General features: G+C 48.5%; 31 protein-coding genes (1 of these 31 running past the window's edge). 27 read left to right on the top strand and 4 right to left on the bottom strand.

Going from position 1 to position 57,671, the window contains the following annotated elements; genetic code table 11:
- A protein-coding gene (locus EJQ19_RS18530) for a GNAT family N-acetyltransferase (RefSeq protein WP_126142733.1) crosses the window boundary here: on the top strand, positions 1-482 show its 3' portion. 64 nt of this gene lie to the left of the window's left edge; 482 of the gene's 546 nt are visible here — the last part of the coding sequence; its start codon lies beyond the left edge, outside the window; the stop codon is at positions 480-482.
- Positions 483-599: 117 nt separating this feature from the next.
- Here EJQ19_RS18530 and EJQ19_RS18525 read toward each other — a convergent pair whose 3' ends face one another.
- The 3 genes from EJQ19_RS18525 to EJQ19_RS18515 are packed head-to-tail and all read right to left on the bottom strand — an operon-like array spanning position 600 to position 2,984.
- Positions 600-971, bottom strand: a complete 372-nt coding sequence (locus EJQ19_RS18525) for an ASCH domain-containing protein (RefSeq protein ID WP_126142732.1) — start codon at positions 969-971, stop codon at positions 600-602.
- Complete coding sequence (locus EJQ19_RS18520) at positions 949-2,448, bottom strand: PIN domain-containing protein (protein ID WP_126142731.1); 1,500 nt, start codon at positions 2,446-2,448, stop codon at positions 949-951. Before EJQ19_RS18520 ends, EJQ19_RS18525 begins: the two co-directional genes overlap by 23 nt.
- The gene (locus EJQ19_RS18515; RefSeq protein WP_126142730.1) at positions 2,445-2,984 is read right to left on the bottom strand and encodes an ATP-binding protein; all 540 of its coding nucleotides are present in this window, start codon (positions 2,982-2,984) and stop codon (positions 2,445-2,447) included. Before EJQ19_RS18515 ends, EJQ19_RS18520 begins: the two co-directional genes overlap by 4 nt.
- Positions 2,985-3,155: 171 nt before the next feature.
- Between EJQ19_RS18515 and EJQ19_RS18510 the strand changes: the two genes are divergently transcribed.
- The 24 genes from EJQ19_RS18510 to EJQ19_RS18395 all read left to right on the top strand — a co-directional run bounded on the left by EJQ19_RS18510 (position 3,156) and on the right by EJQ19_RS18395 (position 54,549).
- Complete coding sequence (locus EJQ19_RS18510; RefSeq protein ID WP_126142729.1) at positions 3,156-5,267, top strand: hypothetical protein; 2,112 nt, start codon at positions 3,156-3,158, stop codon at positions 5,265-5,267.
- Positions 5,268-5,973: 706 nt separating this feature from the next.
- Positions 5,974-8,490, top strand: a complete 2,517-nt coding sequence (locus EJQ19_RS18505) for a DEAD/DEAH box helicase family protein (protein WP_126142728.1) — start codon at positions 5,974-5,976, stop codon at positions 8,488-8,490.
- Between the two features lie 754 nt (positions 8,491-9,244).
- Complete coding sequence (locus tag EJQ19_RS18500; RefSeq protein ID WP_164716612.1) at positions 9,245-14,485, top strand: S-layer homology domain-containing protein; 5,241 nt, start codon at positions 9,245-9,247, stop codon at positions 14,483-14,485.
- Between the two features lie 39 nt (positions 14,486-14,524).
- Entirely contained in the window at positions 14,525-18,889 is a 4,365-nt protein-coding gene (locus EJQ19_RS18495) for a family 43 glycosylhydrolase (RefSeq protein ID WP_126142726.1), read from the top strand.
- A gap of 214 nt (positions 18,890-19,103) precedes the next feature.
- Entirely contained in the window at positions 19,104-20,060 is a 957-nt protein-coding gene (locus EJQ19_RS18490; RefSeq protein ID WP_126142725.1) for an ABC transporter permease, read from the top strand.
- A gap of 19 nt (positions 20,061-20,079) precedes the next feature.
- The gene (locus EJQ19_RS18485; RefSeq protein ID WP_241242976.1) at positions 20,080-20,952 is read left to right on the top strand and encodes a carbohydrate ABC transporter permease; all 873 of its coding nucleotides are present in this window, start codon (positions 20,080-20,082) and stop codon (positions 20,950-20,952) included.
- An 83-nt stretch (positions 20,953-21,035) separates the two neighbouring features.
- Positions 21,036-22,676, top strand: coding sequence for an extracellular solute-binding protein (locus EJQ19_RS18480; protein ID WP_126142723.1), 1,641 nt, complete (start codon positions 21,036-21,038; stop codon positions 22,674-22,676).
- A gap of 94 nt (positions 22,677-22,770) precedes the next feature.
- Positions 22,771-23,886, top strand: coding sequence for a glycoside hydrolase family 88/105 protein (locus EJQ19_RS18475; protein ID WP_126142722.1), 1,116 nt, complete (start codon positions 22,771-22,773; stop codon positions 23,884-23,886).
- 121 nt (positions 23,887-24,007) lie between these two features.
- Positions 24,008-25,819: a cache domain-containing sensor histidine kinase gene (locus tag EJQ19_RS18470; RefSeq protein ID WP_126142721.1), complete on the top strand. Its 1,812-nt coding sequence runs from the start codon at positions 24,008-24,010 to the stop codon at positions 25,817-25,819.
- Positions 25,816-27,351, top strand: coding sequence for a response regulator transcription factor (locus EJQ19_RS18465; protein WP_126142720.1), 1,536 nt, complete (start codon positions 25,816-25,818; stop codon positions 27,349-27,351). The genes EJQ19_RS18470 and EJQ19_RS18465 overlap by 4 nt, the downstream gene beginning before the upstream one ends.
- Positions 27,352-27,559: 208 nt before the next feature.
- On the top strand, positions 27,560-29,797 hold the full coding sequence (locus EJQ19_RS18460) for a helix-turn-helix domain-containing protein (RefSeq protein ID WP_126142719.1): 2,238 nt from the start codon (positions 27,560-27,562) through the stop codon (positions 29,795-29,797).
- 183 nt (positions 29,798-29,980) lie between these two features.
- Positions 29,981-31,648 (top strand): extracellular solute-binding protein, encoded by a 1,668-nt coding sequence (locus tag EJQ19_RS18455; RefSeq protein ID WP_126142718.1) that lies wholly within the window; start codon positions 29,981-29,983, stop codon positions 31,646-31,648.
- A 147-nt stretch (positions 31,649-31,795) separates the two neighbouring features.
- Entirely contained in the window at positions 31,796-33,643 is a 1,848-nt protein-coding gene (locus tag EJQ19_RS18450) for a hypothetical protein (RefSeq protein WP_126142717.1), read from the top strand.
- Complete coding sequence (locus tag EJQ19_RS18445) at positions 33,634-34,605, top strand: ABC transporter permease (protein WP_126142716.1); 972 nt, start codon at positions 33,634-33,636, stop codon at positions 34,603-34,605. The genes EJQ19_RS18450 and EJQ19_RS18445 overlap by 10 nt, the downstream gene beginning before the upstream one ends.
- Before the next feature lie 12 nt (positions 34,606-34,617).
- Complete coding sequence (locus EJQ19_RS18440) at positions 34,618-35,496, top strand: carbohydrate ABC transporter permease (RefSeq protein ID WP_126142715.1); 879 nt, start codon at positions 34,618-34,620, stop codon at positions 35,494-35,496.
- A gap of 174 nt (positions 35,497-35,670) precedes the next feature.
- Positions 35,671-38,640 carry a discoidin domain-containing protein gene (locus EJQ19_RS18435; protein WP_241242977.1) on the top strand — a complete coding sequence of 990 codons (2,970 nt, stop codon included), beginning with the start codon at positions 35,671-35,673 and terminating at the stop codon, positions 38,638-38,640.
- Complete coding sequence (locus EJQ19_RS18430) at positions 38,597-42,898, top strand: discoidin domain-containing protein (RefSeq protein WP_126142713.1); 4,302 nt, start codon at positions 38,597-38,599, stop codon at positions 42,896-42,898. Before EJQ19_RS18435 ends, EJQ19_RS18430 begins: the two co-directional genes overlap by 44 nt.
- A 296-nt stretch (positions 42,899-43,194) precedes the next feature.
- Positions 43,195-48,609: an S-layer homology domain-containing protein gene (locus tag EJQ19_RS18425; protein ID WP_126142712.1), complete on the top strand. Its 5,415-nt coding sequence runs from the start codon at positions 43,195-43,197 to the stop codon at positions 48,607-48,609.
- A 97-nt stretch (positions 48,610-48,706) separates the two neighbouring features.
- On the top strand, positions 48,707-49,255 hold the full coding sequence (locus tag EJQ19_RS18420; protein ID WP_126142711.1) for a glycerol-3-phosphate responsive antiterminator: 549 nt from the start codon (positions 48,707-48,709) through the stop codon (positions 49,253-49,255).
- 220 nt (positions 49,256-49,475) lie between these two features.
- A complete protein-coding gene (locus EJQ19_RS18415; RefSeq protein WP_241242975.1) occupies positions 49,476-50,354 on the top strand; it encodes an HAD-IIA family hydrolase in 879 nt (292 codons plus the stop codon).
- A 12-nt stretch (positions 50,355-50,366) separates the two neighbouring features.
- On the top strand, positions 50,367-51,713 hold the full coding sequence (locus tag EJQ19_RS18410) for an ABC transporter substrate-binding protein (protein ID WP_126142710.1): 1,347 nt from the start codon (positions 50,367-50,369) through the stop codon (positions 51,711-51,713).
- 164 nt (positions 51,714-51,877) lie between these two features.
- Positions 51,878-52,702: a carbohydrate ABC transporter permease gene (locus EJQ19_RS18405; protein WP_126142738.1), complete on the top strand. Its 825-nt coding sequence runs from the start codon at positions 51,878-51,880 to the stop codon at positions 52,700-52,702.
- Between the two features lie 15 nt (positions 52,703-52,717).
- Complete coding sequence (locus EJQ19_RS18400) at positions 52,718-53,533, top strand: carbohydrate ABC transporter permease (protein WP_126142709.1); 816 nt, start codon at positions 52,718-52,720, stop codon at positions 53,531-53,533.
- 188 nt (positions 53,534-53,721) lie between these two features.
- Positions 53,722-54,549: a PPK2 family polyphosphate kinase gene (locus EJQ19_RS18395; protein WP_126142708.1), complete on the top strand. Its 828-nt coding sequence runs from the start codon at positions 53,722-53,724 to the stop codon at positions 54,547-54,549.
- Between the two features lie 78 nt (positions 54,550-54,627).
- Here the strand turns inward: EJQ19_RS18395 and EJQ19_RS18390 are convergent, their stop codons facing one another.
- Positions 54,628-55,509: a helix-turn-helix transcriptional regulator gene (locus tag EJQ19_RS18390; protein ID WP_126142707.1), complete on the bottom strand. Its 882-nt coding sequence runs from the start codon at positions 55,507-55,509 to the stop codon at positions 54,628-54,630.
- Between the two features lie 160 nt (positions 55,510-55,669).
- Between EJQ19_RS18390 and EJQ19_RS18385 the strand changes: the two genes are divergently transcribed.
- Together EJQ19_RS18385 and EJQ19_RS18380 are read left to right on the top strand one after the other, a co-directional pair.
- Entirely contained in the window at positions 55,670-56,560 is an 891-nt protein-coding gene (locus tag EJQ19_RS18385) for a sugar phosphate isomerase/epimerase family protein (RefSeq protein WP_126142706.1), read from the top strand.
- A gap of 16 nt (positions 56,561-56,576) precedes the next feature.
- On the top strand, positions 56,577-57,602 hold the full coding sequence (locus EJQ19_RS18380; protein ID WP_126142705.1) for a Gfo/Idh/MocA family protein: 1,026 nt from the start codon (positions 56,577-56,579) through the stop codon (positions 57,600-57,602).
- Positions 57,603-57,671: the final 69 nt, after the last annotated feature.

The following is a 57,671-nucleotide window of genomic DNA, read 5'->3' as shown; positions in this document are numbered from 1 at the left end:
GGCGGTACATGTTAAGCGAAGTAGGGGAGAAAGCCAAAGATAAGCTATTCAATTACTTAAGAGATTTATCAGAAAGCTATCCGGATTTTGAAAATTGGTTTTACAATAAAGTCATACCGGAAGTTGGCTCAAAAAAAGGTGAACGTGAAATAATAGTAGTCGTGTCTAAAATTGAAGGGCACCCTCAAGTTATCTTAACTGGAATTGCAATTTTGAAAAATAAAGAACAAGAAAAGAAAATATGTACCTTTAGAATACATGAAGATTACCGTGATAGTGGTATAGGCTCTGAGTTATTTGAAAAGTGTTTTGAGTATTTGGGAACTAGAAAACCTATTATAACAATATCTTCCGATAGAAAAGAAATGTTTGAAAATCATATAAAGAAATTCGATTTTTTTGAAACAGAAGTGCTAAAAGATTATTATAAAGATAATACTATTGAATATGTATACAACGGATTATTAACAAATAAAAAGTGATTTGTTGATTTATCTATAAACTGTTTAATTCGATATTATTCCCTCTAAGTAGGCTGTAATGTACCTATAATGGCGCTTGCCTATTTAAAGGGAATAATTTCGTTTCGAGCTTATAGCTTAATCAATGTATGCAAAAGATTGGGGGGGACCTGAGCAATACACTTCGTCTAATTTTTTAGACCTCTGATACTTCTCATAACTTTTAATTTTAATAGCATATCCTTTTTCCTTCTTAGTGAAATATTCAAAGAAAAACTGTTCATCAATTCCAGAATAAGCTTTGGTTTCTTCCCATAGCGAGTTAACATCATCAAACAGAATTGATTCAATTTCAAACTCACCAATAATACGGCTTATAGGAGCAGTAGCATAGACAACAACCCTAGTAATATCATTTCTTTTGAATATGGTCTTACGATATTCATATCGTTTATCACCTGAAAAAATCTTATTTGCAAATTCTGGTTTAATTGATAACAATACGTTCATCGATCTGAGCCTCCCTAATGATGTCAATAAAGTTCTGATATGTGATTCGCACAAATCCCCGTGGAGCTGAGTGAACATTTTGAATTACCCCTAATTCAATCAGTCTTCTCATGTTAATTCGCTTTGGAAAAGAATATGCATAAAGGAAATTAACAATAAAAGGTCTACTTTTTTTATAGTGCCAATACTCTAAGAGGGCTTTGTCACTAAAAACGCTTCTCTTTCTACATAGATCAATAAAATGCTGCGGGTCTTTAATGTTAGTGACGATGCTTTCGACAATACCAATAGTTGTAACAACACTTTCGTGGTACCCACCAGTTCGATAAAAGACAATGATGTCGCCAGTATTAAGGTTTCTTTCAATTGATCTGGAGATGAAAACCTTGCTGATCGCATTCCGGAAAGGTTCATTTTCAATATAATCTGATGGTGATTCCGTACGCAGTATGGAATCAGGAAGTAGATTAGTATGATACTCAGGATATATAGGCGTAATAAATATATCTTTGTTCGTATCAATATATGGAAATGTGTATTTTGGATTTATGTCATCAAATGCTGGTTGAAAATCACGAGTATATACTAACTCTGTACCATCCTTAGTACCGTGTTTTGTAAATCCAAAGTCCATAAGCAGATTAATCAGTCTTATTTGTTCAATGCTTTTATCAAAAATAGTGACGTAAATTTCGTCGACACGGAATCTTAACGCGTTGTCGAAGATAATTTTAAGAAAACGTTCTCCGAGTTTGTATCCATTCATTGTCACTTTGAATGTTCCGATCTTTAGGCGCTTCTTTCTAGTGAAAGGAGGGGATATGTTAGAGTAATTTTCGGTTTCACCTTCAATTTTTAAATATAAAAAGGCAGCCACACTATCATCCATCTTACAAACATAAGCTATTTCATCTGATTTTTTATTAAACCAGTTTTCAAAGCCGCGGTAGTCTTCTTTCAAGCTATCAAAGAATGGATCATCAATGTTAATATTCCCCATATACTCTTTTGTAACGGATAGAACCTTATAGTTGATTAGATCGGGATGTTCGCTAGTTACCTTTTCCAGAAAGGAGTCGATAGTAAATACTTTATCAGCGAGGTTTAGCCGCGCTGCTTTTAAGGCTACTTTTCTATCTTCGGTTATTAAAACATCAACTCGCCCCGCGGCTAATTCATTTAATAGTTTGGTATCATTGAAATCGTTTGGGTTTTTATCGTATTGCTTAGATACACCACTTACAATTGATAGCATAGGCGCTACGGTTTTCATTACATGATAACTATCAAGTTTAATTATCATGGAATTAACAGTTTGCGCGTCTTTATATCTTTTAATTTCTTCGATAGTTATGGGATGGATACATTTCGTATAGCCCAGTTTGTCTAGCCATCTGAAAAGAATTCCAATATCAGTTTTCAATACATTGCTCGTTTCACGATAAATAACTATATTAGTATCGAGTAAGACTTTCATTTCATCACTCCTAGTCCTTCGATAAAGTTAAGCAACTGAGTTGCTGAATTCAAACTTTGATTAAAAATATAATGTGGAATATTTAACTTGTTAGCTAGGAATATGGCGTGATGAATTTCTTCATCTTGGAATCGCCGAATAAAGGAAGCGTCATAATCAATATTGTCACGCATTTTAAGACGTTTAGAGATGTTGTTCACGTTATCTGTAATCACAATGCAGGCTATTGGCTCTAATTTCTGAAAGACTGCTTCAGAAATTTTTGAAATAGTGCGTTTTTCATTTATTAAACAAAAATGGCCATCCAATATGAAGGCAGATTCCCTAGTTTTAACTTCCTTAAGACCTTCAATAAGCAGCGCTTGATTAAGATCAATATCTGGAATTAACTTATCCGCTGGCAAGTCTTTATTTTTCAACGCAGAGATAATTCTACTTGCAGAGTAAACGGGAATTTGACATGCATTTACTAATTCATTACAAATTGTGGTCTTTCCTACGCCGTGTATTCCACCAATAAAGATTAAATAGCTCAAGGTATGCTACTCCTCTCGGACTACGACTAATACCCGTATTGTACCATGTATGTAGAATGGTCATGAAGACTGATTTAAATCAAAAATATGAAAGGTATATTATTCAGAGAGATACTCATCAAAACAGTAATGATTGTCCATTACTTTAATAAATTTCCCTTGGAGGTATAGATGAGCCTAGATGAAATTAGGACAAGCCTAAAAGATAGTAATATTGAGGAAGTATCCAATCATTTAATTAATTATTTCATAAATAATAACAGGGCAGTGCATAAATTACTCATTAATAACATTTTTCCGGATCCTTTTAATGAATATTATAAAAAGAAAGAAGTCATGAATCTTCTGGCTCAAGCTCATAAAAAAATTAAAGACAATGATTCCATTTGCCTGCAAGTAAGTGATTTTCACAAAGCAATAGAGATTGTACGGCTTATTGGGGAGTATAATAATCAAATAACTAAAAACTTAACAGAAATACTATACGTTAAATTACCATATGAATACCAACTTCAATTGTTAACAAACTATATTCAGTTCATTCACTTCCGATCTTTATTTGTGGGTTCAGAGAATATAAACAACAATGGGGTCAATGAATATAACTACGAAACAGTACAAAATCAATTGTCTGACTCTAGCGAAATGCTCTCGCTTAGTGATATTACCGAAAGTGCAATTGAATATGCTGAGATTATATTAAAATATATTACTGCAAATAATCAAAATAAAGAGAGAGAAATAAGAAAATACGAACCTAAATCTTTAGATTTTCTGGGGATACTAGATGAGGTAGGTTTTTATAAGGTTCTATACTTAGCTCATTTAAGAAAATCACTTGAAGATGTTTGGAGCAATTATAAATACTTAAACTGGATCACTAAGATAGAGTTGAGTGAAGAAAAATTAATATTCGTTTTCGAACCTTCTGAACCAAAGCTACTTTTAAGTAACAGGATAGCTGTTAAGCGATATATTTTTGAGTTTATAAATACTTGCAACATAGTAAAATATAAAGAACAGAATGCACTAATAGCATCAGAACATATAAAATCTAAAATTACTAATGATATTAGTAATTTCGAATCTATTTTTCTGTACACCTCTGAAACTCACAAGAGAGGTATGGGATTAGATATTCTTATGTGTAGGGTCGCAGAAAGTAAATTAATCCAGTTGTACTATTCAAAACTTGATTCACTTAAATTCGGTAAAAATAAGCAAATTTCTTATGAAAATTTTAAAAAGTGTTATTTATTTCTTTCATACCTAGGGAGAATTTATCATGATTTTTTGACGGAGAAAATTAAAAATGGTGTTTTCACTTATTTTGAAATTTTAGTTCCCCCTGTACCAATTAGTTTTTTAGTGGAAAAAATATCAGAATTCACTGAAATAAGTAAAACCGAGTCCAGAGAATGTTTGGAATTATTTATCTTTAAAAGAGAAAAAGAAGAAAAAATTGATTTGTTTTCCCAACCGTTTATTCGTAGTGGAGAGAACATTTTGTTTACGACCTCACTGTTAGTTCAAATGCAGTATCAGCGAATTATTGAATTAAATGCTGAAATTTATAAAGGTACTCCTAAAAAAATGGGTACTCACTATGAAGAGAACCTTACAGAATCCCTCAGAATGATGAGCCATATAGTTACGAATCCAAATCCGATCAGTTTCATTGCTAGTGATGGAGAACAGGTGCAATTCGACACAGTAGCTCAATTTGATAGCTACATCCTTCTAATTGAAACAAAACGTGTAAAAAGGCCGTTTAATCCAAAAGAGATAAGACAATCTCGCTCCCAACTTGATGATGCTATTAAACAGTTGAACCGTCGGAAGAACATTGTGGAAGAAGACTGGGAAGTTTTTCGTGGAAAATGCTCTTTAAAGTTACCTGAAGAATTTCCAGGCAGAGATAAAATAATAAAAATCGCTTGTTTGAATATTTTTGAGTTTACTGGTCTTATTATCGAAGATTGTTTTGTCGCTGATGTAAGAACACTGAGAAGATTTTGGCATGATCCTGATATTGAAGTAGTTGAGTTTGAAGTAGGGGGGGAAATTCAAAAAAAAGTAGTTGAAAGAATATGGACTGGCGTCAAACCGAATATAGAAGATTTAAAAAGGTTCTTATCAGAATCTTTTTATACAAAAACTTTATTCAGTAGCATGAGTACTAATTATAGAGAAATACTGAATGATGATCTACCTAATATTAAGTCATTTGAGTACGTGCTAGTTGATAATCCATATATAAAATATGCTGGTATGAACAATTAATTTTATCAACTCAAACGAAATAGGTAGTGTATATACAGAAATGAATTTAATAAAGTCCTTCTTCGTTTTGTCACTTAAAGAGCAGTTTGAATAAATAGAATTTATCAGTAGACAGAATTTTAGTTCCTCTTAATGAAAGAGGTCCATCTAGCGATCAATAAAAAATTTGGAGAAATAAAGCCGAACACATTTGCTGTGTTCGGGCTTTTGCATTTCAGGCAATCGTGAGAATTCCTATGCATTGATAGGTGTCAGGGAGATAATATACAATTGGATTCTGTACCGGATACCTAAGCCGCAGTAAAGATAATAATTCATAATAGAGTCCTAAAATAAAGTGGCTGATTAAATGCGGAATACGTTAGTTGTCCCTGGCGTTTGATTTTTATAGGGCTAACCGTTATAAATTGTGGGGAAAATCACCTCCACTTACAAATAGAGCGATTTGATATGCAGTTTCTACGGTCAAAATTTACTGAAAAAGGGAGAAGTCGCGGGCCTTGCGGAGGAAAGTGAAATGTTAAATGTATGAAATTAATTCCAATATAATGGAGGATTCGATAATATTTTGTCGAATACATATTTCATTAATGGGAGTATGATCGAGATTACAATGCGGAGTAAAGGATTAAATTATTCAAGTACCATTGGTATTCTGGTTATGTTAAAGAATAAAGATCAATATTTAAATGAGGTGATGTAGGTAGTGGTAGATTTTCGTAAAAAGACGCTAAAAAAGCACGTTGAGAAAATTATTGATCCGAATGAATTATACAATACATTGGATTTAGCAAGTGATATTGGCCCAATTAGACCTGTACAGCAAACAATATTAAAAAAGTGGTTCGATAAACATAAACAAGACAAAGATGTAATTTTAAAGCTGCATACAGGTCAGGGGAAAACGCTAATTGGATTATTATTACTTCAATCAAGATTAAATCAAGAAACAGGCCCAGCAGTATATCTTTGCCCAGATAATTATCTTGTCCAACAAACGTGTGACCAGGCTGAGAGGTTTGGAATTACCTATTGTACAGCAGCCAAAACTGATTTACCTGATGAATTTATAGAAGGGAAAAGCATTTTAATTACAACTGTAAGTAAGTTGTTCAATGGCGAATCAAAATTTAAATTAGGACCCAAGTCATTGCCTGTATCAACCGTACTTATGGATGATGCTCATGCGTGTATAGGATATATTAAAAATTCATATACGATTACTTTGAAAAATACCAGTCAAGTTTATGATGAGATATTAACATTGTTTGGTCCAGAACTTGAAAAGCAAGCTGTTGGTACTTATGCAGATATTAAGAATAAGGACTTTGAATCTTTTTTGGCAGTACCATATTGGGATTGGCAGGATAAGCATGTTGATGTAGCTCAAATATTATCCAAGAGTCGAGATTTAAAAGAAATTAAATTCGCATGGCCAATCATAAAAGATATTATTAGGGATTGTAGATGCATAATCTCTGGTGAAAGTCTTGAAATAACTCCGTATGCACCTCCTTTAGAGTTATTCGGTTCTTACTTTAATGCCTCACATCGAGTTTTCATGTCTGCAACCATTAGTGATGATTCATTTTTTATAAGGGGCCTGGGTGTAAGTGCAAAAACAGTTCAAAATCCATTAATTATTGAAAATGAGAAATGGTCAGGTGAAAAGATGGTTTTAATACCATCTCTCATTGATGAGTCATTAACACGAACTGAAATAGTTCATTTATTTGCACATAAGAGAAATGCGGCTACTTTTGGAATAGTTGCATTAAATCCGGGTACTAAATATTATGACGATTGGAAAAAGTACGGAGCAATTATAGCGACAAAAGATAATATAGTAACAGAAATAGAAAAGTTGAAGAATAAGGAATATAATTCATCTCTAGTTATCGTAAATAGATATGATGGCATTGATCTTCCCGATAATGCTTGCCGGGTTCTTATATTTGATTCAAAGCCGTTTGCTGAATCTTTGGATGATCGATATACCGAACAGTGTAGAAGTAACAGTGAGGTTACTTCTATAAAAATTGCGCAAATAATTGAACAAGGTTTGGGTCGGGGAGTAAGAGGAGAAAAAGATTACTGCGCAATAATTGTTACTGGAACCGAACTTGTTAAATTAATTCGAAGCAAAGAAACAAGAAAGTTTTTTTCTCAACAAACAAGAACTCAAGTAGAAATTGGAATGAAAATCGGCGAATACGCACAGGAAGATATAAAGGGGGGGATTTCTGCAAAACAAGCATTGATCAATTTAATAAATCAATTGCTTAAACGTGATGACGGATGGAAAGATTTTTACAAAGAAAGTATGGATGAGATGGAAGAGCAGGCAGATGAAAAGAAAATTCTTAACATATTCGAAGCTGAGCAGAAGGCCGACATTAAATATCGGCAAGGAAATTATTCTGATGCTGCAGCAATTATACAAGGTTTAATTGATACTAACATCAAGTCGGAAGATGAGAAAGGTTGGTATCTACAAGAAATTGCTCGTTATACTTTTCCTTCGTCTAAAAGTGAGTCTAATAAATATCAAATTAGTGCGCATAAAAAGAATGAGTACTTATTTAAACCAAGAGAAGGTTTAGTCATTTCAAAAATATCTGCTATTAGTTTGAAGAGAATTACGAATATTATTGATTGGTTAAAGGCCCATGAGAATTTTGAGGGATTAAAGTTAAATGTTGAAGGAATTGTTTCTCAACTTAGATTTGGTGTTGATTCAGATAAATTTGAAAAGGCACTTGATGAATTAGCTAAAGCATTAGGTTTTGTAAGCCAAAGACCTGATAAGCTTTGGAATGAAGGTCCAGATAATTTATGGAAAGTTAAGGATGATCAATATTTGCTTATTGAATGTAAAAATAAAGTTTTAAGTTCCAGAAAGGAGATTGCAAAAGAAGAAACTGGACAAATGAATAATGCTTGTGCTTGGTTCTCAACAAATTATGGTGATGCTAAGGTAAAGAGAATCATGATAATTCCAACAAAAAAAATAAGTCATGCCGCAGGTTTTAATTTAGAAGTTGGTATTATGAGAGAAGGAAACTTGAAAAAACTTAATACAAATGTATTAAAATTCTTTGATGAATTTAAAGAGATTGATTTGAAAGATATTCCTGAAAAGAAGGTTCAGGAGCTGCTTATTATACACAATTTAGAGGTAGAGAGCTTTCTCAATTTGTATACAGAAGTTCCAAGCTACTAGAAGATATGGTAGAGTTAGATATGTTGAAAAGAAACTTGCTTGAGTGTTTTTCCTATAATTCGTTTCAACAAAGTTGAAAATATTGGTCAAGATTTTGGTCAAGAATATTCCGCTTCTATAACTCGGAAGATAGGGGCTAATTTATGTTTATTCCTCAAACTCCCTGATACGACTGGATTCTTGCCCGATAGAACTTATTTACAAGATAATGTTCCTTATCTTGAGGGGGTGGCGCTCACAAGGCGTGAGGGTTCAAATCTCTCCGACCGCATCCCAACAAAAAACCTGTAACTCTTATTACATAAGGGTTCAGGTTTTTTTGCATTTCAACAAGGCATTTTTATCTGGAGCATTTCTTGAAGTTTTCCAGATAGGATTTCTAAGTAAATGAATGGTGTAGAGTTCAAATGTCTCCGACCGCCTCCTAGGAAAAACCTGAAACTCCTTGATACTTAAGGGGGGTGGTTTTTTTTTGTATTTCAAAAAAGTCAGATCTCTTGAGTGTACGGACACGAGTCTCCTATTTAATCACCCTGTAGTCCTGACAGTCCGTTTTAAGCAGATTTTGGTAAATAACAAAAATTGTACAGAAAGACCTAAAGATTCTTAAGGCTTGGACTGGAGGGATCGCAGTACAGTGAAAGCAACGTGGAGCGAAGCTTTTAGCGGAAATGAAAGCGGTTTATCGTTGTGCGGTCATTTCCTTGCTGTCCCAATGCTCCATATAAAATTCCTTAAGGAGGAAATTATTGCAATGAGGAGAATGGGCTTGTTTGCGGTGTCACTGGTGGTACTGTTCGTAATGATGCTGACCAATACCGCCTATGCGGATGTATCATCCCACTATCTTAATCCGCTGATGAAAGGAGCCGACCCGACCATTGAACGGCAAGACGATGGATATTATTATTCGGCGGCAGGCGATGGCAATGTTGTATTGAAACGGCATGAAACTATTCTTGGCGTTTCTACTGCAAAGAGTAAAGAAGTATGGAAGCTGCCCGAAAATCTGGAATTTATATGGGGCCCCGATGCGCACAGGATCGATGGCAAATGGTACATCTACTTCGCTTCCGGCCCGAAGGTTAGCGATGCAGCGGGGCGTTTCGCTTATGGTCACCCCAGCTCCTATGTTTTGGAGAACAGCTCGCCTGACCCATTTGAAGGGACCTGGGAACTGAAGGGAACTTATGATAATGGGGACGGACTTACACCCCAACAAGGATTGCTGAATACGCAAAGCTACGGCCTGCCTACCGGTTTTGTCACCATCAAGGGGCAGAGATACCTCACCTACACCAAATATTTCTATTCAACTGATCCCATAACGGGAAAAGAGACCTTTGACGAATGTCCCACGATTGTCAAAATGAAAAACCCTTGGACGCTGGAAGGCGAAGAGATTACGTTAGCCAGGCCGACCTACGACTGGGAGAAGTATGTTGATAATGTGAATGAAGGCGCAGCCGTGGTGGAGCGAAACGGGAAAGTTTATTTTGCCTATTCCGCCAGCAGCTACACGCATGATAACTATGCCGTCGGCCTGTCCTGGGCCGATTTGAACCAAAGTGTGGAGAATGAAGCGGCATGGCATAAACATCCTGAGCCGATCATGAAACGTTCGGATGAAAACGGCTCTTATTCGACAGGATCGCCTTTATTTTTGAAATCCGAAGACGGTACAGAGGACTGGATTACCTACCATGGCATACCGACCCATAGCCAAGGCGGCAAGAACAGAGAGGTTCGCGCCCAACGGTTTAATTGGGATGATAATGACTTTATCAATTTGGGCATCCCGTCCAACCCTGGAACTGTGCTTAGCCGTCCCTCCGGAGAGGAGAAGAGCGAAGTCTATGAGGCGGAAGACGCACAGTTTTCAGGGGCCGCAAGAGCAACCATGAACAGCATCTATGCCTCGTCCGGCCGATATGTCAGGTACAGCAATGGCAATAACAGCGACTATGTAGAGTTTACAGTCAACACGAATGCAGGGGGAATGTACTCGCTGGACTTCCGCTACAACAACAATACGACAGATCAGGTCACCATGACACTGGGAGTGAATCAAGGGGCTCCGACCACGCTTGTATTCCCGTCTAATGCCGGACCGGAGAACAAGCTGAACTTCGACTTAAAAACCGTACATAACATCAAGCTGAATGCCGGCAGCAACATCGTACGTCTTTCCGGCAAAAGCGCTTTGGGGCTGGACGCTGTTATTGCCAAGAAAAGCGTCCTGTATGAAGCGGAGGGGGCGGAGCTGTCCGGCGGGACGGTAATTGCTCAAGATCACGAGGGATATAGCGGTTCAGGCTTTGTCAGTGGATTCACGGAACCGAACGCGGCGATTAGCTTTACCGTAAACGCTCCTCACGCAGGCAGCTACTCGGTCAAGCTGGCTTATGGCGCTGGGACGGAGGAAGATCGAACCTTGACCATGAATGTGAATGGCACCAAGGTCAAACAATTGAATTTTTTTGGTCTGAAGGAAGGGGACAAGTGGGCCGACCGATATGACAATGTATTCCTGAAAGAGGGAAGCAATGTTATTACTTATAAGTATGAAAGCGGCGATACGGCAAATGTCAATCTGGATTATATCACCGTTACCGAAGCGGCGACCTGGACGTATGAGGCGGAAGCCGCCCAAACGACAGGCGGGGCGGATGCGGAGATCATTCAGGCCCAGGATGGAAATACGGGAATCGGTTATGTAAGCGGTCTGTCCCAAGGGAACTCGTCCGTGGAATTTTCTGTGGATATCGAGTATGCGGCCACCTATGATATCAAGCTACGTTACGCCACAGAGCAGGGCGGCAAAGCATTGTCGCTGGAGGTAAACGGAGCGCCTGTACAGGATATCGTGCTTCCCTTCTCCGGAGGCGCCAAGATGTGGAAGGAACAAATTGTAAGCGTTCCCCTGAACAAAGGGAAAAACAGCATCACTTTTAGGGGGGCAGCCGGAGATTCAGGCGTCATCCATATCGATCAAATTCATCTGAATAAACGCACCCCCTGGAAATATCAGGCGGAAGCGGCTACTCTCTCAGGCACGCCGGGGATCGGCAGGGACCGTCTATGGTTTGAAAGCAACGGTTATGTCGGCTTATTCCAGAAAAAAGGGGATGCCGTCCGCTTTGAAGTGAATGTCCCCTACACGGCGGCCTACACGTCAACCTTGCGCTATTCCGGTGTGCAGTCGACGAATCGAACGATGACCTTATATGTGAATGGCAGTCGGGTCAAGCAAGTTTCCCTGCCGCCGACAGCGAATTGGGATACCTGGACGGACGCGACTGAGACGGTCAGTCTGCAGGCTGGGAAGAATAGCATTGAATTCCGCCGTGAGGAAGGGGATACCGGACAGCTCAATATCGACAGCCTGACCCTGGATAAATTCAGCGGTGGATTCATGAGCACGAAGGCCAAGGAGCTTACCCCTGAGAAAATGGTGAAGATCCAGCCGAAGCACAGCGGCAAGGCGCTGAGTGTGGCTGGTGAGAAGTACAATCAGGGAGCAGCCGTTATCCAATTTTCCAATGGCGAAACCAATAGTCAATTGATGCGATTCATCGATTTGGGAACAGGCTATTACCGGATTCTCGTTATGCGTGGTGCACGTTTCCTTGATATCAAGCCTGATTCAGCTATCCAGGAGCTTATTCTAAATCAGACGATTGAAGATGCTCCGATTCCCTCCGATACCGAACAGTGGCGTCTGGAAAAGGAGGGCGACTATTACAAAATCATCAACAAAAGCAATGGAAAAGTAATGACAGTCAATGAAGCGTCCAAAAGTAACAACGCTGTTATACGGTTGGCCGATGATGAAGGGAAAGACAATCAGCGGTTTAAGATTGAGCTGCGCAACCTTTATGACAATACCTTCTATGAGGTGACAGATGTTACAACTGTCCCGGCGGCCATGCAGGCAGGACAGGAACTGACGCTCTTCGGCACAGTCTCACCGGATTGGGCCACGCGCAAAAGCATCGCCTGGAGCATCAAGGATGCCGGGCAAACAAGAGCTGCCCTAGAGGGGAATGTGCTGTCCGCCACAAGAGCGGGAACCGTCATTGTCACCGCTACGATTGAAGAAGGAAGCGAGCTCGGCGTGAGCTACGCCAAGGACTTTGCTATCACCGTCTCCAAGAAAGACGCGGATGTTAGCCCTGAAAAGGCCACCTATGATCTCTATGTTCCTGGGGATGTAAGCACCAGTATGATATGGAATGAAGCCAAGTCCGTGACCGGGGTGGTATACGCAGCTATAGTATCAAGTGCCGTATACAATGGCACTTTGGGCACGGAGGGTTATACCGTCAGCGGAGATATGTTGACCATCAAGCGCGAGACGATGGCTGCGCTTGGGCTGCAGAGCGGCGATACAGTGGACTTCTCTATCCTGTTTGATCAGGGAAATCCGGCTGTGCTCCGTGTTAATGTGGTGGATAGCTTTGCTTTGACCCATCATGGTATTACGGTGGCAACCGAGGGACACGGCACTGCCAGCGCTAATGTAACGTCGGCTGTCAAGGATACGGAGGTCACCTTAACCGCCACGCCGGATTCGGGACAAATCTTTAAGGGCTGGAAGGTGAATAGTCCCAGCAACCTGATTGTGACGGGAAATACGTTTACCATGCCGGACGAGGCTGTGGTGATTACGGCCATATTCGAAGCGCCGTCCTACAGCGTGACTTATAACGGCAACGGTGCAGCAAGCGGTTTCGCGCCGGTAGATGACAGCACCTATGAGCAGGGAGTCACGGTATCGGTTTATGGCAATACCGGTAATCTCAAGAAGCCGGGCTATCGCTTTGACGGCTGGAATGAAAGGGCCGATGGCAGCGGAATCCGCTACACGGACGGCCAGGTCATCACAATGGGCGGGGCGAATTTGATCCTGTATGCGCAATGGTCGACTACAAATTCCGGTGGTTCTTCCGGAGAAGGCTCGTATGATGAGGATGCATCCCATGGAAGTTCGCCGTCAACACCAAGCCATGGAGTTATTCCGGAGAATAACCATCAATTTACGATTCCAGCAGATAGGAGTGGCGAATTTGGCATCGAGAATGAGATTAAGATCCAGATTCCTGCCGGCGCATCACAAAAGGAATTCCAACTTATCATCAGCAAACTAACAGACACACAAAAACTACTTACGGGCAAAGCTGTTCTAGCCAGTCCTGTATTCGAGATTCAGAAGGATTTCCAAGGGGAATTTGACAAGGAGATCATTCTGACGCTTACTTTCGATCCTGACAAATTAAAGAAGGGTCAGAAACCGGCGGTATTCACCTATGTCGAAGCGCAAAAAAACTGGAGAGAATTAGGCGGGAAAATGAATGATGGCACATCTATTACCGTGAAAGTGAACAGTGGCGCCAAGTTTGCCGTATTCGGCGTCGATCAGGCGGCAAGCCCATCAGATCCGAAACCGGCGGTCAACTTGAGTGACCTGGCTGCACACTGGGCGGAGTCCGATGTCAAACAAGCGATTGAATTGGGCATTGTCAGCGGGTATCCGGACGGCACGTTCAAGCCGGATCGAGCCGTAACACGCGCCGAATTTGCCGCCATGCTCATCCATGCGCTTAAGCCGCAAGAGGCTACCCTTTACAATTCGCCGCTAACGTTCACCGATACGGAGAAGATCGGGGATTGGGCGCTGAATGCCGTGGCTCAAGCGGTGCAAGCAGGGATCATTTCCGGTTACGAGGACGGTTCCTTCCGCCCGGATACCGAGATGACCCGCAGCGAGATGGCCAAGATGATCGCGAGCGCGCTGGGCTTGTCAGACGATAAGGCTTCTACCGCAGGATTTGCGGATGATACAGCTATTCCAGACTGGGCGAAGGATGCTGTGGCGAGCTTGCGTATGCGCGGCATCATGGACGGGAAAGAAGGGAATCAATTCGCTCCCGGCGATCAAGCAACGAGAGCCGAGGCGATTAGAGTATTGCTGAACATGCTGCGCAACAGGTAATAGCAGTGAAGGATCATCGTATGCCAAGGAGGATTGCACATGGTCAAAAGAAAATTCAGACATCTGCTGCTTTGTCTCGCAGTGCTGCTAATGCTGCCGCAATGGAGCGGAGTGGCAGGGGCAGCAGAGTCGATGCCAACTAAGCCGGATTCGGCATCCGTGCAGGAGGGGAAGAATGTGTCGGATTTCTACAATGTTATTATGCAAACTGGAGCCGATCCCTGGGTGTATAAGCACACGGATGGCTATTATTACAATGCCTTTGCAAACGCCAGCGGCGTCATGATCCGCAGAGCGAAAACCATCACGGGCATAGAGGCGGGGGAGAGGAGCCTGGCCTGGGCTCCGGTAAAGGGCACGATGTACAGCTCTAATGTTTGGGCGCCGGAAATGCACTATCTTAAAGATACCGACGGCCAATTCAAATGGTATATCTACTTTGCGGCTGACAACGGAACCAACGCAAACCACCGCATGTACGTGCTGGAGAACGCCAGTGAAAATCCATTGACCGGCACCTGGGTATTCAAAGGGAAAATTACCGATGCTACTGACCGCTGGGCGATTGACGGCACTGTGCTGACTGTCAATGAGAAACATTATTTCATCTGGTCCGGCTGGGAAGAAACAGACGGAAGCTTCCAAAATCTATATATTGCCGAGATGAGCAATCCATGGACCATCAGTTCGGAACGGGTATTGCTCTCGACACCTGACCACGAGTGGGAGTCGTCCCCAGGCAGGATCAATGAAGGCCCCGAAGTCACGATAAAGGGCGACACGATCAATTTGATCTATTCCGCAAATGGAAGCTGGACAGATAGCTATTGTCTTGGACTGATCACGGCCAAGATCGGCGATGATTTGATGAATCCCGACTCCTGGGTGAAAAAAGACACACCGATTTTCTCCAGCGCCAATGGCGTTTATGGGCCGGGTCATCACAGCATCGTCACGTCTCCAGACGGCACAGAGGACTGGATCATCTACCATGCCGCCCGCTGGCCGGGATCGGGGTGGACCCGCAAAGTTCACACCCAGAAATTCACTTGGAATGCGGACAATACGCCGAACCTAGGAGAGCCTGCCGATCCGAACACACCGATTGCCACACCTTCGGGCGAGCCGGTGCGAAAGCGCTATGAAGCTGAAAACGCGCTGCTGGTGAAAGATCCGAGCGGTGAAACTTCTCCTGCTGTCCGGCTGGAAAGCACCGCTTCCGGCGGGATGAAGATCGGCAACATCAAGAACCCGAAAGATTATGCCCAGTTTTCCGTCAATGTGCCGGAAGCGGGATTTTATATGCTCTCCGTTCGCAATGCCAACGGTTCGCCCAATGCGGCCGATGCCTCTCATATTTTGTCGGTTAACGAGAGCTCCGGCGCCAACTTGAACATCGTCTATTCCGGCGCGAATCGTTGGGGGCTGTCTACGGCGAAAATCTACCTTAGGGAAGGCGACAATATCCTCCGCTTCACGAAGGGGAACAACCTCGCCGAGATCGACAGCCTGGATATATTTAAGCTGAATGCATCAGAAATGTTATTCGATGCACCGGGGTACACGTTAGGGCTAGGTGAAACTCGCAGCTTGCCCCTGTATACCGTAACAGGCACGACCTATACGGCTGTTGACACAGGTGCAATCTTCAGTTCTTCCGATCCGAAGGTCGCCGTTATTGACGGAGGGGTTAGGATAAAGGCAGTAAGTGCGGGCAGCGCCACAATCACCGCCACCTATAATGGGAAAACGGCCACAGCGACCGTTACCGTTGCTGGGGAGCCTAAAGTCGTGCAGTCTGTTGCCATTCGCGGATTGTGCAGCATCCTGATCGGCGGGCAGACTAGCGGAGCCTTGCAGGTAACGGCACGCTATAATAACAATGAATTTCAGAATGTAACAGCGGCGGCCCAGTACACCAGCAGCGATCCTGGGGTGGCCAGGGTTGATTCGGATTCTGTGACTCAATCGGTCTATGTCCATGCGGTTAAACCGGGAAAAGCTCTTATTACAGCCGAATATAATGGCAAGAAAGCAGCGCTCAACTTGACTGTCATTGCAGCTGCCGATGCGGTTCAGGTTGCTTCCGTCATGAAGACGCCGTCTGGCGTGGCCCCCAAGCTGCCCGGTGTTGTTGATGTGGTCTACAACAGCCAAGCGAAGAAGGCGGAGGTTGTCAGCTGGGAGCAGGAGGGGATTGACTTTAACTCACTCGGCACTGTTCAGGTACCTGCCACTTTGAAGCTGGACGGCCGTGATCTTCCTTCCGTCATCCCTGTAAATGTGATTCCTGGATGGGGACTAGATGAGATCGTGAACCAACTCCGTAATAAGCTGGCTAACTTCTCCTACCCCTTAGGCGACGGACTGGGCAATTATAGCCAAGCGAAGTATGAGGCCTTCGTCGCCGAAGTGAATAAGGCGGAGGAGATGGCTGCAAACGCCGATCTGAGCAGAGAACAGTTTAATGAAGAAGTAGATAACCTTGCTACAGCGGAAGCAGATTTGTTAGGCTCGCTGATCAGCGTTCAGGACGGGGTCATCTATAACGCTTACCGGGATTTCTCGGGCGATACGGTTGGCAAGTACCCGTACGGTATTACCACCGAAGATCTGACCAATGGCGCTACCGCCACGGTGCAGGAAGAGGCCGGGAACCAATTCCTCCGGTTAACCACGACTGCTGTTTCGGGCAAAGCCAACCTGTTCCTGCCCTACGCAGGTGAGGTAAAGGCTGAGGGGGATGAGCGCATCGTCATCGAATACCGTGCCAGACTCAACACCAACTTCCAATACGCCAACGGCGCCATGGTACGAAATGACAGCGGCACAGGCAATTATTCCATGGTCACGGCTTTTGATATGGGGAAAATTGTCGTCCAGAATGGACCTTCCACGAAGGTTAAAGTTCAAGACCATCAATACAATACCTGGTATACAATTAAAATGGTGGCAAACGGGGATGCCAAGACGTATACCGTCTACATCGATGATGTTGAGGTGGCTAAGGACTACAGCTTCCGTCACACAGGCGGCGATAAGCTGACCGGCCAGCGGTTCGGCATCGACGGTTATGCCAACGCCTCTATCGACTTTGACGATTTCAAAGTGATGGTGACAGGAGGACCGAAGGCTGCGCCAAGCGGGCTCAACAGCACGAACGAAACAGCGGTTGGGGCGAAGGATGGTCGCATCATGGGGGTCACTCCCTCCATGGAGTGGTCCTCCGATCATGGGGACACCTGGTTGCGAGTCGAAGGGGGGACCCTGGCAAATCTTTCTCCAGGGACTTACTGGGTTCGTTACTCTGAAACAGATACCCATAAAGCCAGTCCTCATGTGGCGTTGACCATTGCGGCCTATACACAGCAGTCGGAAAATGACGATAATCATCCCGTCGTCCCAACTTCACCTTCTACTGGGGTCAAAAACGGGGATGGCAGCTTCACCACCAGCACCACCGACCAGACGACCGGTACAGTGACGGAGATTACGGTGTGGCCGAATGGCGACCGTGAAGTGATAACGAAAGAACGCAATGGTACCATTACCGAGGTTGTCACCAAACAAAATGGAAGCAAACGCGAGACCGTGAGCAAGCCCGATGGCAGCAGCCGCTCAATCACCACAGATACGCAGGGAGTCACGGTTGAGACCACCACGACTTCTACGGGCGGAGTGACGGCCGTTGTCCATTTGCCCGAAGGCGTGGCGCAAGCGCGGGTCACAATTCCGTTCAAGCATGCTTCTGTTTCCACCGTGGCCTTTGCGATTCAGGAAAATGGAACCAAGGCAGTGATCGGCACGGTTATCACCGAAGATGGATTGAGCTTTACAGCCAAAGGCAATATGACGGTGCAACTGATCGACAATAAGGTTGTTTTCCAGGATGTGCCGAGCGGCCATTGGGCTGCGGAGGCGATCGCCTTCATAGCAAGCCGCGAATGGCTGCTCGGAACGGAACCGGGGATCTACGCCCCAGACGTATCTATGAGTCGTGCCATGCTATTTACCGTACTGGCCCGTGTGCACGGCATTGAAACGGAAGGCGGTGAATATTGGTACAGTAAGGCGAAAGACTGGGCTAATGCTTCCGGGATCAGCGATGGCAGTACACCTGAAGCTGACGTTACCCGGGAACAGCTGATTACTGTCCTGCACCGTTACGCCGGAAAGCCCACTGCAGGCCATAATGTCAAGAGCTTTGGAGACAGCGGCGAAGTGTCCCTCTGGGCAAATGAGGCCATCGCTTGGGCTGTATCGGTCGGTATACTTAGTGGCAAACCAGGGGACCTTTTGGAGCCTGGCAGCGTTGTTTCCCGGGCGGAAGCAGCCACCCTGCTCGCGCGCTTTACAGCGTGGCGCAGCAAGACGGATGAGCTGTTAGTTGGATACAGCGAATGAGGTCCCTTTGCAGGCCTGCGGCTTTTGCCGCAGGCTTTTTGCCGGTTCATAAAGCCGGATTCCGAATTTTTTCCGAGAGGTTCCTGCTGGTTTGAAGGAGAAACAAAAATCGTACAGAAAGACCTAAAGATTTTTAAGGCTGGGGATGGACGAAACGCGGTACAGTATAAGCATCACATCCGATACTAATTTTCAGCAAGAAAGAAGGGGAACCATGGAAACAACGCATGCCGCCGCAGGAAAGGATCAAGCACCGGCAGCCAAAGAAGCTTTTTATCAGACAAAGCGGTTCCGGCAGAATATCCCACTATTGATCATGCTTATACCGGGATTGCTTTATTATCTGATATTCCGCTATATGCCTATGGGTGGTCTTGTGATCGCTTTTAAGAACTACAATTTTCATGATGGCATATGGTCAAGTCCGTGGGTGGGGTGGAAATATTTCGGGGTTTTATTCCATTCCCATGTCACGCTGCAAATTATTTGGAATACGCTTACCCTGAGCGTGCTGAGCCTGATCTTCGGGTTCCCTGCGCCGATTATTATCGCGATTGCCTTGAATGAGGTCCGGAAGAGTTGGCTGAAACGCTGGATTCAAACCATTATTTATTTGCCTCATTTTTTGTCCTGGGTTATCGTTGCAGGCATTATCCTGACCCTGTTCGCCATCGACGGCGGTACGATTAACAAGTTGTTGGGGCAGTGGGGGATGGAGCCGGTGCCTTTCTTGTACCGTGCAGACTCATGGACCGCGATTTTTATTGGCTCCGGCATGTGGAAGGAGATGGGCTTCAGCGCGATTATCTATCTCGCCGCGCTCTCTGGCATTGACCCCAGCCTGTACGAATCTGCGGGGATGGACGGCGCAGGCAAGCTGAGGCAGATTTGGCATATCACGCTGCCAGGCATTCGTCCTACGATTATCCTGTTGCTGATTCTTGGCATGGGCCGCCTGATGGAGGTTGGATTTGATCAAGTTTACAATTTGCAAAATCCTACCGTTCTGCAGAAAGCGGAGGTTATCAGTACCTACGTGTACAAAGTGGGGCTGCAGCAAGCCCAGTTTGGCTTGACCACAGCCATGGGATTGTTTGAATCCTTCGTCGGCCTGGTGCTTGTGCTGTCGGCCAATGCCTTGGCCCGCAGATTCGACCAGGGGTTATTCTGAAGAAAGGAGGGAAATTCTCGTGAGGGAATCCACAAGCGGAAAAATATTTTCAATCATTATACACGTCGTATTAATTGGCATTTCGCTCACATGCATCCTGCCTTTCCTGCATCTTATCGCGCTGTCCGTAAGCTCAGGGCATGCAGTTGACTTGGGGAGAGTCTGGTTCTGGCCGGTGGGGCTTGATTTCACCGTATATAGATACTTTTTTGAAAATACGCCAGCTCTGCGCGCTTTTTCCAACAGCGTGATCATTACCTTAGGCGGAACGGTTTTAAGCATGCTCGCCACCGTATTGACGGCTTATCCGTTATCCCGCCGTTACCTTTATGCCCGGAAGCCCATCACAACGGCCGCCCTGTTCACCATGCTTTTCAGCGGAGGCATGATTCCTACCTATCTGGTTATGAATAACCTGCATTTGACGAACACGTACTGGTCCCTCTGGCTTGGTGGGCTGATCAGCACCTATAATTTGCTCATTATGAAAAGTTATTTTGAGAGCATCCCGGGAGAAGTGGTGGATTCCGCCCAGATTGACGGTTGCGGTGAGGTCCAATTGCTCAGACGCGTCATCCTGCCTTTGTCTCTTCCTTTGCTCGCTACATTGACGCTATTCTACGGAGTAGGCTACTGGAACATGTTTATGAGTGTTATTCTGTACATCAATAAGACGAGTTTGCAAAATCTCACCGTCATCGTTCAGGGAATGCTGCAAATTCAGGGGAACTTCAATGTATCGGCCATGGATATGATGCAGCAGCAGGAAATGGTATCCGAAAAGCTCAAGGCCGTTGGGGTGATGGTTATGGTTGTCCCCATGCTCGCGGTCTACCCGTTCCTGCAGAAATATTTTGTCAAAGGCATTATGCTTGGTTCTATCAAAGGTTAGCCAATCATGCTGCGGCATGAACCAGTGTTATTTCAGGGTTAGCGGCAACAACGAAATTAATCATAGATTGAGGGGGAATCCACATGTTTGGACAAACATCCGCACCAAAAATGAAGGTCACATTAGCCTTGGGACTGTCGGCGGTTATGGCCGTAGGGGCAGCTGGGTGCAGTCAAAAGGAAGAAGGGACAAAGGGGAAAGCTGAAGGAAAAGCCACCATTACCGTTTCCAACTACGACAGGGGCAATATTCCAGCAGCAGAGGGAACGGTCGAAGACAACCGGTGGACCAAGTGGATCAATGAACATTCTCCGGTTACGGCCAAATTTGTGCCGGTGGATCGGGCAGAGGCAGTCAAAAAGCTGAATGTATTGTTCGCATCGGGCAGTGCGCCGGATATCGTCAATGATTTTGATACGGGGTTCCGTAACTCCCTGTACCAGCAGAAGCAGCTGATGCCACTGGACGATTACTTGAAGTATGCGCCTGAATACCAGAAGCTCCTGGACAAGTACCCTCAGCTTCGCAAAATAGGCACCAAGCCGGACGGCAAGCTTTACGAAATCGGTAAAATTAATGAACCTCATTTGCAGAGCGTAGCTTTCATTCGAATGGATTGGCTGAAAAAGCTGAAGCTGGAGGTTCCGAAAACCACAGAAGAGCTGCTTGTCGTTCTGAAGGCATTCGTTGAGCAGGACCCGGATGGCAACGGGAAGAAGGACACCTATGGAACCAATATGAGCTATACCTCGGACGGCATGGTGGATTCCATGTTCGGCTCGTACGGCTGGAAAATCTCCAGCGATGACAAAATCGTAAGAACTTGGGATAACACGTTGGAATCTCTTAAATTTAAGAAGCGATTGTTTGAGGAAGGACTTATCGACAAGGATTATCTGGCGGACAAGAATGGAGCCAAAGCCAAACAAGACTATCTGAATGGTAAAATAGGCGTTTATCTTCCACCTGCTATCAGCAACTGGTTTGAAAGTACCGTGACGGATGTCAAAACGCTCCGCAAAGTTGTACCGGAGGCGGAGATTGCGCCAATGGCGCAGCCTAAGTCTCCCATGGGGCAATTCGTTCATCATGTCGTCAATCCGGTTCAAATGACAACGGTCATCAATGCCGCAGCCAAAGATCCCAAGGCCGCTATGGAGTACATTAACTTCATGATCAAGCCGGAGAACGCCCTGATTCTGAGAAAAGGAATTGAAGGCGAGCATTGGAAAAAAGGAGCGGACGGTTTCCCTAAGGTTATTGATCCTGCGAAGAATGCCAAGGAGCTGGATTGGGCGATGGACTACACCATGTTCTACTCAATCCCTGAGAACCCGCTTCTGATTTCCACCACTGCGTTCGATGTGAATGATCCTGACCAGAAGGCCGGTCTGGAGATGCTGAAGAAAGCCGACGAGTTTCTGCTTAATCCCGAGGCACAGTATCCTGCGCTGAGTCACTATGAGCATATGCCAACTTTGCCGAGTGATTTGGTCGTGATCAATACCAATGTGGACAAAGAGATCAAGGACATCTATACCAAAGGCATTATCGGCGGGGCCAAATATACGCCTGAGCAGGCCGTTGCAGATGCCAAAGCTGCCTGGGAGAGAGGCGGCGGCAAACAGATTGAGGAATTTATGAATACTTGGTATAAAGAAAATAAGGGCAGAGCCTTCCTAGGCAAAGATATTCTGGATTTGGTTCGCTCCCAACACAAGTAAGGGCTGAACGCATAGGTGAAATGCGGACTTGGTTCGGCAAAGGCCGGACCAAGTTTGTTTTCGGAACATTTTATATAAGAAGGAGTATATGATCATGACAAATGAAAAGCTGCTTCACAAAATTGGACTGATCGTCGACAAGCTTATGAATCTGGGCGGCAGCGACTATGAGAAGGATAAAACTGTGCTCCACGCCGATACAAAAAAAGGGATTGTCCAACGGGATTTTGGCATTGAAGAGTGGGACTGGCCCCAAGGCGTCGGCCTTTATGGTCTATATAAGCTGCAAAAGTTTTACAGCGATCAACGCTATAAGGATTTTTTTCAAAACTGGTATTCCCGCAATTTGGACGTTGGTCTGCCGTCAAAAAATATTAATACGACCGCTCCATATCTGGCTCTCGTTCTGCTCCTGGATCAGCTTGAGCCTTCCAGCCAGTTGGAACAGCTCTGCCGGGAGCATGCGGACTGGCTCATTCATGAGCTGCCCAAAACCAAAGAAGGCGGCTTCCAGCATACCGTCACGGCCATTGGCAACCGGGATGGCATCCATTTGCACAATGGACAGTTATGGATCGATACGCTCTTTATGGCCGTTCTTTTCCTAAACCAGGCGGGGCGCAAGTTCCAACGGCCAGACTGGGAGCAAGAAGCCGTGCACCAAATTCTGATTCATATCAAGTACTTGTATGACAAACAGACCGGGCTGTTTTTCCACGGCTGGAGTTTCGAGCGCAACGATAATTTCGGCAGCATCTTCTGGTGTCGCGGTAATTCCTGGTTCACCTACGGTCTCGTCGATTACCTGGAAACTTGTCAAGATACGATTCACCCGGGTGTTCGTCAATTTCTAGTGGATACGTATAAGGCTCAGATCCATGCGCTGGTTCCGCTTCAGGCCGCTTCCGGTCTCTGGCACACCGTCCTGCAAGATCCGACCAGCTATGAAGAGGTGTCCGGATCGGCCGCAATTGCCGCAGGTATCCTAAAAGGGATAAAATCTGGTATACTAGATTCCTCCTATCAAGCTGTTGCAGACAAGGCGGTCGAGGCGGTTTGCCACAACATCAGCGAAGATGGAACCGTGCTGAATGTATCGGCCGGAACCGGAATGGGCATGGATCAAGAGCATTACAGGAACATTACCATTATGCCGATGGCATACGGACAGTCCCTTGCACTTATTGCCTTGTACGAAGCTTTACAATAATACGGGGAAACACGACGAAACGTGACGCGCTTCCTTCCTATGTAGACAGGTAAAATAAAAACCTCGTTTGCTGGGAAGGAAGCGTTTTGTACTGCAATATGACATTCAAGGGGAGAGCCGATTGCATTTGAGAAACTGGCCGGGGGCTATAGCCGGAAAAATAAAGGGCAGCTTCAAGATCAAGCTGATCGTGCTGCTCTCGTGTATGGTCACACTTGCTTTTGCTTTGGCAGGTTGGATGGTGTATCGTTCCAATATCCAGTTAATGGAAGATGAAATCAGCAAGCAGTTCTCCATCGCCAACGAACAATCGTTGGCCAGACTGGAGATGTCTTTCCAGGAAATCAACCGGGTCTCCCAGTCGATTATCCTGAATCCGTCCATTGAATTGTTCCTCAAGGAGATCGTTCCACAAAGCGATTCCTACACGCAATTCAAGAACCGCAAGTATGTGGAAGAGCAGTTGAATATGCTGCTGGTGGATGCGCCGTCCATCCGCTCCGTGTTCCTATACAATGAGAATGGCGAAATGACGGTCCTCTCCAAAAATGGCGCTTCCGGCGAGCCGGGAACGGAGGACTTGAACAGGATGATGGAGAAGCTTAAACCCCATCGGGGAAATCTGGTATGGGGCCGGGCCGAAGCGGCCAGCACCATTGATCCGGACGGCCGTAGAACGGTTCTGGTTGCTGCCAGACGGATGCTCAATGAAAAATTGATCCCCTACGGTACGATGGTGATGGTGATGGAGGAAAGTCTGGTTTCCAAAGTGCTGCGGGATCTTACAGAGAACGGCAGCGGCAAGGTGCTGCTTCTGGAGCCTATGGGAAGCATGCTCTACACCAATATGGACCCAAGTGAGATGGAACAGCTCCTGCAGCTGACAGAGGCAAATTATCCCCGTTATGTCAAAATGAATGGCATCAGCTATCTCTTTGTCCGCCATGAGCTGATTCCGGCAGGCTTTACCCTTTACGGTGGGGCCTCCCTTCAGGAGATACAGAGAAAAAATAAAGATATCATCCAGGTATTGGCTTTTGCTGGAATCGGGGTGATCCTGCTTTGTGCACTTCTGATTACGATTTCCACCCGGACGCTTCTGACGCCTCTGGCCCATCTGATGCAGGGACTGCGAATGCTGCGTTCCGGCGATTTCACGGTTCGTGTCAGAGTGGATTCCGGCGACGAGTTAGGCTACATCGGAGACAGCTTCAACAGCATGGCCGAGCAAGTGAGTGAGCTCATCAATAAGGTATATCTGGCTCAGATCAGCCAGAGGGAATCGGAGCTTAAGGCTATCCAGGCACAGCTGAACCCCCATTATCTGCACAACCTGTTCAATGAGCTATATTGGAAGCTGTACACCAACGACCAGGAGGAGACGGCGCTTCTGATCAACGCCATCTCGGAGATGTTGAAGTATTCCCTAAAATCTGTTCAGACGGATACAACGCTTGGCGAAGAGCTGCATCAGATCCGGAATTACCTCAAGATCCAGACAGAGCTCTTCATTGGCGAGATTGAAACCATTATACAAGCTGAGGAGTCTCTGCTGAATCTACGGATGATGCGATCCCTTTTGCTGCCGGTGGTGGAAAATGTTTTTGTGCACGCTTTCCGTGATATGGAGAAAGACCGGGTGTTGCGAATTAAAGCGTTTCTCTTAAATGAAGCGCTGCATATTGAGGTAGCTGACAACGGATGCGGCATGGATCAAGAAACGTTGAGATCCTTGACAGCGGCGGAAACGAATCTGCCGGACGGCAATAAGACGGGTATCGGTTACAAAAGTGTGCTGCGGCGCATTCAACTGGTATATGGGCCCACGTATGGCGTGGAAATAACCAGCAGCCCAGGGAAAGGAACGGTAGTTCACATGACGCTGCCGATTAAATATGAAGCTCTGGATAGTCATGAGGAGGGGATCGGATGAAGGGCAAGCTGTTTATTGCAGAAGATCAGCCCAACTTCCGCAAGGGGCTGCTGAAGCTGGTGGGGAAGCGGGCCACCGATTGGGAGGTGTCGGGGGAAGCGGCCAACGGCCGGGACGCCTTGATCATGATGGAGAAATGTGTTCCGGATTTCTTGCTGACCGATATTCGGATGCCCCATATCGATGGTCTGCAGTTGGCAGAAGAAATCAGAAAGCGCGGCTGGCTGACGAAGATTGTGATTGTCACCGGATTCAAGGATTTTGAGTATGCCCAGTCAGCGGTTAAGTTCGGGGTGCTGGACTTTATCACCAAGCCTTGTGTGGAATCGGATATCTTAAGCGTACTCGATCGAATTTATGCGCAGCTGATTGAAGAAAGCCAATCCCAGCTCTTGGTGGATGGCTGGAAGCGTCAGCATGAAGACAGCGAGCTGCGCGCGGCTATTATGGGGATGCCCTGCAGCGGCGAAGAGGTGGAGGCACTGCTGAAGCAGATGAAGCAATGTGAGCTGCATTTCCTCCGTATCCCTACCTACTTCCCCTTGGAGAAGCAGTATTCCGCCCAGGATGTGCCTTTATTGCAGTTTGCTTTCACTAATATTGCCGGAGAGCACCTGACTAAATGGTTTTCGGGTGGCTTTCGCCTATTTCCCTTAAATGCATCGGAGTGGGCTTTATTAGTGGATAGAAGTGCTTCCCGGATGGAGACATCTCCCTCATGGCTGCAGATACTTTCCGATTCGATCCTTCATTATCTGAGACTGCCGCTTGAATGCAGCGGACAAGGGCTTTGCGCCACTATGGAGGAATTGCACGCGGGCTACAGACGGTATTGCCAGGAAGGAGAAAGGGACCACGGTTCTACCAATGAATCACTGCTTAACCAGACGGCGCTTTACGAGAAGGAGAAGGAAATTGTAACCTGGCTGATGTCGGAGGATAACAGTCGGCTCGCCCGGGAATTGCAGGAGCAAGCTATCCGAATCAGTCAGTTACCCCCGCAAACCGCCAAAATTGAAGCGCTGCTGCTGGCTGCTGCCATTCAACGGTTGGTGCAGGTTCAGTTTCCCGAATGGCAAATGGCCGTGCTCCCCATAGAGTGGGATTCCGTCTACAAATGTGCGACGCCGGAAGATGTCGCAGCATGGCTGCAGAGATATTTGAATGAATTCCTCCAATCCCATAACAATTGGCTTGCCAGCAAGAATGATAATCCGGTCAAGCAGGCGATTCGGTTTATTGAAGAATCCTATATGGGCGTATGCGGCTTGGCCGAGGTGGCGGCCCATGTTCATCTCAACCCCAGCTATTTCAGCAATCTGTTTAAAAAGGAAACCGGGGAAAGTGTAACCGGTTATATTCAGAATCTGCGTGTACAGAAAGCGAAGCTTTTGTTGAAAAGCACAGATATGAAAATATTCGAAATTTCCGAGGCGACCGGCTTCAACGACTCCAATTATTTCACGCATTTGTTCAACAAAATAGCAGGTGTCTCCCCCAAGGAATACCGCAAGCAGATGGCCGGTCAGTGACTCTTCCGGGACAGATGTTTCGCTTTCGAGTTTTATAGTAAAAAAGGCGTTCACTCAACCGGGTGAACGCCTTTTTGCCAGATCGGCAAAATTATTGACCTCGCCATTTATCATTTTCTGGATTCAGTACAGTACCTGAAGATAACATTCTTTCACTTTACTTCAATAATAACAGGTGTTATTGTTTTTCCATAACCAGGGGGAGATCATGATGCCGAAAAAATGGTTTTACCGTTTACTGTTTTCATATTTTCCGATTTTTTTTAGCTTAACCTCGATCCTCATTTTGCTTACTTTCATGCTTCTGAGCGGGCTGTCAAGAAGGGAAACAGTCAACGTGAACCAGCAGTTTACGCTGCATGTCGTTCAGTTAATCGATCATTCCCTTAGGGAAATCGATAATGCACTCATCAAGGATATTGAATCCGATGCAAAGCTGACAGCTTTTTTCCAAAGGGACCCGTCGCTTTCCTACTTCAATAATTATGAAATATCGAGAAAAGTCAGTGAAATGATCGCTTTGAACGGTTTTATTGATTCCGTCTATTTGTACCGCTCTTCCGATCAGATGGTTATGAGCAAAAACTCGTTCATTGCGTTGGAGAAGTTCGGGGACCGCGAGTTCGTTATGCAACGGCTGCAAATGGGGACCTTCTACGAGTTGTCCGGTAAACGTGAATACTTCGAATTTCAGGATTCGGAGCGTTTCCCGTCCACTGTTGTTTCGATCGTCCGCAAATACCCGCTGCTCGTCGGTGGGCAAGGGCTGATCGTGGTCAACATTTCCTTGACCAAAGTGGAGCAGATGATCAGAGAGTTGACCGGCACAAACGTTAATTTTGTCGGGATCAGGGACTACGCGGGTAACGTCATAGTGGGGGAGAAAGACGCTAAAGCTCAGGGCACGATTCTTTCCGAAGTGAAGTCCGATTATACCGGTTGGACCTACACGGGGGGCGTTCATGATGAGCATCTATTCCAGTATGCTTCTGTGTTTTCTTACATATGGGTTGCCGCAGGACTTCTGGTCGTCGTCGCAGGCACAGCTTGGATGACCTTTGTTACGAGACGAAATTATAAGCCGATCGAGGAAATCATGAATCAAATCCATCGTTATTCCGCCCAAAAAAGCGGAAAGCCCTCCAAACAGGTGCAGGATGAGTTTAAATTCATCGAGCAGGCGCTGGATCATTTAATCGAGGAGTCCCATACGTATCAAAAAATGCATGAGGAAGACTCGCTGTTCCGCAGGCGTCACTTTTTTGTCGAGCTGCTGGAGGGCAACCGGCCCATTGAGCTGACGGAGTGGGATTCCGAGTTGGAGCGGTTGAATTTGCCGGTTCAATTCCGTTCGCTAGGCATCGTCGTGGTGGAAATCGATAAATATACCAGGTTAACGGAAAAATATACGCACCGCGACCTGTTTTTGTTGAAATTCGTCGTGAACAGCGTCATGAAGGAAATGACGGAGTCGCAGCCTTTGACCGTATGGGCCGAATGGACGTCACAGCATCAGTTGACTGCTCTTTACCAATTGGAGGAACAAGCGGCGGATGGGGAGCTGAGGCTGGAGACGCTGACCGGAAACGCTCGCGAATGGGTGGAGGCTAATCTTGACTTTACGGTGACGGCCGGAATCGGACCCGTGGTGGAGCGGATTGAGGATATCCCCAAATCATACGCAGTCGCGAAGGAGGCGTTGTCCTTGAAAGCGAGCCTTGGATTAAACAGGGTGATCGCGTATCATGAAACCGAGCGGCAGGAGGACGGGACGTACCGGCATTTGCAGACGATTCGCCTCTTCTCGCGTGTGCTCCGTACGGGCGAAGAGCCTTGGCGTCCGATTCTCAGCCAGTTGTTCCAGGAAGCTCGGGCCGGCCGGTTATCGCGGGAAGAGCTTGTGCAATTCCTGCATACGCTTAATCACCACTTGTATCGGGAAATGATGGAGTTCCCCGCCGATATTCAGGAGCTGTGGAAATCGGAGGCGCTGCCCAGCTTGAATCAAATTCACGATACATTCGATGTGGCGGAGGATTTGGAGACGCAGTACGAACGGGTTTTGGGGGAATTCGAGGTTAAAGTCCGGGAGTTGCAGGAAAGCCGCAGCCATTATGCCTTAGTCCGTGAAGTTAGGGAGTACATGGACAAGGAATACGCCAATTCGGATATGTCGCTGAATCATCTTTGTGATGTGTTTGGGCTGAATGGTAAATATGTAAGCCGGCTGTTCAAAGAGGCTTACGGTGAAAAGCTGGTAGATTATTTGGTTAGGGTCCGCATAGAAAACAGTCAGCGTCTGCTGCTCGAAACGGCGCTTTCTTTACAGGAGATCGCCAATGGTGTCGGGTATATTCACGATATTTCGTTCATCCGCGCATTCAAGAAAGTCGTAGGCACAACTCCGGGCGAATACCGGAAGCAGCATGGCAAAAGCCCGTCGTGACAGGGCTTTTTTCTTTTTGGTTCATCGCGGATAATCGGTTAGCTGGACGATTTTTTCCTTTTGGTTAACCGCAGGAAACATGTAAATTGCTTAAGCAACCGTGGGGAAGCTATAGTGCAAATAGGAGCCGGCACACCGGTTCAACAATTAGCGAAGGTGAACGAAGAGGGGGAACTACAACTAATGAAGAAGCGATTATGGAAGGGTCGCAAGCTCACTGCGGGTACGGCAGCGATGCTGCTTATGAGCGTAGTCGTATCCGGCTGCGGATCGAATGAGACGACGGCGCCAGCCAAAGAAAGCAACAAGGCGCAGTCTACCGCGACCTCGGAAGCAAGAGGGAAAATTACCGTATCTGTGTACGAACGCAATAATATCCCGCCGGAAGAAGGCAACTGGGAGAAAAACCGCTGGGTGGAATGGATCAATAAAAACGGTCCCGTCGATGTGAAATACGTGACGGTGCCGCGCTGGGAATCGCTGCCGAAGTTCAATGCTCTGTTCGCAACTAGCAGTGCGCCGGATCTGATCCTCGAATACGATACAGGTTACCGGAATCAATGGTACAGTCAAAAGCTGCTGATGCCGCTTGATGATGTCATCGCCAAGTACAGCACGACTTACAAGGAGCTGATGTCGCAATTCCCGCAGTTAAAGAAGCTCGGTACGAAGGATGACGGCAAAATTTATGAAATCGGCAAGGTGAATCCGCTTACCTCCGGCCACCGCATCTATATCCGAGAAGATTGGTTGCAAAAGCTGAATCTTCAGAAGCCGACAACAACAGAGGAATTCCTAAACGTTGCCAAAGCGTTCGCCACACAAGACCCAGACGGCAACGGCAAAGCGGACACGTTTGGTCTGAACCTGAGCGGAAATGCCAATTCAATCATCACACATATGTTCGGTTATGGGGAAGTTGCTTGGCGTTTTGAAGGAGATAAATTCATCCATGAATGGGACCGGTTGAAGGCGGCCACTGATTTCCAGAAGCAGTTGTTTGATGCCGGCGTGGCCGATAAGGATTATTTGGCGGATAAGAACGGGGAAAAAGCGAAGCAAGATTTTCTTGCTGGCAAGCTTGGCATGTATTTAGCTCAGGATATTGCTGTGAACGATTATGACGCTTTTGTCAAAAACAGCCCGAATGGCAAACTTTCCGTCATGCAGCTGCCCAAATCGCCATTCGGCCAATTCAGCCCGGTCATCTCCAGCCCGATCCAGATGGTGGGGGCGATTAACGCTTCGGCGAAGGATCCTCAAGCTGTGATGAAGTACATCGATTTCATGATCAAGCCGGAAAACGCAAAAACGCTGCAGAACGGACTGGAGGGCGTGAACTGGAACAAGGACGCGGCTGGATGTCCGAACCCGATCGACGCCGAGAAAAATAAAAAAGAAATTTCCTATACCGGCGATCTGAATATGATGGCTTCGACGCTGCTATACGGCAAGTGCTCGTTCAGCGCCCAGAAACCGCAAAATACGGAAACATTGAAGAGGCTGCGCGATCTGGCGCTTCAGTCGGAAGCGGCTTATGTAACGAAGGAACGTCCGATACCTACCTTGAAGCCGGAATATTTGCCGGTGCTGCCTCAGGATTTGTCCTTAATCGTCAAAAACGTGGATCAACAGATCAAGGACCTGTGGGCAAAATCGATCGTCAGCGGCAAAGCTTATACGGCCGATCAGGCGCTGAAAGATGCCAAAGAGACTTGGGAGAAGGCTGGCGGAGCCAAAGTTGATGACTTCTACGCGAAATGGTATGCAACGAACAAAGCGAATGCCTTCCTGCTGGAGGACTTGTACAAATTCGGCGAAGATGCTGTGAAGCTGTATTCGAATAAGTAAGGCAATCGTAAAGCAGGGGAGGGAAACGGTGGCGAAGGGGAAAAAGGGGAAGTTTCGCAATAGTCGCGGCCCTTTTCCCCGGCATCCCGACCTATCACACTTGCGCATCTGCTTTGTTAAGTAAGGCCGGAAAGAGAGGGATAGAAAATGAACCCGCATGATCGTGCAAGCTTAACGCAGGATCCGGTATTGGAGCGGGCCTTCCGGGAGCGCTGCCGGTTGCTGCAAGAGGAGATCTTGCACAATCCGATTCCGGAACACGACAAGTCCCGGAGAAGAATGTACTACGCGATAGTTAGGCTAGCGCGGCAGTTCGAGACGGAACTTGCGTTGTCGCACCTAGCGGCCGTCAACGATCATCCTGGGCATGACGCGATGTTTTTCCGGCATGCCAATATCGATGCATGGCTCCGCTTTGGGCGGCAGTATGACGAAAGCTTGCGGCTAAAGGTGAAAGCCAGCATGCAAAATGAAGGGTTGTACCGGATGGAGAGCGGTACGGAAAACCACAAGATCATGAACGCCGTTGCGGGTTATTTAACCGCCCAGAGCTGGCCCGATTGGGAGCATGCGTCGGAGGTAAAAGGACGCTGTTCCCGGTATCTGGACAACTACCTGTCCAGCGTTTGCCGGTTCGGTCAAGGTGAGTTCGATTCTCCGACGTATAGCGTATTCTATCTAAATACGCTGGCTACGCTCTATGATTTTGCAAAGGATTCGTCATGGAAGACAAGAGCGGCGCACATGATGGACTGGTATTTAGCAAACACGGCAGGGGAGTGGCTCGACGGCTTGTATGCAGGAGCCCATTCGCGGGACTATCATCCGACGCAGACGTTTGATGCAGCGCCGGCCGGAACCGTTGCCGCCTGGCTTTATTTCGGAGGCAGACAGCCGAACCTCAGAACCGGGGAGCCGCACTACAGCATCATCCTTGCGTTGTCCGCGTACAGAGCGCCGGATCTTGTTGTACGCATCGCACAAGAGCGGGGCACGGCGTACGAGCATTTTGAAACTCACGACCTCACAATCATGACGGAACCTGCACATGACGGGCACGAAACCCGGCCATTAACGGGAAAAAGCGAAGGCTTCAAGGGACTTGGCTATATTAGCCGGTCAGGCGTACGGAAGTATACGTATATGACGCCGGGGTATGCGCTTGGGAGTATGGTGGACGGAAAACAAGGTGATATCGTCTGGTCGGGGCAGCTAAGACGGTGGTCACTCGACTGGCGTTCGGAGCAGCCCGCGGGCGTTTTATTTTTCAATCATCCTTTCCCCGATTTCGGAAATCCCGAGGAACCGTATGCGGACAAGTGGCAAGGCTCTTCTCCATACGAGCAAGTCGTTCAATATAAAGGGGCACTGATTGCTTTATATCACATTCCGGCAGGCGAATGGTACAAATACGGCCCGCGGAAGCCGTTCCCTTCGGACCAGGATCCGTACATCGACGGGTTTTTCTCTGGAACGGCGATTTTGAAGCTGGAGGAGGATGCGAGCGGCTGGATCTTTTGCCATGGTGGTACGGTTCTGGCGGCGGTTCGTGTAATGAGGCCTTACCGCTGGGTTGCCGGAGAAGAGGCGCATCGCAGATTGCGGAGCGAAGGGCTAAGCAACGCGGTGCTTGTACAAACGGCGGCGCCCGAAGATTATTGCCTGACGGATGAGGTAGGCGGCGATCCGCAGCGAAGGGTGGAAACCGAGCTCGCTCTTTTCCGAGAAGCGGTGCTTGCCGCTGTCTCTTATGAGGTATCACTACCGGAGCTGACGAACCCTTCTGTTGCATTTCGGACGTTGTCCGGGGATGAGCTGGGCATCGAATACGACGGAGTAAGGACAATTAACGGAGCCCCCGTTCGTTATGACGATTGGCCATTGATTGCGAGTCCGTATCTAAATTCGGAGTTGAATACGGGCATATTGGATCTGCGCCACGGAGAGCAGAATTTAAGACTGAATTTACAATTCGGAGGCGAAGCATGGAAATGAATAAAACGGCAACTCCCGCGCCGACACTGCGCCAATCAGCAGTTAAGCCGAAAACGGCTTCCGCCCGCCATTTGGCAAGATGGAAGTCGAACTGGCAGCTCGTGTTGATGTTTTTACCGGTCGTTGCGTTTTTTATCGTGTTTAAGTATGTTCCGATGCTTGGCAATGTGATCGCGTTTAAACAGTACAATCTCATGCAGGGCGTATGGGGAAGCCCTTGGGTAGGCTTCGATAATTTTCGGATGATGATGGATAATCCGCAAACGCTGCAAATTATCCGGAATACGTTGTTTCTCAGTTTTTTCAACATTGTGATCGGCTTTCCGTTTCCTGTGCTGGTGGCGGTGATGCTCAATGAAGTGCGTAGATTATGGTTCAAAAAGTCGATTCAAACGCTCGTCTATTTGCCGCATTTCTTCTCCTGGGTCATTATCGGCGGCATCACCGTTACGCTATTTGGTTCACAGGCGGGGGTCGTAAACAGGGTGATTGAATACTTCGGAGGCACGCCTGTATCTTTCTTGTATCAGGTTAGCACATGGCTGGGGATCTTCTTCGGGTCAGCTGTTTGGAAGGAAGCGGGCTTCGGTGCGATTATTTATTTGGCCGCGATAGGCGCCATCGATCCACACCTGTATGAAGCGGCCAGCATCGATGGCGCAAGCAAAATCAAGCAAATCCGTCACGTGACACTGCCGGGCATAATGCCGGTCATGATTCTGATGCTGATCCTTTCAATGGGCAAGGTGATGGAAGTCGGCTTCGATCACGTCTACAATTTGCAAAATGCCGTCGTATCGAGCGCATCCAACGTGATCAGCACGTATATTTATACGACCGGTATTCAGGGCGGCATGTACAGCATCACGACCGCGATGGGGCTGTTCGAAGCGGTAATCGGGCTCATTCTCGTGCTCGGCGCCAACCGGGTCGCCAAAAAATTCAATCAATCTTTATGGTAAAAGAGGTGGCTTATGCGATTGTCCTTCGGTGAAAAACTATTTTACGCCACCAACTATTTGCTGCTTCTGCTGGCTGGGATGAGCTGTCTCGTTCCGCTATTGAACATCGTTTCCGTCTCGTTCAGCGATTATGCGGCCATCGCCTCAGGCTTCGTCGGGATTTGGCCGGTCGGTTTTAATCTGGATGCCTACCGTTCGTTGATCGAAGGCACGCCGATTGTTCAATGCTTGAAGAACAGCGTAGTGATCACGGTCTTCGGCGTTGCGTTCAGTATGATCTTTACGGTGCTTGCTGCTTACCCGTTATCCAAGAGCAAATTTTATTGGCGGAAAGGCTTTACACTGGCCATCGTATTTACCATGCTGTTCGGCATACCGACGATCCCGGCTTTTCTGGTCAACCGCTCGCTAGGTATCGTCGATACGTATTGGGCGCTTTGGCTGCCTGGGCTGATCAGCGCTTACAACATGCTCGTGTTGAAATCGTTTTTTGAGCAAATTCCGGAGGAAATGGGAGAAGCATCGCAGATCGACGGGTGCAGCGATTGGCGGCAGCTGTGGCAAATTGATCTCCCGTTGTCGATGCCCGTACTGGCGACGTTGATGCTGTTTTATGGGGTGGGGTATTGGAATGTGTTTCAAAGCGTGCTGATCAATATCAACGATTCGGATAAATACAATTTGGCCGTTCTGGTACAAAATATGATCGCCAATCAATCCTTGCTGCAAAGCTTGAACAACCTGCAGCCGCAGGAGGCAGCGGAGCTGCTTACGCCGGAGGCGATCCGTTCGGCAGGCGTAGTTGTCATGTTGGTGCCGCTCCTGCTGGTTTACCCTTTCCTGCAGAAGTATTTTGTCAAAGGTGTTATGATCGGCGCAATTAAAGGGTAGCTGTACAGAACGATTTTCATTTTCCCGCTCAGGATGTCCTTCTTTCAATTTGGAGAAGGATAGTGCCTTTGCGGGATATGAAAGGAGGTGAATGTAATCGCTTACAAAAATGGTTGTGCCTGAAGCAATTCGGACTTGTTTTGCTTTTATAATCGAAAGGAGATGCTCTTAGTGATGAAGCAATGTAAGCGTATGAGCCCGTTTCTAACTCGCTTTATGATCCTGCTGCTATTGATCGGATTGATGCCGTATCCCCCTTCGACTGCGAGGGCTGCGGATACGCAGGCTCCGGCAGCACCGACTAATGTAGCGTCAACTTGGCGCACGGCTGACTCGGTTCATCTGACATGGGCCGTGCCTACAGACGATACGGGTGTAACTGGATATGACATCTATAAGGATGGCGTCATACTTGCCAGCATTAACGGTGCGCCTGCCTATTCAGCCACAGGTCTCTCTGAGGGAACGACGTATTCCTTCACCGTTCGCGCCAAAGATGCCGCAGGTAACATTTCCGCGTCAAGTGCCGCTGCTACCGTGAAGCTGGAGGAGATGGACCGTTATGCATGGACATTATCCTCATCGCACAACAATACGGCATCCACACTGGCGCTTGCAACTGACAATGCGGTGTCCACCCGCTGGACGAGCGGTTCCGCTCAAGCGGTCGGTATGTGGCTGCAAATCGATACAGGCCCGGCAGACAAGTCCTACAATAGGCTTGTCATCGATACTGCGAACTCGGCAGGGGATTACGCCCGCGGATACGAGATCAAAGTTTCCGAGGACGGGCAAACCTGGAGCAGTGCAATTGCGCAAGGCAACGGCAGCGCTGTGATCGATGTCTCATTTGCGGTTCAGACGGCCCGGTATATCCGCATCACGTTGACCAAGAGCAATGGCAGTTGGTGGTCGGTTCATGATTTGAAGCTGTTTGGGAGCACGGATGCGGATACGGCGGACCCGCAGGTACCCGAAGGTGAGACGGCATCACAGGTGACGGATTCCGACGTCACCCTGCAATGGAATGAAAGCACTGATAATGTGAAGGTTCTCGGGTATGAAATTCAAGCCGGTAGCCAATATGCAGGATTTTCTCGTATAACGAGCTATAAAGTTGCGGGCCTTTCTCCGAAAGCTTCGTATTCGTTCAAAATCCGCGCCATCGATTTGGCCGGCAACGCATCGGCGTGGAGCGATCCGGTAACGGTGCAAACGACGGGGGTGATCGACCGGACGCTTTGGACGGTCAGCGCCTCAAGCAATAGTGGTGGAGCGGGGGCCGCGATTGATGGCAATGCCGCTACCCGGTGGAGTAACGGTGCCGCCCAAACGGCGGGAGCCTGGTTTCAGATCGATATGGGGCCCGGTGATAAAACCTACAACAAACTTGTACTGAATGCTGCGGGCTCCGCTGGGGATTACGCCAGAGAGTTCGATATTACCGTATCGGCTGACGGCGTGAACTGGGGCGCCCCCATCGCCAGAGTGGCGGGGACTTCGGCTATCGTAACGGCCGTCTTTCCGGAGCAGACTGCTAGGTTTATCCGGTTGACGTTAACGAAAGGCGTCGGCAGCTACTGGTCGATTCACGAGCTGAACGCCTATGGAACGATTGCCCCGGATCTGAATCCTCCCACCGCACCGGCAAATGTGAGTGTGTCCAGCGTATTGGATACGCAAATCGATGCGACTTGGGATGCCTCGACCGATGACATTGCCGTTGTCGGCTACAATCTGTATATCAACGGGCTGCATGCCGGGTATACGAATAAGAGAAACTACCGGGTTACCGGGTTAACGGCAAACACGACTTACAGCCTTGTCATAAAGGCGAAGGATTTATACGGCAATGAATCGCCGGCCAGCATCGCAGTTCCTTTTACGACGCATGATGTTATTAAAGTCCCGCTGATCGCCAGATACGACATGGAGCCGGTCCAAGGGGATGCATCCGCGATTGCGGATACGAGCGGTTTCGGTCAGAACGGCACATACAGCTCCCCGGCGGCTTATGTTGAAGGGCGTACGGGCGGTGGTAAGGCGCTGCAGCTATCGGGAGCAGATCAAGCGAGAACCACCACACTGAATCAATTGAACAAGGTATCGTCTGCCTTTACGATTTCGGCGTGGGTCCGGCCCGACGATCTGAACGGCTATCAGCCAATCGTAACCAAGCGGGACGCCAACTGGAAAGGGACGACCTTTTATCTCGGCTTGCAGGGGAATGCCTTATATTTTGGATCGGATTACGGAGAAAAGTGGTATAACTGGAAGTTCACAGCCTCTGAGCTGGCGGCCGGACAGTGGTCCCATGTAGCGGTAACCTTCGAGAAGTACAAGGGAGCCAACTTCTACGTGAACGGCAAGCTGATCGGGACTGTCGACGGCAGTGCGGTGTTCACCGATCTATTGCCGAATGACGTAACGATGCTGTTCGGAACGGAATGGCACTACGATAGTGCTCTAAGAGCGATGGTGAAGTATGGCTTTCGGGGCGCTATCGATTCCCTGCATATGTACGCATCGTCGCTTACGTTCGATCAGGTCAAAGCCGATATGAACGGAACCATCGCGACCCGAATGTCGGAGATCAGCGACTTTACGGCACCGACCAAATATGCGACCTTCCGGCTGGTCCGATTCGATACACCCACAGGCTTGTTTACGAAGGGCAGCGCTAAAATCCATCAAAATGCCAACCGGGTGGACGGTCCGAATGCCGTCGATTGGCCGGCTATCCAGCTCCGTATTCCGCTTGCCGACCATTCGGTCAGGACGGTTCAGCCTTTTGCAGACGGCCCTGAATATAAGTCGGAAATTCTGCTTCAACAGACGCCGCAAAACATGTCGATCGTACAGCAGTCATCCGATAACGTACTCCAACCGGGGAATCACTGGGTGCGCGGTGTTGCCTGGCGCTGGGGGCAAACGAATATGTACACGGCTGACCGTACGGCCCGCAGTTGGACCTGGGATTACGAGTTGTGGACGTTTCCTATACGTATCGCGAGTGCTACGCCAGGGGCGGTTACCCATGTCGTGCTGAAAAATGACGGCCAGGAAATAATACAACAGCGGAACCCGCAGCTTCGATTCGTTGACGCTGCTGCTGCCGCAGAACGAGAGCGGCAAGCCGTATGAATTATGGGTGAACGGACGAGGACCTGTCAGCTTCGATGCAGGCTTGCAGCCTGTTGTTGCAGGCGATCCGAAGGATATTCCTTACGAGGTGAATGTACCTGTTCCGGGCTCAGGTCCGGTCATTACCGTGCAGAGTCTCAATCAGCCGGAATCATTTCCGAATCAATCGGCCTGGGACGCGGATGTGCAGGCATTGGCGGGAGCAAAGCCTGATACGCCGGAATACGACGAAGCTTCGGCTTCGATCGAACGTCATGTGGGCGTCGATGTTCCGCGGTCGGCCGAAACGATCAACTTCATTTATTTGCCGCATGGCATGAGCTCGGGCGGATTCTATCATTCCGAGCATCCCGAAATCGCGGCTCAATATGCGAATATCGGGACCGTAGCGGATTATGCGAATTATGTAGCCGATACCGGTTACGATCGGGTATACGAATACAGCTCCTTTGAGGAGCCGGCGAATGCCAAGAGCCAGGCGAATATGGCCCAAGAACTCAGTGAAAGAGGGGTCCAGCTCGGGTTTATTCCACGAACGGACTGGGACGTCATCACCTCAAGCAGCCAGAACCTGCCTTTTTACAGCTCGTACATCGCTGATTTTCATGCACCGCTTTATCGCGACATCCAGCTTGGCCTACAGCGGCTCGGTGCTTATCCGAATATAGCGGGGGTCAGCCTGGGCGCGGATAACGCGGGCTATGCCTCCTACTGGGACTGGGCGCCGCCGCATCCGAACCGCCCATGGGGCAGGGCGTTCACAGCGTTCCAGACGGCAGCGGGACTTCCGCTCACGACGCCGCTGGCCCCTAGTCTGCAAGGGATGTATACCCCGAAGACGCATGAATATTTTACAACTAGCTCCAAGCCGTTCTTGGATTACATTGCACGTTATAACGAAACGTTCAAAGCTTTCGGTTACTTCTCCAAAGCGGTGTCGGAAGTTAATGGCAAGTACTCTACGACGACCGGCTCGTTCGGAAGCTCGCCAGGAGTAGGTGCTCGAGGAGGCTGGGTATGGGCGACCATTCCCGGCAAGGAGATGCACGAGCAGCTGCCGGTACAGAGTGCTTACGATTGGAATGAAAAAAGCTCCTCTAAGCCCTTGCACAATGTTGCGCTGATCGACCGCTTGCGCAGTTACGATCCGAATAAAACGACATGGTCGCTCCTCGACGATTTCTCCTTGTTCTTTGGAAAAGAGGATCGCGAAAGCGCATATGCGATGGCGTTAACCCGGGGCATTCAGGCGATCGGAACGAATGTATTGCCGAATAACAAAGGGAATGCAGCCAAACCGCAGAGCATTGCGGAACAGAAAGAGCTCTATGCATGGATTCATCGCTATGGCGGTGCGTATGCCATGGCCAATCCGACTCCGACCATCGGCATTATGTATGTGAACGATCAAGCTTTACTGAGGGGGAACGTCGGCGGCGACAATCCGACCGATATGCAGCTGTTGGCTGGGTCCCATGAGGGGAAAGTGTCGGAAGCGTTGTTCCTTGCCCATGCGGCAGGCTGGCCTGCAAAGGTCATTACGCCAGAGGAATTGAAGCGTGGCTTGCCGAATTCGATGAAGGCCATTCTCCTTGTCGGACTGAACCAATTTGACAACAGCTGGAGTTGGAGCGAAGGCCTTGCATCCGAGCTGCAAAGCTTTGTTGATGGTGGCGGCCGCATCTTGAGAGACGACGAATCGGTATCGCCCGTCACCTCCGTCGCAACGAACATGCAGGTTAGATCCTATGTGGTGCAAAGCGATACGGATCAGACGAATTTGCTTTTAACCCGCAATGCCGACAATATTGCCAAGCTGCAGACAGCCATGGCGGGGATCGCCAAGCCGATTGCTGCTTCAGCGAAAAGCGATGTGTGGGCGGTGCCGACGCGGTCCGGCGACACCCAATATGTGACAGTGCTGAATCAGAAGCATAATACGGCTGCAGGTGAGACTCAGCATCTGATCGGACAGACGGCGGCGCTGGAATGGCATACGGACCGTCCGATCTACGACATCAGGCAAGCGCGCAAAATAACGCAGGCGGAAGCAGAGCAGGTCAATTTGCAGACGAACGGCTTCCAGTGGTATGCACTACCGCCCGCCGAAGTGACGATACCGGAAATTACCGTCGATCTATCGAATTCCGGCTTCTATGAAGCCTATACGATGATCCGCAATCCGAATCCGATGTCCGGCATTCCCGTGGAAATTACCGTCAGCCATACGGTTAGCGGGGATAGCGCTACTGTGTACTCGGCAACGGGCTTAACAGCCAAGCTGCCGCTGCAGATAAGCGATACACCGGGGGCCTACTCGGTAAAAGTGAAGGAACTCCTTAGCGGGCTGGAGGCAGAGACATTGATTATCGTTCAATCGCAGCAAACCGAGGCGCAGCCCGATGTGACGATCCACCGTGAACCGGATATCCGCAAATTCAGTGCTCGTAAAGACGTTCCATTGATTGTCGCCTTAACAGCGGCCCAACATGCAGATCCGGCCATTGTCGCGCAGGCCGAGAGGCTAATGCAGCACTATACTCAGCAAGGTCGAAGCGCGCAGCTTGGATTAGCGGAGCCAGGCGGCGTTGTGAAAAGCTTGCAGGAATATGAGTCGCAGCTGAAATATCCAAAGTGGAAAACGGTTGACGCCGACCTGGTGCTGTTCGGCAGCACGTCGACGAACGTCTTGCTGCTCGACCAGGCAAGAGCGTACTTATTGCCGGAGCAAGGGGCGAATCTGGCCCCCGGAGAGGCGTCGATTGGCCTAGTGAACTCGGCGTTTATTGGGGAGTATAATGTCTTGAATATTGTCGCCAACGATGCGGCTGGCATGACTGCTGCGGTTGACACTTTGCTTGGATTGGAGGCATCGAAGCCGGACGCGCCGCAATATGTAACGACGACGCGTGTGACCGATACGTCCGTTGCCTTGTCCTGGCTCTCAGGCGATAACGCACCGGGCAGTTATAGGATTGAGCGAAGAACGAATGGCGATGCCGACTGGGAAACGGTTGCAACGATAGCGGGGAGCACGACTTCCTATGAGGATACTGGTCTTCACGCAGGTTCCTTCTACAGCTACAGAATCATAGCGATGAATAGCAGCGGGGAATCGAAGCCGGGGGAAACGATTTATGTCGTTACGGCCGGTGCCCTGGCAGCACCGGAACCGATAGACCCTCTGGCGCCTCTGTCGCGTACGACTTGGACGGCAACAGCTTCCCACGGCGCCGCTCAAGCAGGCAACGCATTGGACGGAAATGCCTCGACCCGCTGGACGACCGGCACAGCGCAAGTCAACGGGCAATATTACCAGGTTGATATGAAAGCGAACCGTACGTTTAACAGACTTGTTCTGGATACAACAGGGAGTTCGGGCGACTATCCGCGCAAGTATGAGGTATATGTTTCAACGGATGGAAGCTCATGGGGAAGCGCCATATCATCGGGCTCCGGCAGTATGGTTACGACGATTGATTTCCCTGTGCAGATCGCCCGATACATTCGGGTTGTTCAGACTGGCAGTGTTGGCGTGTATTGGTCCATTCACGAGTTCAATGTATATCACGCTGACCGAGAAGCGCCAACGGTGCCAGCGGGGGTAACGATGACGAACAAAACGGATGCTACGGTAAGCTTGAGTTGGAATGCTTCCACCGACAACTATGGCGTTGCCGGCTATGATATATTTAACGGCACGCAGCAAGTGAACGCTGCTTTGATAACGGATACCAGCTATACGGTAACCGGACTGACGCAGCAAACGGAATACGTGTTAACCGTCAAAGCGAAGGATGCGTCAGGTAACGTTTCCGCAGCAAGCTCGTCGGTGTCGGTGAAAACGAACGCAGCTCCGCTGTCGCGCAGCGGTTGGACGGCGATAGCCTCCCAGATGAGCTCAAGGGCAGGCAATGCACTGGACGGCGTTGTCTCTACCCGCTGGGATACTGCAACGGCACAGGTATACGGTCAATATTTTCAAGTCGATATGCAGTCCGCAATGACATTTAGCCGGATTGTCCTAGATGCAGCTGGAAGTACTTGGGATTATCCTAGAAAATATGAGGTTTACGTTTCACAGGATGGAATAATATGGGGAACCGTGGTAGCTTCGGGCTCGGGCAGCACGGTGACGACGATTAACTTTCCTGAACAGACGGCCAGATTTATTCGAGTTGTGCAAACGGGCAGTGTAGGATCGTACTGGTCTATTCATGAATTCAATGTGTATTGGATAGACCCGGGTCCACGTTGAAGATGATTAAATTTTTTACAATTTCTTATTCCATAGATAACATACAACAAACAATCAGTCGCTAGTATAGGTGATAGGATAACTGAATAGGCAGGGGTAGGAGACGAGGAGAAAACCCTTCAAGGCACCAAATGATTGGCTAGTCGCAACTAGCTGATGCATTTGTATGTCGTGAAGGGTTTTTTGTGTTCTCCAAAACAGCAGGAAGGAGTTGTGGAAGCCGCATAGGTAACCTGATTAGCAAGAGGTTTATACCATTTTCATCCATTTCCTACTATCAGAAAGGATTGATTGCTATGAAACGATATAAGAAGTACTTGAATAGTCTTGTAGTTGCCACGTTAATAGCCGGTTGTGCACCATTGGGCATCTTCCCTGAGCAGCAGGCACATGCCGCAGATGATGTTAGAAATTCGCTAAATGTCAGGAAGACTGTTAACGCTCCCGTGATCGACGGGAAATTGGATGAGTCACTCTGGACAATTGACCAACGTATAACGAAACAAACAGGCAATGGGACGTTCACAGATAGTAAATTCGGCATGCTTTGGGACAATAAGTATTTGTATATCGGGGTCAAGGCCGATGATGATAATCTGATCACAGCAGGATCGGGGAATTGGTTTGATCAAGATAGCATTAATTTTTTTCTCGATCCAACGATGCATCAATCGGCTCCTTATGCCGCAGATGATATGCAGCTCGGATTTGTCTATCAAGCGGATTCCACAACGCCAGAGTTTCACTATGGTGCTGCCGCCAACGGCCAAAGCAGCAAGGATGCCAATAAGATTTTAAGAGCCATACAGAAGACAGGAACAGGCTGGTCCTTAGAAGTCGCCGTCCCTTGGGATATATTGAAGATGGATCCGGTGCTGACGAAGAAGCTGGGCTTGGAAATTGGGGTAACGGATCGTTATGGGGCGGACACGACAGAGCAAAGAAACAGCTACTGGAGTGCGTATCACGCGACCTCATTCTGGAACGATACCTCCGGTTTCGGCGTGATTAACCTGATCGACAGCAATCCAGTAACAGATCCGGTGAATCCCGTGCTGCTGGAGGAAAATTTTGATGCCTATCCGAATGGCACAATTCCTTATGGATGGATTTCGGATGTGAACGCAGGAAGCAGCCCATTTACAGTCGTGCAGGATACGTATGGCAACGGCAGAATCACTTTTGATGGGAAAGCTTCGGGCAAACAGGCGAGAATTGTTGCACCCGTTCAGTGGGACAACTATACGGTGGAAGCGGATGTAAGATTCGAAGCTGTATTGGACGCAGCAAGATGGGCCTCACTGATGTTCAGGGTGCCTTCTACAGGGAAAGTGCCATACAATCAAATGGCGATCCGTCAAAATGGTACGTATGAATTCGCTTATCGCAAGTCGGACGGCAGCTGGTATTCGCCAACGCCCATTACCGGCACTTGGCGAGTGTTGACCTTGAATACCGACTACACGATGAAGGTTCGCGTTTTTGGCAATAATGTCAAAGAATATATGAAGGCGAAGTCAGATCCAACCTATACAATGGTAACAGACACCACGCTGCCTGCGACGGTTGTTATGGAAAAAGGCAAGATAGGACTGCAAGCGGATCAAAGCAAGGTGTCGTTCGACAATGTGAAGGTAACGAGAATTACGGCGGATCGGCTTGACCTCATTGTCCCCAGCACGATGGAAGCACTGACCGGCCCTATGAGCGTTACCGGAAGTGTCTATTACTCAGACGGTTATACGGAATCGATTGCGAGCAAGCCTTTGAAGTTCTACTCCTCGGATGAGTCGATTATCAAAGTCTCGAACAATGCTTTGTATCCAATAAAAGCAGGCAGTGCTACGGTTAGGGTCATTTACGATAATGCGGAGTACTTGCAAGAAGTGACTGTGACCCCTAGCACGCTGCCGGCGAAGGCCGTCGCGATCAAGCACGATAGCGGTTATGTTTTAGCCACAGTGAATCAGCCGCTACCTTTAAGCGGTATCACGTTTAAAGCGGATTTTAGCGACTTTTCATCCGGTTCCATAACCGGCAGCGACTTGGCGTGGACCTCCAGCAGTCCTTCCGTCATTGTGAACAGTAACAGCCTGAGCGTGCAACAAAAAGGGGTATACACCCTGAGTGCTCAAAAAGACGGCGTTTCTGTCTCCGTGTTGGTTGTTGCGAAAGAAGCGACTGACAGCGAGTATGTGCTTTACGAAGAGAATTTTAATCAGTTAACGGATGGAACGCTTCCCGCTGGCTGGAGTCGAAAAGAAGGGACGACTGCGAGCAAAGCTGTTGTGAAATCCGGCGGCTTTGAGATGGATGCAGCTGCAACGCCGGACAATCCTTCGCGAGTTCTTTTACCCGACTACCTAGGGACATTTGGAAACTATAAAATCGAAGCTGATGTGACGCACTTGCAAGCGAACGATGCCGCAAGATGGCATTCCATTATGTATCGAATTCAAAACAGTGATTATCCGTACTATCAAATGGCCGTCCGAAAAGATGCTACCGCTGCAAATGGCATAGAATTTGCGGAGAGAAATGCCGCCAATGCCTGGAATGTGATGGATACAGGGGCTTTTACGGAAGCCATAGATCCAAGCAAAATGTACCACTATACGGTCAAGGCATTTGGCAATCGCGTGATGGAAATGATTAACGACAAGGTTGTTGTGGATACGGACAATGCAGGTGCGTATACGAAAGGACGAATTGGACTGCAAGCTAACGGCAGCAAAATGCGGGTGGATAACATTCGGATTACGCTGCAGCAGGATTCGCTTCCTCCCACGGCGACGGATCGGTATGCCAGCGTGACAGAGCCTGCGACCCAAATTGCGATGGCTTCCACCATTGTAACTGAACTTACCCAAACGGCCGATTTGGCCCAATGGGCGAATGCTGCAACACCGGCAACGGCTATTTTACATGTGAACAACGAACTGCAAGTCAACGATCGGGCGGGAGAAGTGGTCATTGGCGACATACCAGCGATCTTAAGTACGTTTGGGACGAAGACCATGCCGGCCTTTTATGTCAAGGATGCACCTACCGTCGATAAGCTGATTGCGTATTTGAAGGAAAATCGACTGGAAGATGTATTCGTGATGTCTGACAACGGTGAGTTGGTTAAAAGGGCACGATTAGCCTATCCGATTGTTCGGGGAATTGTGGATTTTAGCGCCAAGTCGATTGTCGGCAAAGAACAATTGCTGGAAGTTCGCCAGACAACCAATGCCAGCCTCGCGCATATTGCTGTGCTGCCGCAAAATGCCGCAACAAGAGAAAACACGGACTATTTGCAAATGCGAACGATCATGGTCTGGGCCAAAGATGAAGCGGCCGCTGCCGGAAAAAATATTTCCTTGCATACGTTGATTACGGCCGGGGTGAACGGCATCGTGACGGATACGCCTGCGGCAGCTTTCACCGCACTAAGCGTATACAACAAGAACAAAACACTGATTCGCAAGCCGTATATTATTGGGCACCGCGGATTGCCGTCGGCTGCGCCGGAAAATACGATTGAAAGCAATCGGTTGGCACTCGATAACGGTGCGGATTTTATCGAAAATGATGTCTATATCTCCAAAGATGGCTATCTAGTTATTCATCATGATGGGGAATTGTCTGGTACGACGAATGGTACCGGCAATATCGAGAACTACACATTGGCCGAAATCAAGGCGCTCAATGCGAATAAGTCCCATCCTGCAGGCTATCCAGATGTAAAAATTCCGACGTTGGAAGAGCAGATTGATCTCGTTCAACAGCGCGGAAAAATGATCATGAATGAAATCAAGACGTCCACACCTGCCGCCGTCGAAGCTTTCGTTCAATTGGTTAAAGCTAAAAACGCAGAGGCTGACGTTGATAACATGTCCTTTATTGCCGCCCAGATTTCGCGTACCAACAGTTTGATGCCGACCATGCCTTCGGGTCTCTTGTCGAGTTTGTCTGGAGGAAACAATATCAAAGGGATGCTGCGAACGGTACTCAGTTCGATTCAGCCCTTGAACGCTACGTTTAATAACGGCTATGGCGGTATCTCGCAAAGCTTTATGGAAGCGGCCAAGCATCGCGGTATTTTGATTTCACCTTGGACACTCAATGATCGAGCGGCGTTTAATCAATTTTTCTTAAATGGCGCCTGGGGGTTAACGACCGATTATGCCAACTGGGCGGCAGATATGGCAGCAGCTATTCGCCCGGAGAAGACGGAGTATGCCTTAACGGAAACGGAGCAGATCGCCATTAAAGCTAGCGTGACAACCTATAAAGGGGATACGTCGACCGTCTCGCCTGAGATTGTTTGGTTAGATGGGCAGAATTCCTTTGAGGTGGATGGCAACATGCTTACAGCGAAGAGCGCCGGCAGCGCGCACGCCCTGCTGCGCTATACGTACACGATGAATGATGGTAAAAAATATGACTTGTACACCCAGCCAATCACGTTGAGCGTGACTTCTGGAGGAACGGATCCAGAGATTAACCCAGGAACTGACCCAGAAACGAACCCAGGAACGGGCTCTGGCCCAAGTATAGAACCGGGCAGCAAGGACTCTGCTTACACCGTGACAGATACGATTATGCATGCCGTCATCCAGTCGTCGGAAACGAACGATAAGCTGATTGTACCTGTGCCAATGAGTGAAAAGCAGGATGAAGCAGTTGCCGTTCTGACACCGCAAGCTATCCAAACGGTGCTGTCGGCTGCAAGCCATCGTACAGTCGTCATTCAAACATCGCTGGGCTCCTACGAGCTGAATTTGCCGGCCATCGATTTGCAGGCTTGGGCGAGCAAGTTGGGAACTTCACAGGATAAGCTTAGCCTGATGGTTCAAATCAATTCGAATGAAAAAGCCGCCTCTGAGGCAGCAGCCCACGGTCAAACAGTCAAGCAAGCTGTAGAATTTACGCTTACAGCAGGAGCAGGGGAAGGGAACCGTACAGAAATTTCAAGCTTCCAAACGTTCATTCCTAGATCGATCAAGCTGGGTGCCGCCAAGAATATCCAAGCTCTGGCTGCCGTACGCGTAGAGCGAGATGCGAATGGCAATACCGTGTATAATCCGGTTCCATTCAAGATTCAAGGGGATGAAGTTGTCATTTTCAGCCGTACCAACAGCACTTACCTACTTATCGCGAACCCAGTGACCTTCCTTGATGTGGAACAGCATTGGTCGAAACAAACCGTAGAAGCCATGGCATCTAAAAAGATTGTACAAGGTGTTGAGTCATCGATGTTTGCCCCGGATCGCCAAGTGACAAGAGCAGAATTCGCTGCTTTGCTGGTGAGAGCGTTTGGCTTACCTTCAACAGGAACAACAACGGCCAGCTTTAAGGATGTGAAGGCCTCGGATTGGTTTGCAAATACAGTTAGCGTTGCAGCAGATGCGAATCTTGTGGGCGGCTATGAAGATCATACCTTCCGTCCGAACGCGCCAATATCCCGGCAAGAAATGGCGGTTATGATCGACAGGGCGCTGCACTTTGCAGGCTACCGTGCAGAGCAGAGACCATCCGGCTCGAACCCATTCAGTGACGACGCCAATATCGCCGATTGGGCCAAGGATGCGGTCAGAGCAGCCGCCACATTGAAGATCATTAACGGCAGAGATGGCAATTCCTTTGCTCCGCTCAGCACGGGTACTCGCGCAGAAAGCGCCGTTATGCTAAGTCGTATGCTGCAAGCCCTCAACTTTTCAAATTAATGGAGTACGAATACTCCCCTCCATATTTCAAGTGGTGGAGGGGAGTGTTAATACGCAGCAAATAAATGTTTGCTAAGGTTAAAGTGGGGGTGGGCGCATGTTGGGGAAATATCCAATCATAGCATCAGTGACAAAAGACGATCAACTTGCCAAAGTTCTGGAAAGTGATGTTACCCGAGTAAATTTAATGACAGGTCATATTGGCAACCTGGAAGCGATCATGGGACAGCTTCATCGGGCAGGGAAGCAGGTATATGTGCACCTGGAGATGGTAGGCGGCCTTGGTCGGGATGCCCATGCCGTCGCATATTTGGCTGAAAAGTTTAAAGTAGACGGGATTGTTACGACAAAATCCAACTCGATTGCAGCAGCTCGGCAAGCGGGAATTAAAAGCATTCAGCGTATTTTTATTATTGATACGGCTGCGCTGCAAACGGCGGTTCGCATGATCAACAGCATCCAGCCGGATGAAGTTGAGCTGATGCCAGGTTTAATGCCGAGAGTGATCAAAGAATTGAAAAGCATGATTAAGCAGCCGTTAATTGTCGGAGGCCTCATTCGATATGAGCAAGAAATTGTAGAAGCGCTTGACAGCGGGGCGGACTACATTTCGGTAGGAGATCCAAGCATGTGGGGCGGACTTTAAGTTTACAAAATCGTTAAATGCCGATAATTTCCCGCTTACAATTATCACGTAGTATAAGACTATAACGATCACACGTACTGATACATCGGGTCGAGACCAGGAGAAAACCCTTGTCCAGGAAAATGTGAAAATAAGCAGGAGCATGTTTCTCATCCTCCGAATGGGCTTGTTTTCGTATTTTTTGGATAAGGGTTATTTTTATTGAAAGCGAGGCAATGTTGTGGCAAAAACAACCAGATTTCCTGAGGGTGAAATCGATGGGAACATCGGCCGCGTGCATGCTCACCGAACGCTCGCAAGGAAAAACAGGAAAGAATTGCACGCATTTGAAGGCTACTTATTCGATTTGGATGGAACGATTTACGCGGGCAATAAGCTATTGCCGGGCGTGCTGAGTACCGTGAACTGGCTGCGCGAGCAAGAGAAAGCGGTGATGTTTGTGACCAATACAACCATTCGAACCAAAGAAAGCGTGCAGCAGCGGCTTAGCGAATTGGGTATCTCTTGCGAGGTGAATGAGGTCCTTACGGCATTGTGTGTGGCTGGGAAGTATTTTCAAGAGATTGAGCCGAGTGCCAATGTCCTTATGATTGGTGAAACGGCGATGGAGCAGGAGCTTGCGCGCTACGACGTCAGGATAACCGAGAATCCGATGCTTGCTACCCACGTGCTTGTCGGACTAGACAGGCAGTTCACCTTTGAAAAGCTGACGGCAGGTGTGAATGCCCTTCGTAATGGGGCCAAGCTCATTGCGGCCAATCCGGATCCCTTTTGCCCCATCGACGATGGCGTCATACCGGATACCTGGTCTTTGGTCAAAGCGCTCGAAACGGCCAGCCTGCAGAAAACCGTTCGTGTCATTGGCAAACCGTCGGCTTTCTATGCGCAAAAGGCCTTTGAGCTGCTGAATATCGAACCCTCCCAATGCCTAATGGTTGGCGATCGACTATCCACCGATATTCAGTTCGGGAATTCGAATGACATGTACACTGCGCTTGTGCTGACAGGCGCAGACGCGAAGCAAGACATCATACAGACGGGGATTGAACCTGATTATATTTTACAACAGCTTAGTGAAATTAAATCTAATCACCTTTAGGAGGATAAAAACATGAAAAAAGCACTTGTCTCTTTATTGATGGTCACGTTGGTAGCTTCAGCCACAGCTTGCGCGAAGGGAGAGAGCAGCCCAACAACGAAATCTGCTGCGGCACCTGCGGCAAGCACAGAAGCAGCAGCCAGCACGAAACCAACAGACAGCACGAAGCCGGTTGAACTGCAATTTTACTTCCCTGTCGCGGTTGGCGGCCCTATTACCAAGTTAATTGACCAGCTGGCGGACGACTTCCACAAGGAGAACCCGAACATTACGGTTAAGCCGGTGTATGGCGGCAGCTATCAGGACACTATGACCAAAGTGACTACAGCCGTACAGGGGAATAACTCGCCTGACTTGGCCGTGCTGCTTTCAACGGATCTGTACAGCTTGATATCGATGAAAGCCATTGAGGATTTGACTCCGCGTTTCTCCAAAGAATATTTCAGCGGTTTCTACGCAGCGTTCATGGGGAATACGAAGTCGGGTGATACGGTATGGAGCGTCCCATTCCAGCGCAGTACGATCGTTCTGTATTACAACAAGGATTTATTTAAAAAAGCCGGTCTTGATCCAGAGAAGGCGCCAGCGAATTGGACAGAGCTGAAGGAATATGCAGCGAAACTGACGACGAGCGACAAATCGCAGTGGGGGCTTGAGATTCCAAGCACCGGTTATCAATACTGGATGACCCAAGCGCTATCCCTGCAAACGGGTACGAACATTGTGTCAAAGGACGGCAAGCAAGTGTATTTTAACAAGCCGGAAGTGCTGGAAGCATTGCAATTCTACACTGATCTCGGGCGTAAGGATAAAGTGATGCCGGAAGGAACACTGGAGTGGGCGACGGTTCCATCCGATTTCATCAGCGGCAAAACGGCGATGATGTTCCATACAACAGGTAACCTGACCAAAGTCAAAACAGATGCGAAATTCAATTTTGGCGTAGCGTTCCTGCCAGCCAATAAAAAGTATGGCTCACCGACTGGTGGCGGCAACCTGTATGTGTTCAAAAACATTCCGGAGGACCACAAGCAAGCATCCGTAAAGTTCATTCAATTCCTAACACAGCCTGACCGGGTTGCGCAGTGGTCGATTGATACAGGCTATGTAGGCACGACAATGGCTGCTTATGATACAGACAAACTGAAAAACTACATTAAGGACTTCCCGCAAGCGGCCATAGCCAGAGATCAGCTGCAGTATGCGGACAGTGAGCTGTCGACGTATCAGAACGGTCAAGTGACGAAGCTGTTTAACGATAATATCCAGGCAGCGCTGCTAGGCACAATGACGCCGAAAGAGGCACTCGACAAATCGCAGCAGCAAGCGGATGACATTCTGAAAAGCTTTCAAAAATAGCAGCCCTTGATAGCGAAAACGAGAGGGGAGTGTTCGGCGAATAGAGGTTGCCTCTATGATCTTGCCAGCACTTCCCTTCCGCTACCTTTCAAGCGTTGTGAGAAAAGAGGGAATTGTTTTTGAGGATTAACTGGAGATTACATGGTTTCGCCTACGCACTGCTCATGCCCTCACTCCTCTTCTTAGGGTTGTTTACGTTTTACCCCATCTTGAAATCGATCTACTGGAGCTTCTACAGCTCCGATTTCACCGACAAGACGTTTGTCGGATGGGATCAATACGTACGCGTGTTTCAAGACGATATTTTCCTGAAAGTGCTAAAAAATAATGTGCTGCTTGCCGTCTGCACCGTTCCCGTAAGCATTTTTTTAGCCATGTACGTCGCGATATGGGTCAATAATAAGCTCAGAGGCACAGGCCTGCTGCGTGCGCTGTTTTTTTATCCGACCGTCATTCCCATGATCGCGATTGCAAATATATGGCTGTTTATTTATACGCCGAGCTATGGGTTGCTCGATAAGTTTATTAGCGTGTTTGGCATACCGGCCCCGCATTGGCTGGGCGATCCGAACTGGGTTCTTTTTTCGATGATGGTGATGGTGATCTGGAAGGAAGCCGGTTTCTTTATGATTTTTTACTTGGCCGGGCTGCAGAATTTACTCAAAGAAGTGTATGAAGCGGCAGCCATAGAGGGAGCGCGCCCTCTGCAGACGTTCAGAAGCATTACGTTTCCGCTCTTAATGCCAACCACGTTATTCGTCATGATGATTGCAACGACCAATTCGTTTAAAATGGTGGATCACCTGTACGTGATGACCAAAGGCGGCCCGAATAACGCCAGCAACTTGCTGTTATATCATATTTATGAGACGGCTTTCAGCTTCTGGGATATGGGGAAAGCCTCTGTGCTTACCATTGTGTTGCTCGGCATTCTGCTGAGCGTTTCCATTTTGTACTACGCGTTTCTGGATAAACGCATCCACTACTAGAAAGGAGTCAGCATCATGGTCGTAAGGATCACCAACCGCTTGTTCATCGCGCTGCTGGCTATCGTCTTTGCTATTCCGCTGATTTGGGCTGTGTTTACGTCGTTTACGCCGTCCAGTGAAGTCATTACCCGTGTGAATCCCTTTGCTATTCAACATCCCACTTTTCACAATTATAAGACGGCTTGGGAAACTGTCTCTTTTCTTCGCTATTATTCGAATACGCTGATCATCGTCATCGGGGTGCTGGCTGCCCAGCTCGTTACGGCGACGCTAGCCGCCTATGCGTTTGCCAGATTGAATTTCGCAGGCCGGGGCTTCATGTTCATGCTGTTCCTGATTCAAATTATGATACCGCCGGAAATTCTTATTTTCCCGAATTACACGATTATGAAACAGCTCGGTCTTGTCGACACCAAGCTGGCCATCATGCTGCCGTATTGGGCATCCTCGTTCAGTGTGTTCCTGCTCAGGCAAACGTTTAAGCAAATTCCGCTGGAGCTGGATGAGGCTTCGAAAATGGATGGCTGCCGCTGGTGGCAAACACTTTGGCATGTCTATCTGCCTTCAGCCAAATCAACCTACTTGGCATTCGGTTTAATTTCCATCAGCGCACACTGGAATGATTTCATGTGGCCCCTGATTATAACGAATTCCATCGAAACAAGACCGCTCACGGTCGGCATTGCGATTTTTGCCCAATCGTTTGAGACGGGAGCGCAATGGGGGACAGTCACGGCGGCTACGATCCTGGTGATTCTGCCGCTTTTAACCGCGTTTTTCGTTTTTCAACGTCAGTTTGTGGAAAGCTTTATGCACTCGGGTATCAAATAGCTGGACATTTCATGCGCAGTTATATATTCTCAAACGCTTCTGATTGCTGCATGCCAATTACACGCCTGCATACCTCATAGCATTCGCCAATATAAAGAATTGCCTAAATATTTCATGGCGCCAGATTGAATACTATCAGAAACACCTATGGTGGTATACTAGTGGGAAAAGCGATTGGAGGCGTTCCTATGCTGAAACCCTATCGGCTGAGCAATGAAGAGAAGATCGATCTGAGGCACTTTGATCCGAACGACACTGGCGAAATCAAGAGCAAGGAAGAGATTCGCGAAGAGTTCGAACAGCTGGAGCACAAGCTGCGCGAGCTGCAGGATAAGCTGTTTGCGGCCAAGAGTCATGGCGTACTCATTCTGTTTCAAGGGATGGATTGCAGCGGCAAGGACGGTGTGATCAAGAAGGTGCTGTCCAATCTCAATCCGCAAGGGTTTCGGGCGGAGAGCTTCAAGAAGCCGACCGCGGACGAAGCGGCGCATGACTTTTTGTGGCGAACGCATAAAGTCGTGCCAGGCAAAGGGTTCATTACGGCGTTTAACCGCTCTTATTACGAAGAGGTGCTCATTACCCGGGTGCACGGGATAATCAAGGATGATGAAGCGAAGAGCCGCCTGCACCATATTCGGCATTTTGAGCAGATGCTGGCGGACAGCGGTGTCGTGGTTATTAAAATCTTTTTGCATATCTCACCTGACTTCCAGCTTGAGAAGATCCGCGAACGGCTGGAGAATCCGGAAAAGCACTGGAAATTCGATCCAAGCGACCTGGAAGAGCGGCAGTATTGGGATCAGTATCAGGCGGCGTATGAAGACGTTTTCCGGTACACGGCGACCAAACAGGCCCCTTGGTACATCGTCCCGGCGAATGAGCGCTGGTTCCGGGATTACCTGGTGCTTCGCATCGTCCTTAGGGCCATGGAGAAGCTGGAGCTTTCTTATCCGCAGCCGAAAATCGAAGTGCAGACGCTTTTAGAGAAGCTGAGGGAGGAACTCCCAAGCGACTGAGCCGCTGCAGGATAACTGACTTCCACTCGCCTGATTGCAGGGCAGCGGAAGTCTTTTTTATCACATAAGAAGTTTTTCTCATTCTTTTTTGCACTGGGAAGGGCTGTAATACTTAAACTGCTTGAAAGTGCGCGTAAAATAGTTGATGCTGTTAAAACCCACCTGCTCGGCGGCTTCGGTGACGGACAGGCCTTCGGTGCGCAGCAGCTTCTCCGCCTCGTTGATGCGGAACAGGTTCACGTACTCGACGAAGGTGCGGCCGGTGAGCTTTTTGAAGGTTTTGCAAAAATGGTGGACGCTCATGCTCGTTAGCTGGGCAGCTTCCTCGAGGGAAATCGGGCGCCGGTATTCCGCCCGGATGAAGGCGAACAGCTCCTCAAATTGCTTCGCATGGAGCTGAGAGAGAGGCGCCCGCGCCTCGCGGCGAGCGGGAGGCTCTTGCCCCTGACAGCGCAGCGCGGCGGCAATCAGCAGCTGCAGGTGCGAGCGGATCGCGAGCTCATAGCCTGGCTGCTTGCGTTCAAATTCATCGATGAGTCGATGAATAAGGGGCAGGTAGTCGGCGTACGGGGGATCTCCCGGCCGCAGCTGCAGCGGGAAGCGCTTGCGGCCTTCCATGAAGGGGAGGACGATCGGGCCGTACAAGGGATCTCCAGAGTCGGCTCCGAGCAGGGATTTGTTGAACACGATGGCGTAGTAATCGACATCCGTGTTAGCTACGGCATAGCCGGCATGCAGCTCGCCGCTATGGACGAAGAGCAGGTCGCCGGGCGTTGCGTCGACTGAGATGCCGCCGATGTCGAAGACGCCGCTTCCTTTTACAAAATAAATAATTTCCATATGTTCATGCCAGTGCAGATAGAGGAAACGCTCCCCGGAACTGAGATTGTGAAAGACATTGAACAGGAAGTGCTTGCCGGGCATGTGGGTATTTTCTTTTAATTCTTTTAAGGCGGTCATGCGATCTTCCTCCTTATAGCACAAAATCGTGCAACTTTTTCACACGATCCTGGGTAGCGTCAGCGCCGAAAACTGGACTATGCTAAGTATATACCAGCTGCATCTGAGGAACCAGATCTTAGGCGAAAAGATGCAAATAGGATCGAGGAGCTTATAGACGATGGAGAATATTCGAATTGGAACGCTCGTACAGGGAAGTACGGCAGTCAAAGTCATTCCGCAAATTGTAACGCACGGCTTCGAAAGCTTTCAATTATCGTTCTGGCAAACGACGGGCATGACAGATTTGAAGGAAACAGCTGCACAAATTCGTGACATGATGGAGCAGTATGGGACGGTGGTATCGAGTTTATCGATTTTCGGCAATCCGCTTACAGGACATGAAGGCAACGCCGATACGCTGGCGAGCTGGGAGCGGCTCATTGATCATGCGCGGGATTTTGGGGCGGAGATGGTAACCGGTTTCACGGGGCGTCTGGTGGATCAGCCGATTCCGGACTCGATTCCGCGCTATAAAGCCGTGTTCGGCGAACTTGCTCGGCGTGCGGAGGCGAACGGGGTGAAGCTCGCTTTTGAAAATTGTCCGATGAACGGGAATTGGCATAAAGGGGACTGGAATATCGCGCACAACCCGGCGGCTTGGGAGTTGATGTTCGATGCGCTGCCCAATGCGAATATCGGTTTGGAGTGGGAGCCTACGCACCAGATGACGCAGCTGATCGATCCAATTCCGCAGCTTCGCAAATGGGTGAACAAAATTATTCACGTTCACGGCAAGGATGCCACGATTGCGTGGGATGTGATCAAGGAGCAGGGCATCGGCGGCCCGCAGCCGTATGTCTGGCACAGGACGCCGGGGTTTGGCGATACGAACTGGACGGACATCATCTCGATTCTTCGCCAGCATGAGTATACGGGTACGATTGACATTGAGGGCTGGCACGACCCGGTCTACCGGGATGCGTTGGAAATGACAGGTCAGGTGCATGCGCTGAATTATTTGAAAACGTGCCGGGGTGGGACGGTCGTTCCTAATCCGGTGGTTGACTAAAGGGGGGGCTTGCGAGATGACGGCATATCGGATTGTACAAGCCGGCTGCGGCAGCATGGCGAACACCTGGGTGAAATATGCGCTGGAGCGCGAGGATGCGGAGATTGTGGCTTGGGTGGATTTGTACGAGGCGGCAGCAGTCAAAATGAATGAGACCTATGGGCTGTCCGTTCCGTGGTTTGCGAGCGTGGAAGAGGCGATTCGGGAGACCGGCGCGAACCTGGTCTTTGACGTGACGGTGCCTTCGGCGCACCGGGCTGTCGCAACGGCGGCGCTGGAAGGCGGCTGCCACCTTATGAGCGAAAAACCGATGGCCGCCTCGATGGAAGAAGCCGAAGAGCTTGCACAGCTTGCGGCATCGAAGCCGGCATTGCAGTATAGCATCATGCAGAACCGCCGCTATTTGAAAAATATTCGCGCGCTCCGCGACTTGATTCGCGAAGGGACAATCGGCAAGCCGGGGTTTGTGACGGCTGACTTCTTTGTCGGTGCGCATTTCGGCGGCTTCCGCGATGCGATGGAAAGTCCGTTGATTATGGATATGGCCATCCATACGTTTGATCAGGCGCGATTCCTCATCGGGGCGAATCCGGTGTCCGCGTATTGCCACGAGTTCAACCCCGAAGGGTCGTGGTACGCAGGGAATGCGGCGGCGACCTGCATATTTGAGTTTGATAACGGCGCCGTGTTCACCTATAACGGCTCGTGGTGCTCTGAAGGGCTGCGCACGACGTGGGAAGCGGAGTGGCGCATTGCCGGCAGCAAAGGGACGGCAAGCTGGAAGGATGCGGCGCCGTATGCCGAAGTTGTTGCACCGGGACAAGAGGCGAAGTTCCTGTACGAGTACGAGCGCGTGGAAGCGCCATTTACTTGGGACGGGCGCGAAGGGCACTACGGCTGCTTGGACGAAATGTTCCAAGCGCTGGCGGAAGGGCGCTCGGCGGAGACGGGCTACGCCGACAATATTTATAGCACCGCGATGGTCTTCGGTGCGATTCAAAGCGCGAAGGAGCAGCGTAAGGTGATGCTGCGAAGAGCGTAAGGTATGGAGCCGCCCCCTCGTTGAGGGGCGGTTTTTTTGGGTTTTCGTGGGTGCCGGTGGGTCGGGCAG

The organism is Paenibacillus whitsoniae, from assembly GCF_003955665.1.
Taxonomy (GTDB): Bacteria; Bacillota; Bacilli; order Paenibacillales; family NBRC-103111; genus Paenibacillus_E; species Paenibacillus_E whitsoniae.
The sequence above is the reverse complement of the archived record's forward strand: the minus strand, read 5'-3'. Positions and strand labels throughout refer to the sequence as shown.

What these genes read in the sequence shown, in the direction of transcription:
- EJQ19_RS18500 (WP_164716612.1), top strand. Translation starts at nt 9,245, where the DNA reads ATGAGGAGAATGGGCTTGTTTGCGGTGTCACTGGTGGTACTGTTCGTA.
- EJQ19_RS18520 (WP_126142731.1), bottom strand. Translation starts at nt 2,448, where the DNA reads ATGAAAGTCTTACTCGATACTAATATAGTTATTTATCGTGAAACGAGC.
- EJQ19_RS18525 (WP_126142732.1), bottom strand. Translation starts at nt 971, where the DNA reads ATGAACGTATTGTTATCAATTAAACCAGAATTTGCAAATAAGATTTTT.
- EJQ19_RS18445 (WP_126142716.1), top strand. Translation starts at nt 33,634, where the DNA reads ATGGAAATGAATAAAACGGCAACTCCCGCGCCGACACTGCGCCAATCA.
- EJQ19_RS18405 (WP_126142738.1), top strand. Translation starts at nt 51,878, where the DNA reads ATGCCCTCACTCCTCTTCTTAGGGTTGTTTACGTTTTACCCCATCTTG.
- EJQ19_RS18440 (WP_126142715.1), top strand. Translation starts at nt 34,618, where the DNA reads ATGCGATTGTCCTTCGGTGAAAAACTATTTTACGCCACCAACTATTTG.
- EJQ19_RS18435 (WP_241242977.1), top strand. Translation starts at nt 35,671, where the DNA reads ATGAAGCAATGTAAGCGTATGAGCCCGTTTCTAACTCGCTTTATGATC.
- EJQ19_RS18420 (WP_126142711.1), top strand. Translation starts at nt 48,707, where the DNA reads ATGTTGGGGAAATATCCAATCATAGCATCAGTGACAAAAGACGATCAA.
- EJQ19_RS18385 (WP_126142706.1), top strand. Translation starts at nt 55,670, where the DNA reads ATGGAGAATATTCGAATTGGAACGCTCGTACAGGGAAGTACGGCAGTC.
- EJQ19_RS18460 (WP_126142719.1), top strand. Translation starts at nt 27,560, where the DNA reads ATGATGCCGAAAAAATGGTTTTACCGTTTACTGTTTTCATATTTTCCG.
- EJQ19_RS18425 (WP_126142712.1), top strand. Translation starts at nt 43,195, where the DNA reads ATGAAACGATATAAGAAGTACTTGAATAGTCTTGTAGTTGCCACGTTA.
- EJQ19_RS18410 (WP_126142710.1), top strand. Translation starts at nt 50,367, where the DNA reads ATGAAAAAAGCACTTGTCTCTTTATTGATGGTCACGTTGGTAGCTTCA.
- EJQ19_RS18465 (WP_126142720.1), top strand. Translation starts at nt 25,816, where the DNA reads ATGAAGGGCAAGCTGTTTATTGCAGAAGATCAGCCCAACTTCCGCAAG.
- EJQ19_RS18455 (WP_126142718.1), top strand. Translation starts at nt 29,981, where the DNA reads ATGAAGAAGCGATTATGGAAGGGTCGCAAGCTCACTGCGGGTACGGCA.
- EJQ19_RS18510 (WP_126142729.1), top strand. Translation starts at nt 3,156, where the DNA reads ATGAGCCTAGATGAAATTAGGACAAGCCTAAAAGATAGTAATATTGAG.
- EJQ19_RS18495 (WP_126142726.1), top strand. Translation starts at nt 14,525, where the DNA reads ATGGTCAAAAGAAAATTCAGACATCTGCTGCTTTGTCTCGCAGTGCTG.
- EJQ19_RS18490 (WP_126142725.1), top strand. Translation starts at nt 19,104, where the DNA reads ATGGAAACAACGCATGCCGCCGCAGGAAAGGATCAAGCACCGGCAGCC.
- EJQ19_RS18390 (WP_126142707.1), bottom strand. Translation starts at nt 55,509, where the DNA reads ATGACCGCCTTAAAAGAATTAAAAGAAAATACCCACATGCCCGGCAAG.
- EJQ19_RS18400 (WP_126142709.1), top strand. Translation starts at nt 52,718, where the DNA reads ATGGTCGTAAGGATCACCAACCGCTTGTTCATCGCGCTGCTGGCTATC.
- EJQ19_RS18395 (WP_126142708.1), top strand. Translation starts at nt 53,722, where the DNA reads ATGCTGAAACCCTATCGGCTGAGCAATGAAGAGAAGATCGATCTGAGG.
- EJQ19_RS18380 (WP_126142705.1), top strand. Translation starts at nt 56,577, where the DNA reads ATGACGGCATATCGGATTGTACAAGCCGGCTGCGGCAGCATGGCGAAC.
- EJQ19_RS18450 (WP_126142717.1), top strand. Translation starts at nt 31,796, where the DNA reads ATGAACCCGCATGATCGTGCAAGCTTAACGCAGGATCCGGTATTGGAG.
- EJQ19_RS18475 (WP_126142722.1), top strand. Translation starts at nt 22,771, where the DNA reads ATGACAAATGAAAAGCTGCTTCACAAAATTGGACTGATCGTCGACAAG.
- EJQ19_RS18480 (WP_126142723.1), top strand. Translation starts at nt 21,036, where the DNA reads ATGTTTGGACAAACATCCGCACCAAAAATGAAGGTCACATTAGCCTTG.